General features: G+C 39.7%; 45 protein-coding genes, 2 tRNA genes and 1 pseudogene. 15 read left to right on the forward strand and 33 right to left on the reverse strand.

Going from position 1 to position 53,679, the window contains the following annotated elements; translation table 11 throughout:
* On the reverse strand, window positions 1-764 hold a 764-nt coding region (locus F994_RS17610; protein WP_004649585.1), incomplete at its 3' end, for a LysM peptidoglycan-binding domain-containing protein.
* 20 nt (window positions 765-784) lie between these two features.
* Entirely contained in the window at window positions 785-4,051 is a 3,267-nt protein-coding gene (locus tag F994_RS07165) for a type VI secretion system Vgr family protein (protein WP_034696909.1), read from the reverse strand.
* 237 nt (window positions 4,052-4,288) lie between these two features.
* On the opposite strand from F994_RS07165, the gene F994_RS07170 reads away from it, so the two are divergent.
* Window positions 4,289-5,443 carry a methionine aminotransferase gene (locus F994_RS07170; RefSeq protein WP_004649588.1) on the forward strand — a complete coding sequence of 385 codons (1,155 nt, stop codon included), beginning with the start codon at window positions 4,289-4,291 and terminating at the stop codon, window positions 5,441-5,443.
* Window positions 5,444-5,564: 121 nt separating this feature from the next.
* A complete protein-coding gene (locus tag F994_RS07175) occupies window positions 5,565-6,932 on the forward strand; it encodes an MATE family efflux transporter (RefSeq protein WP_004649589.1) in 1,368 nt (455 codons plus the stop codon).
* 184 nt (window positions 6,933-7,116) lie between these two features.
* On the opposite strand, the gene F994_RS07180 is transcribed toward F994_RS07175, so the two are convergent.
* Window positions 7,117-7,956 (reverse strand): SDR family NAD(P)-dependent oxidoreductase, encoded by an 840-nt coding sequence (locus F994_RS07180; RefSeq protein ID WP_004649590.1) that lies wholly within the window; start codon window positions 7,954-7,956, stop codon window positions 7,117-7,119.
* A gap of 231 nt (window positions 7,957-8,187) precedes the next feature.
* Here F994_RS07180 and F994_RS07185 point away from each other — a divergent pair, with 231 nt between their 5' ends.
* The 3 genes from F994_RS07185 to phoR all read left to right on the forward strand — a co-directional run bounded on the left by F994_RS07185 (window position 8,188) and on the right by phoR (window position 11,211).
* Window positions 8,188-8,895, forward strand: a complete 708-nt coding sequence (locus tag F994_RS07185) for a TetR/AcrR family transcriptional regulator (RefSeq protein ID WP_004649591.1) — start codon at window positions 8,188-8,190, stop codon at window positions 8,893-8,895.
* A 221-nt stretch (window positions 8,896-9,116) separates the two neighbouring features.
* Window positions 9,117-9,827 (forward strand): phosphate regulon transcriptional regulator PhoB, encoded by a 711-nt coding sequence (gene phoB / locus F994_RS07190; RefSeq protein WP_004649592.1) that lies wholly within the window; start codon window positions 9,117-9,119, stop codon window positions 9,825-9,827.
* 25 nt (window positions 9,828-9,852) lie between these two features.
* Window positions 9,853-11,211, forward strand: a complete 1,359-nt coding sequence (gene phoR, locus F994_RS07195; RefSeq protein ID WP_004649593.1) for a phosphate regulon sensor histidine kinase PhoR — start codon at window positions 9,853-9,855, stop codon at window positions 11,209-11,211.
* A 47-nt stretch (window positions 11,212-11,258) separates the two neighbouring features.
* On the opposite strand, the gene F994_RS07200 is transcribed toward phoR, so the two are convergent.
* The 3 genes from F994_RS07200 to F994_RS07210 all read right to left on the reverse strand — a co-directional run bounded on the left by F994_RS07200 (window position 11,259) and on the right by F994_RS07210 (window position 13,368).
* On the reverse strand, window positions 11,259-11,906 hold the full coding sequence (locus F994_RS07200; RefSeq protein ID WP_004649594.1) for a glutathione S-transferase family protein: 648 nt from the start codon (window positions 11,904-11,906) through the stop codon (window positions 11,259-11,261).
* A gap of 88 nt (window positions 11,907-11,994) precedes the next feature.
* A complete protein-coding gene (locus tag F994_RS07205; RefSeq protein WP_004649595.1) occupies window positions 11,995-12,396 on the reverse strand; it encodes an OsmC family protein in 402 nt (133 codons plus the stop codon).
* Between the two features lie 24 nt (window positions 12,397-12,420).
* Window positions 12,421-13,368 carry a pirin family protein gene (locus tag F994_RS07210; RefSeq protein ID WP_004649596.1) on the reverse strand — a complete coding sequence of 316 codons (948 nt, stop codon included), beginning with the start codon at window positions 13,366-13,368 and terminating at the stop codon, window positions 12,421-12,423.
* A 325-nt stretch (window positions 13,369-13,693) separates the two neighbouring features.
* Between F994_RS07210 and F994_RS07215 the strand changes: the two genes are divergently transcribed.
* Window positions 13,694-14,965, forward strand: a complete 1,272-nt coding sequence (locus F994_RS07215; protein ID WP_004649597.1) for a GGDEF domain-containing protein — start codon at window positions 13,694-13,696, stop codon at window positions 14,963-14,965.
* Here F994_RS07215 and F994_RS07220 read toward each other — a convergent pair.
* Window positions 14,966-15,280, reverse strand: a pseudogene (locus tag F994_RS07220) (restriction endonuclease); the annotation flags it as partial.
* Between the two features lie 57 nt (window positions 15,281-15,337).
* On the opposite strand from F994_RS07220, the gene F994_RS07225 reads away from it, so the two are divergent.
* A complete protein-coding gene (locus tag F994_RS07225; RefSeq protein ID WP_154649949.1) occupies window positions 15,338-15,748 on the forward strand; it encodes a hypothetical protein in 411 nt (136 codons plus the stop codon).
* Between the two features lie 71 nt (window positions 15,749-15,819).
* On the opposite strand, the gene guaA is transcribed toward F994_RS07225, so the two are convergent.
* The 3 genes from guaA to F994_RS07240 form a co-directional block, all read right to left on the reverse strand.
* Window positions 15,820-17,403, reverse strand: a complete 1,584-nt coding sequence (gene guaA / locus F994_RS07230; protein ID WP_004649601.1) for a glutamine-hydrolyzing GMP synthase — start codon at window positions 17,401-17,403, stop codon at window positions 15,820-15,822.
* Window positions 17,404-17,555: 152 nt separating this feature from the next.
* The gene (locus tag F994_RS07235) at window positions 17,556-17,924 is read right to left on the reverse strand and encodes a NirD/YgiW/YdeI family stress tolerance protein (protein WP_004649602.1); all 369 of its coding nucleotides are present in this window, start codon (window positions 17,922-17,924) and stop codon (window positions 17,556-17,558) included.
* Window positions 17,925-18,060: 136 nt separating this feature from the next.
* Complete coding sequence (locus F994_RS07240; protein ID WP_004649603.1) at window positions 18,061-18,477, reverse strand: DoxX family protein; 417 nt, start codon at window positions 18,475-18,477, stop codon at window positions 18,061-18,063.
* Between the two features lie 193 nt (window positions 18,478-18,670).
* On the opposite strand from F994_RS07240, the gene F994_RS07245 reads away from it, so the two are divergent.
* Window positions 18,671-19,303, forward strand: a complete 633-nt coding sequence (locus F994_RS07245; RefSeq protein ID WP_004649604.1) for a DedA family protein — start codon at window positions 18,671-18,673, stop codon at window positions 19,301-19,303.
* Between the two features lie 27 nt (window positions 19,304-19,330).
* On the opposite strand, the gene F994_RS07250 is transcribed toward F994_RS07245, so the two are convergent.
* The 5 genes from F994_RS07250 to F994_RS07270 form a co-directional block, all read right to left on the reverse strand.
* Window positions 19,331-19,921 (reverse strand): LysE family translocator, encoded by a 591-nt coding sequence (locus F994_RS07250; protein WP_004649605.1) that lies wholly within the window; start codon window positions 19,919-19,921, stop codon window positions 19,331-19,333.
* Window positions 19,922-20,138: 217 nt separating this feature from the next.
* Window positions 20,139-20,528 carry a hypothetical protein gene (locus F994_RS07255; RefSeq protein ID WP_004649606.1) on the reverse strand — a complete coding sequence of 130 codons (390 nt, stop codon included), beginning with the start codon at window positions 20,526-20,528 and terminating at the stop codon, window positions 20,139-20,141.
* An 8-nt stretch (window positions 20,529-20,536) separates the two neighbouring features.
* Window positions 20,537-21,379, reverse strand: coding sequence for a ParA family protein (locus F994_RS07260; protein ID WP_004649608.1), 843 nt, complete (start codon window positions 21,377-21,379; stop codon window positions 20,537-20,539).
* An 82-nt stretch (window positions 21,380-21,461) separates the two neighbouring features.
* Window positions 21,462-21,854 (reverse strand): SirB2 family protein, encoded by a 393-nt coding sequence (locus F994_RS07265; RefSeq protein ID WP_004649609.1) that lies wholly within the window; start codon window positions 21,852-21,854, stop codon window positions 21,462-21,464.
* Window positions 21,855-21,867: 13 nt separating this feature from the next.
* Entirely contained in the window at window positions 21,868-22,179 is a 312-nt protein-coding gene (locus F994_RS07270) for a BolA family protein (RefSeq protein ID WP_004649610.1), read from the reverse strand.
* A gap of 236 nt (window positions 22,180-22,415) precedes the next feature.
* On the opposite strand from F994_RS07270, the gene F994_RS07275 reads away from it, so the two are divergent.
* Both F994_RS07275 and F994_RS07280 read left to right on the forward strand, forming a co-directional pair.
* Window positions 22,416-22,491 (forward strand) — tRNA-Gly (locus tag F994_RS07275).
* A gap of 40 nt (window positions 22,492-22,531) precedes the next feature.
* Window positions 22,532-22,607: transfer RNA gene (locus tag F994_RS07280), tRNA-Gly, on the forward strand.
* Window positions 22,608-22,870: 263 nt separating this feature from the next.
* Here the strand turns inward: F994_RS07280 and F994_RS07285 are convergent.
* The 7 genes from F994_RS07285 to F994_RS07315 form a co-directional block, all read right to left on the reverse strand.
* Complete coding sequence (locus tag F994_RS07285) at window positions 22,871-23,455, reverse strand: TerD family protein (RefSeq protein WP_004649611.1); 585 nt, start codon at window positions 23,453-23,455, stop codon at window positions 22,871-22,873.
* 12 nt (window positions 23,456-23,467) lie between these two features.
* Window positions 23,468-24,190, reverse strand: coding sequence for a TIGR00266 family protein (locus F994_RS07290; protein WP_004649612.1), 723 nt, complete (start codon window positions 24,188-24,190; stop codon window positions 23,468-23,470).
* A 9-nt stretch (window positions 24,191-24,199) separates the two neighbouring features.
* Window positions 24,200-25,483 carry a vWA domain-containing protein gene (locus tag F994_RS07295; RefSeq protein ID WP_004649613.1) on the reverse strand — a complete coding sequence of 428 codons (1,284 nt, stop codon included), beginning with the start codon at window positions 25,481-25,483 and terminating at the stop codon, window positions 24,200-24,202.
* Window positions 25,484-25,590: 107 nt separating this feature from the next.
* Window positions 25,591-26,169: a TerD family protein gene (locus F994_RS07300; RefSeq protein ID WP_004649614.1), complete on the reverse strand. Its 579-nt coding sequence runs from the start codon at window positions 26,167-26,169 to the stop codon at window positions 25,591-25,593.
* 21 nt (window positions 26,170-26,190) lie between these two features.
* Window positions 26,191-27,264, reverse strand: a complete 1,074-nt coding sequence (locus tag F994_RS07305) for a DUF475 domain-containing protein (RefSeq protein ID WP_004649615.1) — start codon at window positions 27,262-27,264, stop codon at window positions 26,191-26,193.
* Between the two features lie 20 nt (window positions 27,265-27,284).
* On the reverse strand, window positions 27,285-27,860 hold the full coding sequence (locus F994_RS07310) for a TerD family protein (RefSeq protein ID WP_004649617.1): 576 nt from the start codon (window positions 27,858-27,860) through the stop codon (window positions 27,285-27,287).
* A gap of 43 nt (window positions 27,861-27,903) precedes the next feature.
* The gene (locus F994_RS07315; RefSeq protein ID WP_004649618.1) at window positions 27,904-29,094 is read right to left on the reverse strand and encodes a TerD family protein; all 1,191 of its coding nucleotides are present in this window, start codon (window positions 29,092-29,094) and stop codon (window positions 27,904-27,906) included.
* A gap of 296 nt (window positions 29,095-29,390) precedes the next feature.
* Here F994_RS07315 and F994_RS07320 point away from each other — a divergent pair, with 296 nt between their 5' ends.
* The 5 genes from F994_RS07320 to F994_RS07340 are packed head-to-tail and all read left to right on the forward strand — an operon-like array spanning window position 29,391 to window position 34,385.
* A complete protein-coding gene (locus tag F994_RS07320) occupies window positions 29,391-30,407 on the forward strand; it encodes an ATP-grasp domain-containing protein (RefSeq protein ID WP_004649619.1) in 1,017 nt (338 codons plus the stop codon).
* Window positions 30,404-31,528: a phosphoribosyltransferase domain-containing protein gene (locus tag F994_RS07325; protein ID WP_004649620.1), complete on the forward strand. Its 1,125-nt coding sequence runs from the start codon at window positions 30,404-30,406 to the stop codon at window positions 31,526-31,528. The genes F994_RS07320 and F994_RS07325 overlap by 4 nt, the downstream gene beginning before the upstream one ends.
* Window positions 31,518-32,297: an HAD family hydrolase gene (locus F994_RS07330; protein ID WP_004649622.1), complete on the forward strand. Its 780-nt coding sequence runs from the start codon at window positions 31,518-31,520 to the stop codon at window positions 32,295-32,297. Before F994_RS07325 ends, F994_RS07330 begins: the two co-directional genes overlap by 11 nt.
* A complete protein-coding gene (locus tag F994_RS07335) occupies window positions 32,290-33,450 on the forward strand; it encodes a cysteine protease StiP domain-containing protein (protein ID WP_004649623.1) in 1,161 nt (386 codons plus the stop codon). The genes F994_RS07330 and F994_RS07335 overlap by 8 nt, the downstream gene beginning before the upstream one ends.
* Window positions 33,447-34,385: an HpcH/HpaI aldolase/citrate lyase family protein gene (locus F994_RS07340; protein WP_004649624.1), complete on the forward strand. Its 939-nt coding sequence runs from the start codon at window positions 33,447-33,449 to the stop codon at window positions 34,383-34,385. The genes F994_RS07335 and F994_RS07340 overlap by 4 nt, the downstream gene beginning before the upstream one ends.
* Here F994_RS07340 and F994_RS07345 read toward each other — a convergent pair.
* The 11 genes from F994_RS07345 to F994_RS17180 all read right to left on the reverse strand — a co-directional run.
* Window positions 34,382-35,911: a helix-hairpin-helix domain-containing protein gene (locus F994_RS07345; RefSeq protein ID WP_004649625.1), complete on the reverse strand. Its 1,530-nt coding sequence runs from the start codon at window positions 35,909-35,911 to the stop codon at window positions 34,382-34,384. The genes F994_RS07340 and F994_RS07345 overlap by 4 nt on opposite strands.
* A gap of 27 nt (window positions 35,912-35,938) precedes the next feature.
* Window positions 35,939-37,726 carry a PP2C family serine/threonine-protein phosphatase gene (locus tag F994_RS07350; RefSeq protein WP_004649626.1) on the reverse strand — a complete coding sequence of 596 codons (1,788 nt, stop codon included), beginning with the start codon at window positions 37,724-37,726 and terminating at the stop codon, window positions 35,939-35,941.
* A gap of 41 nt (window positions 37,727-37,767) precedes the next feature.
* Window positions 37,768-38,820: a TerY-C metal binding domain-containing protein gene (locus F994_RS07355; protein ID WP_004649627.1), complete on the reverse strand. Its 1,053-nt coding sequence runs from the start codon at window positions 38,818-38,820 to the stop codon at window positions 37,768-37,770.
* A 98-nt stretch (window positions 38,821-38,918) separates the two neighbouring features.
* Window positions 38,919-39,554, reverse strand: coding sequence for a vWA domain-containing protein (locus F994_RS07360; RefSeq protein WP_004649628.1), 636 nt, complete (start codon window positions 39,552-39,554; stop codon window positions 38,919-38,921).
* Window positions 39,555-39,564: 10 nt separating this feature from the next.
* Entirely contained in the window at window positions 39,565-40,206 is a 642-nt protein-coding gene (locus F994_RS07365) for a TerD family protein (protein WP_004649629.1), read from the reverse strand.
* 30 nt (window positions 40,207-40,236) lie between these two features.
* Window positions 40,237-40,875, reverse strand: coding sequence for a vWA domain-containing protein (locus tag F994_RS07370; RefSeq protein ID WP_004649631.1), 639 nt, complete (start codon window positions 40,873-40,875; stop codon window positions 40,237-40,239).
* 347 nt (window positions 40,876-41,222) lie between these two features.
* Window positions 41,223-42,413: an HlyD family type I secretion periplasmic adaptor subunit gene (locus tag F994_RS07375; protein WP_004649632.1), complete on the reverse strand. Its 1,191-nt coding sequence runs from the start codon at window positions 42,411-42,413 to the stop codon at window positions 41,223-41,225.
* 3 nt (window positions 42,414-42,416) lie between these two features.
* Window positions 42,417-44,552, reverse strand: coding sequence for a type I secretion system permease/ATPase (locus F994_RS07380; RefSeq protein ID WP_004649633.1), 2,136 nt, complete (start codon window positions 44,550-44,552; stop codon window positions 42,417-42,419).
* Window positions 44,549-46,051 (reverse strand): TolC family outer membrane protein, encoded by a 1,503-nt coding sequence (locus F994_RS07385; RefSeq protein WP_004649635.1) that lies wholly within the window; start codon window positions 46,049-46,051, stop codon window positions 44,549-44,551. Before F994_RS07385 ends, F994_RS07380 begins: the two co-directional genes overlap by 4 nt.
* Before the next feature lie 783 nt (window positions 46,052-46,834).
* Window positions 46,835-47,920, reverse strand: coding sequence for a tetratricopeptide repeat-containing glycosyltransferase (locus F994_RS07390; protein ID WP_004649636.1), 1,086 nt, complete (start codon window positions 47,918-47,920; stop codon window positions 46,835-46,837).
* A gap of 128 nt (window positions 47,921-48,048) precedes the next feature.
* The coding region (locus tag F994_RS17180) for a beta strand repeat-containing protein (RefSeq protein WP_004649637.1) at window positions 48,049-53,679 on the reverse strand (5,631 nt) is incomplete at its 5' end.

Below are 53,679 nucleotides of genomic sequence, written 5' to 3' on the forward strand. Positions count from 1 at the left end.
GGTGTCGAAGGTGTCGAAGGTGTCGAAGGTGTCGAAGGTGTCGAAGGTGTCGAAGGTGTCGAAGGTGTCGAAGGTGTCGAAGGTGTCGAAGGTGTATTATGATTTAATCTTAATACTTGACCAACATATATTTTATTAATACTAAAAAGATTATTTATTCGTTGTAATTCACTAACTGGAATAGCTGTTTTAACAGATATTCCAGTTAATGTATCCCCCAATTTTACTTTATATATTTCTGAATTATTAAGACTATTGGTATTGATTATATTATGTGAAGCATTTCCTCCCGATGCTTTGTAATTAGGGTGAACTTGTATTTTTTGTCCCTTATATATTCTATTTGCATCTTTTATTTTATTAAGACCACATAATAGTGCAACTGTCGTATGATACTTTTTTGCTATATCAAATAATGTATCCTTATCTTTAATTATATAAGTTAAAGGCTTAACATTTCCATCTTCAGTCTTTTTTTCATATCTTTGTAACTTTTTGATTAAGATTTTTGGACTTCGAAAAACTTTAACATCTCTATCTTTATAAAGAAAATAGATACCTACATACTTATATTCACCATTTAGTTTTTTCACAAAAACCTTGAGACAAGTACCTAAATCTCGACTAATTACTACTGATTTTCCACTATTATTACTTAGCCCAGCAGCTATTGTTTTTCCTTTAATATCCTCAACTTTATGTTCTAAATTTGATATAGGATTAAATAACAAATCCACAAATTGAAATGATACAGTACCTTTCATAATTATTTTATCCATCTAATTTATATATCTTTTTCTTCTACATGATCAAAACTTAAATCATCATCACTCAACCATTCGGAAGAATTATAACCAACCAAAATATCAAATTCTTTTTGCACATCTGAAAAATAGTCCTGTGTTTGACCATCTTCATCCAAATTTCCAGTGATATATGTATTGGTATTTTTATCTAAATATTGATATTCAATATTTAGAAATTTTTCTCCCACAAATAAATGATATAAATCTAACTTATTACTATAATTTTTATTTGTTGGGATATTTGGTAACTCTGCATTTACAGTTGCTCCTCCCACAAAACTATGCTGCCCTGCTTTACTCTCAAACTTCCCACCTGTCGTAGTAAAAATACCCTGAGCATTAATTTTGATCTGAGAACCACCAGCAGTCAGTACAATTTCTTTAGGACTGGTTATTTCAATTTTTTCTTCAGTAGAAATCAACTTGATGACTTTGCGTGCAATCGCTTCAATCGCATCATCCTGAGCTTGAAGTTCGATCTTACCTTTCGCAGCAAAGGCTCGGAGTCCTTTCTGCGCTGCAAATAAACTAATCTTCTCTTGAGCATGTGCCACAATATTTTTCTGCGCACTTAAATTCATTGAACCTTGTGCACTCGTCGCAATATCTTGCGAGGCTTGTAAAATAATGTCTTCAGGTGTGGTTAAAGCAATACCATTCGGTGAAGCCAATAACAGCAGTGCTTGTCTAAACAATTTTCCTTGTTCTTGTTTTCCAGTATCACGACTACTTTCTAAACCTTGGGTATAACCTTCCATAAAGCCTTGTAATGAACTGAATGCCTTATTGGGTGCTATTTCTAGCTTATTTCCCTTACTGAACGTGCCACAAGTACTCATGATATCGAAATCTTTGATATCCACATTCGCCAGCACTTTGCTCACTTCTTGTAAACTACCCAAAGGGTTCGATTCAATATGGTCTTTAATACTCGCAAGCTTGCCTTTGATCAGCTCAGAACCATGTTCTTCGACATTTTCAATAAATTCTTTTAAGTTTTCGACCGCTTCTTTTGCATCGGTGAAGAAATGATTAAATTCATCCACAATGCCTTTGCCCTGTTCGGCAAACTGCCCCATATCCTGAATAAAGCCAGCACAATCTTTTAAAGCGTTCAATGGATCACGACCCACACTCTGTTTAAATAAATTCAACGTGGTATTCAAGGCTTGACTGGTACTTTTGAGTTCCAAAGATTGAATCAATTTCGGCAAGCGACCAATCACATTGAGTGCATCGGTTTGCTGTTTAACCGCAATTTCACTGAGCATCTTCATGCTTTCGTGACCTTGGGTGAGTAAAGACTGTGCTTGTGCTGCATCTAAATGATCTGCAATGGCTTGTTCCTGAGCATAGGTACTGATGAGCATCCCTTTACCCGCCCGAACAGCACCATACTGATCTGTTCTGAGTTCAAATCCTTCTCCTCGACCAACACTGGTCTCGGCAGTTTTAGGATGACTTAAATGACCCAAATTAAGCTGACTCGCGCCATGGCTACTCTGCAATTGGGTACTAATTTGTCCCGTCGTATCATCAAAACGCAGCTGGTTAAACCCCGAACCACTAACCTCTTGTGAACGAATACCACTGAGTTTTTTAGTATCGGGTAACTGTCCTTTAATATCAAACATGGTCTGGTGTCGTTCAGCTTCATGGATACGCCCCACCACAAAGGGTCGATCAACATCACCTTCAAAGAAATCGATCACCACAATTTCACCAATCCGTGGATGAAATCTTGCTCCATAGCCTTCACCGGCCCAAGGGGTCAACACATCCACCCAAGCTGAATCGGCATCATTGTCATTGCTTCCCGCACCGCCATCATGTGTATGGTCATCGGCACGAGTAAACATAAAGCGCACTTTAATTCGCCCCCAAGCATCGACATGAATCGTTTCACCTTCAGGCCCAACCACTTTGGCACGTTGTGGATAGGCTGCTGGACGATGCTGTAAAGGCTGATATTCAGGCACAACGGCAATTGTACGGCGCACCACATACAACTCATTAGCTTGTCGTTCATCCCCTTGATGTTGCCAATGGCTTAAACTGAATAGGCTATCGAATTGCTGTAAAATATCTTTGGGCAAATTATTTTGGTTATAAAAAGTTTTACCTAAAATCAGAAACTCTTTGTCTGAACCTGAATGTGAATCAATTTCAGGATGATCGATCAATTCAAACCAATAACCGACCTGTGCATCACGTACACTACTCTTGGCCGTAAAATATTTGGAGTGTAAGTTCTGATATTGCGACAGTCTTTGATTGAGCTTGTCTAATTGCTGACTGCCTGAAGCCGTGCTTTGATCTGCCCTCGTTAAATCAGCTGTCCACGCCGGGCTGATACTCCAAGCCTGTTCCAAACTTAAGCTTTCATTGTCTTGGACATCACTATGCTGATGATGGGTCAGTAGACTATTGCTTTGATCCTGAGATAGGCGATTGGCTTGCCAACGCTGCGTCTGTATCGACGTTGATTGTAAATAACGCTGTCCAGTAAAACTGGTGATGCTATCTAAACGTTCTGTGGCATGACTGCGATGGAAACGAATGCACCTCCGGCTTAAAGCACGATATGGTTGATGATCATCAATTAAACGTAATTTTTGTGCTTGAATCGCTGCCGCTGAAGTCATCACCATATGCTCAGCTTCATCAATTAGCCAATTGATCCCTTCACTGCGCCAGAGTCGTGTTAAAAACGCATAATCGGTTTCATTGGCTTGCATGACAAAAGGACGCACGTCATATTCTTGGCTTAAGCCCTGCACATTTAAACTTAAGCTTGCTGCGAATAATGCACTCTTACTTTGCCATTCTTTAAATAAAATTTCACTAATCTCAGGCACAGTTTTGTTCATAAACACGCGACTATTACGGCGTTTGTGCCAAAGTGCAGTGGCATCTTCAAGGGTCAATTTATATAAGGTGAATGCACCATCACTTTGCCCTTGGCTCGCCCCCGTAATAATGCCTGTGATTCGGTACAGTTCACCTAAATCCGTGACTTGATCGACGGCCACTTGGGCGCCAATAAATTGTTTCAGTGGAATATATGCATTACTCGATAAGCAAATCAGCTCAGCTTTGAGTCCCTGATTGATACGATGCTCGCCTTCAATTCTTTGAATCAAGACTTGAGGATTGAGTAATTGATTGGAAAAATGGATATGCAGGGCGCGCTTTTGCAAACTTAAGCCCATAGCATCCATAACAGCATGGATTGTTTTTAGCATCATAATTTATTGTTGTAAGGGTATTATTTTAATTAGTGGCTGCATTCTAGAAAATGTTGTTTTTTTAGTCTAGTTAATTTTTGCTTAATTTTTGCTTAATTTTAGCCAAAACATAAATTCGGTTAAATTTATGCATCAACTTTAAAATTAAGATATTAAATTTACAGGCTTATTTTTCTGCTACGAGGTTACTGGTACACTCAAAAATGATCAAAATACATTAAAAGAGTTCGGGTCATGCTTCAGCTCCATTCCAAACTACCTGCACAAGGGGTCACCATTTTCAGCGTGATGTCCGCCATGGCACAGCGCTTAAATGCTTTAAACCTATCGCAAGGTTTTCCAGACTTTGCTGCTCCACCTGCGCTACTCAACGCCCTCAGCCAAGCCACGTTGGATGGATTTAATCAATATGCTTCAGGCGATGGGCTGATTGCACTGCGTGAACAATTGGCACAGCAGTTTTTAAAGCGCGATCAACTCATGATTGATCCCTTGACTGAAATTACCATTACCCCTGGGGCAACGATTGCCATTTTTGCAGCCATTCAAGCACTCATTGCTACTGATGATGAAGTGATTATTTTTGACCCCAGCTATGACAGTTATGCGCCAAGTGTGCAATTGGTTGGTGGAAAAGCCGTCCATATTACCTTAACGCCGGCAGATTTTTCGGTGGACTGGAATCAAGTTAAAGACGCAATCAATGACAAAACCCGAATGATCATTATCAATACCCCACATAACCCAACAGGTGCGATTTGGTCACATCAAGACTGGCTAAATTTAATTGAATTGATTCGTGATAAAAATATTGTGCTGCTGTCCGATGAAGTCTATGAACATCTCATTTTTGATGGTCAAAAACACTATTCAGCCCTGTCCTTTGCTGAATTACGTGATCGCAGTATTGTGGTGGGTTCCTTTGGTAAAACCTTCCATGTCACGGGCTGGAAAACAGGTTATTGCATTGCTGCCCCTGAGCTGATGAAAATGTTTCGACAGGTTTATCAATTTGCCAGTTTTTGCGCGGTCACCCCTGTGCAAATGGCATTGGCAACTTTTATGCAGCAGCATCCTGAACATATTGAAGAATTAGCAGGCTTCTATCAGCAAAAACGCGATCTGTTTAATTCAGGTCTAAAAAATTCACGCTTTCAATTTACTCCCTCGCAAGGCACCTATTTTCAGAATTTAAATTATAGTGCGATTCGCCCCGATTTAAACGATGTGGAGATATGTACCTTTCTGGCCGAACAGCATGGCATTGTCGCCATTCCGATTTCGGTTTTTTATCAACAAGCGCCCGAAAATTTACGTTTAATCCGTTTTTGTTTTGCTAAAAAAGATGAAACGCTCGAACAAGCCTCTGCCATTTTGTCCGCAGTTTAAAGGCATTATTACTGGATAAATTTTCGCCTTAGTTACCTAAAAGCTAAGGCTTTTTTTAACCAACTCAGGTAGTGTAAGTTTAAATCTGCAAAATGATAAAAATATACTTACAGGACGTTCAATGCCTAAAAACCAGCCGATGGTTAATCAACATAATTTATGGAAAACATTTTTTATTTTTCTCATGCCCTTGATTGCGACTAATATTCTGCAAAATCTGTCAGGGACGATTAATACCATTTTTGTCGGACAAATGATGGGCGTCAATGCCATCGCTGCCGTGGCGGTGTTCTTTCCCATTTTATTTTTCCTGATGGCTTTTGTGATTGGACTCTCCGCAGGTGCAACGGTCTTGGTCGGGCAAGCGTGGGGCGCACAAAATATTGAAAAAGTCCGCTGTGTCGTTGGCTCGACGCTATTTATGACTTTAATTGGCGGCAGTATTATTGCGTTGTTAGGTGTGGTGTTTGCCAAACATATTTTGCTGGCGTTAGGCACAGATCCAGATGTGATGCACTTGTCATTGCCCTATGTTCAGTGGATGCTGGCAGGAAGCCCATTACTGTTTCTTTATATTATTTATACCTCTATTTTACGCGGTGTCGGTGACAGCACCACACCGCTGATTGTTTCAGGGATGACCATTTTAATTGGTTTATTGATTACCCCTGTGCTAATTGCAGGTTATTTTGGCTTTCCAAAAATGGGCATTATTGCACCCGCAATTGCCACGATTGTCGGTTACTTTGCCGTACTGGTTTTTTTGTTTGTGTATTTAAATAAAAAAGATCATCCGCTTAAACCTAACCGTCTGCTGTTGAGTCATATTCGCCATCATCCCGAACTGAGTAAAATCGTACTGCGTTTGGGGATTCCAACAGGCATCCAAATGGTGACCACTTCAGTTGCAGGTTTAGTGATTGTCGGCTTAGTCAATCATTATGGCTCAAACGCAACGGCAGCTTATGGTGCCGTCAATCAGGTGTTGAATTATATTCAATTCCCAGCCCTGTCTATTTCGATTGCTGCCTCAATTTTTGCAGCGCAAGCCATTGGTGCAGGAAAATCGGATTTACTCGCAAAAGTGACGCGTACTGCACTGGCTATGAATATTTTGGTGACAGGCAGCTTGGTCACTTTGGCTTATCTATTTTCTAAATATTTGATGGCATTGTTCATTACCGACCCTAATGTCGTGGCGCTGGGTCAACAGTTATTGTTTATCGTGTTGTGGTCAATTCTGTTCTTTGGTGCTAGTTCGATTTTTGCCTCAATCATGCGTGCTAGCGGGACGGTCACTGTGCCGATGATCATTAACATCTTCGCTATTATTGCCATTGAAGTACCATGTGCCTATTTATTTAGTCAATGGTGGGGATTGCAAGGCATTTGGTATGCTTATGCTTTGGCATTTGTCTGCTTATGTATTCTGCAAGGTCTGTATTATCAATTGGTCTGGAAAAGAAAAACCATTCAAGCGTTGATTTAAGTTTATATTTCTCAATAAAAACCAAGTTTGATAACATTGTTATTGCGCTCAGATATCACTCTTTCTTTGCTGCAAATTAAAAGGACTGCCTCTGTAAAATACAAGAGTCAGTCCTTCAAAATTGACTCAAATAGCGACTCAAATTTAAAAATACAGTTCAAATAGCCATTTTTTAAATAATTTTTTATTTAAAACGCTTACTCCATGTCGTTGCCATCGCGGTTACTTTTTGATACCCCGTCGGTAAAACACGTTGAATTAAATCCAAGGTTTTTGCATCGTTACCAATCAATAAACGACGCTTATCTTTTTGCACAGCATCCAAAATTTGGCGTGCTGCTTCTTCAGGTGGACAACGCAATAATTTATTGAAAGTCTTCGCCGATTTTTCAGGATTCATCCCCAGTGCTCTTAAGCTGTCATTCATTTTTGCTGCATTGGCAATATTGGTCCGAATTCCCCCCGGATGAACACACAGCGCACTCACGCCACAATTTTCAATATCTAGTTCTTGACGTAATGATTCAGTAAAACCCCGCACCGCAAACTTGGTCGCATTATAGGCAGACTGCGTCGGCTGAGCAGTTAAACCAAAAAGACTGGAAATATTAATCACATGCCCTTCACCCGATTTTTTGATCAGCGGTAAAAACTCTTTGGTGCCATAGACCACCCCCCAAAAGTTAATATTCACAATCCACTCCAGTTCTTCATAAGAAGCCCCTTCGACGGTTGAACCCAGTGCAACACCTGCATTGTTAAAAATCATGTTGACTGAACCATGATGCTGTACCGTGTCAGCAGCCCAAAGCTTCATTGCATCACGGTCAGCAACATCTAACTTTTGCGTTGTGACACGAACATTACTTTTTTCTAGTAATTCAACGGTTTGTGCTAAACCTTGTGCATTGACATCACTCAATGACAAATGACACCCTTGTTTCGCCAAAAGAACAGCCAATTGCTGCCCAATACCGGAACCTGCACCTGTAATTGCTGCAACTTTATTTTTAAAATTTTTCATGACTCATCCTTATGCAATTCTTTCTGCATCATCAACCCAAACAGATTGGTTATTTTTTTGCTGTGGTGATGTGCAGTTCATCCATCCAATATAATTTTGACAATACTCATTGTCAATATAATATTAGATCAATAACAGAATAAAGACCCTCCGCCCATTTCCAGCATAGGTCTACGAACAAATTATTGTTAACATAGCGCAAACCTTGAGTAAATTTGGCACACGACCTTTATGACTGAACAACACGACAATCTCCAAGAAAAACAAAAGCAAGCGTCAAAAACCAAAGAACGTCAATTTAAAGGCTTATCTTTAACTGAACGTAAACAAGCACGTCGTGAAAAACTGATTGAAGCGGGCATTGAAGCCTATGGTACACATGGTTTTTTTGCGGTCACGGTCAAAGATATTTGCAATGAAGCCAAACTGACTGAACGCTATTTCTATGAATCTTTTAAGAAAAGTGACGAACTTTTTCAAACCATTTTTTTAACCTTAATTGATCAATTGCAACACAATGTCATGCAAGCCATCATGCAGGCATCCAGCGATCCACGCAAAATGATTGAAGCCGGTTTAACTGCTTTACTCACCACATTAAGAGATAATCCACGGATGGCACGGATTATTTATATTGATGCCATGCTGGTTCAAGAACTGCATAACCAAGCCACCATTCATGAAACTATGTTACGTTTTGACCGGATGATTCAGGCTTTTGTCATGCTGATGATGCCGCATATTGATCGCTCGGAACGGGAAATTTCTTTCGTTGCCACAGGCCTTAATGGTTATGTGACTCAAATTGCGATTCGTTGGGTGGTCAGCGGCTTTAAACAATCGCTGGAAGATGTTTTATCCTCATGTAGCATCGTTTTTTTATCATTGCTGAATACTTTTTCAGAAAAAGGAAAAATATTAAAAAAAGAAAATCCGTGATCATAACAATATCAAAAAATATTCAAAGCTTTGAATTTGTTATATTTATATGACTGATTTATTTTAAAATCTTGATATGATCAGATAAAAATTGTCACATTTATTTGCTAAAATGGGCAGAGTAGCCTTTTCTGCAATGATACTGTCATAATTAATCTTTGTAATAAGCCTGTCATAAATACAAAACGGTTCACCGTTAACATCAAATAGGATATTGCGTTGTGAAAGATGACTATATTTTAATCGTCGATGACGAACTTCCCATTCGAGAGATGATTCATACCTCTTTAGACATGGCAGGCTTTCAATGCTTACAAGCAGAAGATGCGAAACAAGCGCACCAAATGATTGTGGATCAACGCCCTGCACTTATTTTACTCGATTGGATGCTTCCGGGCGGTATCAGTGGCGTTGACTTGTGTCGCCGCTTAAAACGTGACGAGACCCTGACCGAAATTCCAGTGATTATGCTGACCGCACGCGGTGAAGAAGACCATAAAGTTCAAGGTCTCGATGCTGGTGCAGATGACTATATGACCAAGCCTTTTTCTACCCGAGAATTGGTGTCACGCATTAAAGCGGTGTTACGTCGTGCCAATGCCCTAAGTGGTGAAAAAACCATTGATGCCAATGGCTTAATCCTTGACCCAGTCAGTCAACGGGTCAGTTTTGGTCAGAACATTTTAGAGATGGGCCCGACCGAATATCGTTTATTGGCCTTCTTTATGACCCACCCAGAACGTGCTTATACGCGTGCTCAATTGCTTGATCAAGTTTGGGGTGGTAACGTATATATTGAAGACCGTACAATTGACGTGCATATTCGACGTTTACGCAAGGTGCTCGAACCGTATGCCGTAGACCGCTTTGTACAAACGGTTCGTGGCACAGGTTATCGTTTTTCTACCCGTGCGGATATCGCTTTAGGTTAGTCGTTTTTTAGGTAAATCATGTTTTATGTATGAACCATACCCTGTCCCAGAATTGACACGAGAACATCAAAAATTTCGCTACAGTAGTTTATGGACTTTTGCGAAACAAGATTTACGTCTACTCGCCTTTTTACTGCTGATAGCCAGTTTAATTGGTATCGGGATCGGGTATTTTTGGATTTTAATTTTCATCGCGTTTGCGATCTTTTTTGTACTGCAATTACGTTCACTGTATTTGGTCAATGAATGGATTTCCAATCGTCCTTATGATGTGCCGCCTAATTTAGATGGCATTTGGGGTGCATTGCTGTTTAATGTTTATCGTGCACAGCGCCAAGAACGGATTGTACAAGCAGAAATGGTCGGCTTAATTGATCGTGCGCAATCCTCACTGGTGGCATTAGCAGAAGCCGTGGTGTTAATTGACGAATCACACCAAATTGAATGGTGGAATCCAGCAGCGGAAAAATTGCTCGGTATTCAACCTTTAGACCGTGGGCGTAATATTTTAACTATCCTGCGTCAGCCTAATTTTATTGAATATTTTAATCATATTGACCAAGCACCTGATGGCTTAAAAATGAAATCTTCAGCCTTTGAAGATCATTATGTGCAAGTGAAAATGACCCGTTTTGGTGGGGAAAGTCGTTTATTGGTGGCCTATGACGTAACGCGTATGCATAACCTAGAACAAATGCGTAAAGACTTCGTCGATAATATTTCCCATGAATTACGCACACCGCTGACTGTACTCAGTGGCTATATTGAAACGTTTACCGATCAAGAAGATTTAAACCCACGTTGGAAACGTGCCTTTGACCAAATGCAGGCTCAGACCAAACGCATGAATGCCTTGGTCAATGACTTACTGCTGCTGTCCCGCTTAGAAAGCAACAAACAAATTGCCAAAAATCAAATTATTGAAATGCCTAGTCTGATGAACCAATTATTTGATGATGCGCAAGCCTACAATGTTGATTATGGGCATACGCTGAACCTCGAAATTGACAGTCATTGCGACCTGATTGGTTCGGATATGGAACTTGCCAGTGCGTTTAGCAACCTCATTACCAATGCCATTAAATACACCCCCAAAGGGGGCACCATTACCATGGGTTGGCACGATGATGGGGTACAAGGTTATTTTACCGTTGAAGATACCGGCATTGGCATTGACCCCAAACATTTACCCCGTTTAACCGAACGTTTCTATCGTGTCGATAGCGCACGTAGCCGTCAAACTGGCGGAACCGGCTTAGGTCTGGCGATTGTCAAACATGTACTCATGCAACACGGCGCGCACTTAGAAATTGAATCGAAAGAAAATCAAGGTTCAACCTTTAAAGTGGTGTTTCCGAAAGAACGCCTCTACCATATGAGTTAACGATATCAGCACTTTTAGTGCCTGTTTTTAAATTCACTAGCCATCATTTAAGCCAAAGTTTGTTCTTTAGCACGTGCACGTTGAAAAGCAGGACGTTGGGCAATACGTTGTAGATATGCCTTGATATTTGGATAAGAACCCGTTGTTCTGGATTGTAGCGCGTCTAATGGAAACCACATTTGAATATCCGCAAAAGAAAATGTCCCCGCAAAATATTCATGCTTAGATAAATAATCTTCCAAATATTCAATATGATCTTTTAAACGAGGGCGAATAAATCCAGTCTTGACCCCGACTGTTATTTTTTCTGCAATCGGCTTAATCAGCCATGGCACATGTTTGGGTACATTATTCATCACCAATTGCATCACCAATAACGGCATTAACGAACCTTCGGCATAATGCAGCCAATAACGATACTGCTGCTGCTCTGCTTTATGCTGCGGTTTAAACTGCTGCCGTACATCATAGCTTTCTTGCAAATACTGTAAAATCACCGCAGATTCCGCAATCGTTTGCTCCTCATCGGTTAATACCGGTGCTTTAGCCAAAGGATGCACCAATTTTAATTCAGGGGGGGCAGCAAAAGTCGGTAAGCGCTGATAAAACTGCACTTGATAATCAAGTTCCAATTCCTCTAAAGCCCATAAGATTCGAAAAGAACGTGACTGATCTAAGTGGTGTAATGTAATCATTTTTTGACCTCTATTTTTATGCTTTGACTATACGCATCGCTCTAAAAGAATGACACCCTGCTTTACACAAAATGTCATTACTATCGGGTCATTCAACAAGTACGGTTTTTATCTCTACGCTACGTAACAAGGTTTTGGTCACCGGCGTTTTACTGCTGATCTCTAAAACTTTTTGTTTCAGTTCCTCAGGTAGCGGCTGTGCAAAAGATAAACGACGTTCAATCCATTCTTTGCCTTCTTTATTGGCATAAAAATCGGCTTCAACAGCAAATTCACCCAACTCGATCCCTTTATGGCTGGCATACATGCGTAGCGTGATCATGGTACAAGAAATAAGCCCAGCACAAATCAAATCATAAGGTGCAGGCCCTTGATCTTGTCCACCAAAAGACTCAGGTTTATCGGTAATAAATTGGTGTGTGCCACTGCTCACCTCACCCGACCAAGGTTCAGCAAGCGTTCGTACTTCTGCATTTGCAATGATGGCCATAATCATGAATCCTCTATTTTATTTTTATCGCGATGCACGCATTTTATCTGGGAATGCCGGTGCTTCTAATCTTGGACCTGGATAATCAGCAATATCACCAAAGCGTTGATCTTGATTAATCCATTGATCTCGGGCAAGGCTTAACTCTTCCTGCGTACGTCCGACAAAATTCCACCAGAGCAATATCGGTGACTCAAAGGGTTCGCCGCCTAACAATAAAATACGGCTGCCAGCATGCAACTGAATTTCAATTTCAGTCAAACCGGGTTCTAACACCACCATATTGTCTTCAGTCAATTCATGACCATTGACCACAGCCGTTCCATCCAAGGCCATAAAACCATGTTCAAACTTTGGATTGAGTTGAAGTCGTGTGCTGGTCGATTCTTTTGCTGTTAAATCGACACCGAGTAATTCGGTATGCACCGCGACAGGCGATTTGGTTTTTAAAAATTCACCGACCAAAACGGTGAATTCCACCTGATCTTTTTCGACCACAGGAAGTTCTGGATAATGGTCAAAACGCGGTGCCATATTGATTTTATCATCAGGCAATGCAATCCAAAGCTGAGCAGCATGCATATGGGTTTCAGTTTCTGGTGCAACTTCAGTATGCGAAATACCATAACCTGCGGTCATCAAATTGACCTGCTTCGGGCGAATCAATTGTTTGGTGCCTAAGCTATCGGTATGCATCATGGTGCCTTCAATCATCCAAGTGAAGGTTTGTAAACCCATATGCGGATGTGGGCCAACATCGAGGCCATCCCCTTGAGGAAAAGTGACTGGCCCCGCATGATCTAGAAAGCACCATGCACCAATTAAGCGTTTGTGGCGACTCGGCAATGCACGTTTAATGATGGTTCCCTGCCCAATTTCTGCACTACGCAAAGGGAACTCCTGAATAAATTGATTCACGTATTTTTCACAATCGTCTGAGTTAGAAAGCTCTGTATAGTTGCTATTGGTCATATTTTTATCCTAAGTCTTACGGACTAAACCGTGCTTTTAATGTCTTCATCTATTCTTATCATCATATAGACTCTTACGAACTCAGCCTATAAGTCACTTAATACGCTGAATACTATGTATAGGACAATATCATTTTTGAAACTTTTCTTGATGAGCAACCCTTTGCCGATTGATGCAATTGAATATTCATCTCTTATTCATATGAATTTTATACATATAAAAAAAATTGTCACAATTGCACTCACCGTTCAGTATTTATCTTATATACAAGCTTTATTGTTCAGCATATGATTCTTTAGGTAGACCCCATACAGGGCTGATTTAAATGTTTAAGAGAGATCAACAAAGCTCTCGTGACAAAAATGATAAAAATAGTCATCATTTTAAAACACCTAGAGAAAAAAAATTCAATCATGAAGCTGCTTATATTTTACCGGAGCAGCTATGTAGTGCGGAAAATCGAAAAATAATAGAACAAGCGTTAGATGCTCCAATCACTCGTATTCCAGTACAATTTCAGCAATATTACTTAAACTATCAAAATAAACACCAACGCCAATTTTTAAAATACGTTAATTATATTGGCCAACTTACATTTTTAATCTATTTTTTTGTAGATTGGTTTTTATTACCTGAAATCGTCATAATTTCTGCCATATCACGGCTCAGTCTGGTACTAAGCGCAATATTCATTAATATCTTCTTCTTCCGTTACTGTAAAAATATTAATATTTTAGACAGTTTACTGCCTATTTATGTCGCGATATCTGCGGTCGTCTGGTTAGGCCTGTTGTATTTATCACAAAGTCCGCTGGTTCATACTTATATCTATGCTTCTGTTATTTTTATTTTATTGGGCAATTTATGCATACAGGTCTCCTTTCGATATTCCATATTTACCTCGTTACTCACCAGTGCAATTATTTTAGGAGGAGTATTTAACTTAGTCAGTTTTCAGGAAGCCATCATATTTTCATTCACATATACCCCTGTTTTATTACTCAGTATGTATATCAGTTGGAATAATACTTTAAATTCAAAACGGAATTTTTTACGGGTTTTATTAAACGATTGGAATTATTACGCTTTATGTCAACTCGCTCATACCGATGAACTAACCCAACTCAATAATCGTAGACAATTTATGCAGGTGGCTGAAAAAACCATTCAAAAATGGCCTAAATATAATTTAGCCTGCTTACTCATGTTTGATATCGATTTTTTCAAAAAAATTAATGATAGCTACGGTCATGATGTCGGAGATGAAGTTCTTCGTATACTGGCCGAGATTTCTCGCCAAGAAATGCGCTACACCGATGTGCTCGCTCGTTTTGGCGGTGAGGAATTTATTGCATTACTGCCCAATACCACACTGGATGAGGCAATTATTATTGCAGATCGCTTATGCAAAAAAATTGAAAACCATCAAATTTGTGTTCAAAATAAATTCTTTTTTAACTTTACGGTGTCTATTGGTATCGCTCAAATGCAACCACAGCAAAACGATTTAAATTTACTGATTAAAAATGCAGATCTTGCACTCTATGAAGCCAAGAAAAATGGACGTAATCAAGTCGCCATTTATACGGATAAATAACTAAAAATTTTCTTCGTCAAAACGATCCTGATCAATTTTGTAGATATGGAAGCGACGTTCGATCTGAACACCTAAGCCAAACTCAATCATCAATGATGTGAGCTTCTCACCGTCAATGAACACAATTCCCGATTTTTTAGCAGATTCAAATGCTTCTTTACTAAAACTAGAAGTTGTAATAAATACACCTTTTTTCGCAACTTGATCCGCCAAAGCACCTTTGAATTGTTGAATATCAGGGCGTCCGACGGTATTTTCTCAACGTTTAGCTTGAATATAAATTTTATCTAAACCTAAACGGTCTTCGCCGAGCATTTAAAACCATAAAAATGGATATATAATTTAATCACTTACAACTAGATGCTTTCCTTGATGTTTAATAAAATTATCTATTCGGAATTATCCCCTAAGCAAAAAGAAATTTATAATTTCCAGAAAATCTCGGCATATTTAGCAGACTACGGATTCAATTGTATAAAGTTATCAGATGATTGGAATGGTGCCGATTTTCTTGCATATCATTTAAATGGAAAAGACACCTTACGAATCCAGCTAAAAAGCCGCATTACGATTGATAAAAAGTATATAAATAAAAACTTACATATAGCTTTTCCAATTGATAAAGGATGGTGTCTAATTGACCATGATGCTTTAGTAAAAATTGTGCAAGAGAGTACTAATTGGCTTGAAAGTGCATCATGGGTAGAAAATGGTAAATATCACTCAGCAACATTAAATAAAAAGCTCTTTAGTCTCTTAGAACCTTACTTCTTCGTTAATTAACTTTTCTGACGCTTTTAAATAAAAAAAGAGCGCCTAAGCGCTCTTTTTTAAAGATAATTTTCTTTAGAAAATTATTCCCACTCAATCGTAGCAGGTGGCTTAGACGACACGTCATACACCACACGAGAAACATCTTTAATTTCGTTCATGATACGTGTTGAAATTTTATCAACCAAATCATAAGGAAGATGTGCAAAACGTGCTGTCATAAAGTCAACCGTTTCAACCGCACGAAGTGCAATCACCCATGCATAACGACGACCATCACCTACAACACCTACAGATTTAACTGGTTGGAACACCGCGAAGGCTTGCGCAGTTTTGTCATACCAACCGCTGGCACGAAGCTCTTGCATGAAAATATCATCAGCAAGACGTAAAATATCTGCATATTCTTTTTTCACTTCACCCAAAATACGCACGCCCAAACCTGGACCTGGGAATGGATGACGATATAGCATTTCAAACGGTAAACCTAAAGTTGTGCCTAAACGACGTACTTCATCTTTAAACAAGTCACGAATTGGCTCAACCAATTCAAAGGCTAAATCTTCTGGCAAACCACCCACGTTATGGTGCGATTTAATCACATGCGCTTTACCATTTTTGGTTGCAGCAGATTCAATCACGTCTGGGTAAATAGTCCCTTGTGCAAGGAAGTTTACACCATCCAAACCACGTGCTTCTTCAGCAAACACTTCAATGAATTCACGACCAATGATTTTACGTTTTTTCTCAGGATCCACTTCACCTTTCAGCGCAGTCAAGAAACGCTCTTCAGCATCAGCACGAATCACACGGATACCCATGTTTTTTGCAAACATGTCCATCACTTGCTCGCCTTCGTTCAAACGAAGTAAACCGTTGTCTACAAATACGCAAGTGAGCTGATCGCCAATCGCACGGTGTAAAAGTGCTGCAACAACTGATGAATCAACACCACCTGAAAGACCTAAAAGTACTTTTTGATCGCCAATTTGTTGACGTAATTGTTCAACACGGAGGTCAATGATGTTTTCAGAATTCCAAAGATTACGACATCCACAAATGCTGTGTACAAAGTTAGATAATAACTCAGCACCTTTTGCAGTATGGGTCACTTCTGGGTGGAACTGTACACCGTAGAAACGACGTTTTTCATCGCTTACTGCTGCAAATGGACAGCTTGGCGTGCTTGCAGTCACTTGGAAACCTGTCGGAATCGCAGAAACTTTATCGCCGTGGCTCATCCAAACATTCAGTTTGTTACTGCCACTTTCAGGATCAGCATCATTTAGATCACCCAAAAGCTGATCACGAACCAATACATCGACAGCTGCATAACCAAACTCATGTACTGTGCCCGGCTCTACTTTACCGCCAAGCTGCTCCGACATGGTTTGTAAACCATAGCAAATACCTAATACAGGTACACCTAAGTTGAACACAACTTCTGGCGCACGTGGACTACCTTCTTCATGCACACTTTCAGGGCCACCAGACAAGATGATACCGTTCGGATTAAACGCACGAATGTCTTCTTCAGACATGTCATAGGCATACATTTCAGAATAAACACCAGCTTCACGTACACGACGTGCAATAAGCTGACTATATTGAGAACCGAAATCCAAAATCAGGATGCGATCTTCAGTAATTTGGGTATTGGTAGTCATGGATAAACCACTATGCAGGCAAACGAATATAAGCGCGACATTCTATCATTTTTATCTGCTAGACGCACACCATTCATCCAAGGTGCACATTCAATTGATTGCATTATATTTCAGCGCTAAAAAAGCGCCCATTTTCGGGCGCTCTATAGCAATCAATCTATCACTTTTTCTATTTTAACCACTTCAATATCAGTCGGCTTATAACGATGCGTATCGACTTCCCCAACGACCTGCACTTTATCACCTGCTTTAATATGAGATGCTTTCCATAAATCATCATCGATATCCAGCAAAATGACCCCTGTACCATCACTAAATTCGTAGTGATCTTCATTGAGATGCTTCAACAATGTGCCCTTTAAAGTGACAGCAGTTTCGTCTTTTAAATGTTTAACCTCTGCCACTTTCACCTGATTGCTTGCCGCTTCTTGAATGATGATATGATCATCCTTACCCGCCCAACTGCTTACCGTTGTACAGATAGAACCGGTGAATAGAATAACCATCAAAATTTTATGCATATTTATTTTCCTAATTCTAAAGTGCGCTAAAATTTTATCTAAACAAAATTTGAACCCGCTGTACGCTGACTTTTTGTAATTTCAAGGCCATTGAAGCCAGACAAAATCATCCTTTATAACGCTAAAAATCAATCTATTATTTTTCAATATGATGATCTAGGCTAAATTTACCCGCACCGTGTAACATCAAGAATAATAGCCCACCGGTCATGGCCATATTTTTCATAAAATTAATTGCATCTTCGGCACCATGATGAAAAATAAAAGCCGTGATTAAACTAAATACGGCTAAACCCAATGCGGCAAAGCGTGCTTGAAAACCCAATAACAACGCCAAACCACCACCAAACTCAACCAAAATGGTGAAAGGCAGCATGACGCTGGGTACACCCATCGACTCCATATAGCCAACGGTTGCACTATAAGCCGTGATTTTTCCCCAGCCTGCAACAATAAAAATATAAGCCATCAGAACACGAGCAAGCAGACTGATCAAAGCATCCGTTTGTGGGCCTTGGAGCAGATTTTTCAGTACAACATTGGGATTTAACATGAGGTGACCTATTCGATATTTTATTTAGATGATGTATTCATCATAGGCCGATTTTTTGCTGGATAAAGCTGCGATTTGTAGATACATCGTTGCAAATATAGAATGATTGAATTGGAATTTATTTACGTTTTTATACTGACTTTCATACCTTAGACTGCTAGGATTTCAGCACATTTTCGCTGTCTGTGACCCCATGGAACTGATTGATTTTATATTGCATGTTGATGACCATTTACTCGAATTTATCACCAATTATGGCATCTGGATTTATGCCATTCTGTTCTTAATTATTTTTGTAGAAACAGGTTTAGTGGTCATGCCATTTTTACCGGGTGATAGTTTATTATTTGCCGCAGGTGCATTAGCTGCTTCAACCGGTGTAATGGATCCCTTTATTCTGGTGATGCTACTGTTTACTGCTGCTGTACTCGGCGACACACTGAATTATCATATTGGTAAATTTATCGGACCACGTGTATTTGAAATGGAATCACGTTTTATTAATAAAAAACATTTACATTACACGCAAAAATTCTTTGAGAAACACGGCGGTAAAACCATTATTTTTGCCCGCTTTGTGCCTTTCGCGCGCACTTTCGCTCCATTCGTGGCCGGTGCTGGCAATATGAATTACAAATTCTTTCTCAGTTTTAATGTGATTGGTGCAATCTGCTGGGTCGGTTCATTTATTACATTAGGCTATTTATTTGGCAATATGCCGATTGTCAAAGACAATTTTACCCATCTTATTTTTGGCATTATTATTCTGAGTGTGCTTCCCGGTATTATTGGTTTCATTCGTCAAAAGCTGAAAAAGAGTCACTAATTACGGGTGTGACAAAAGGTATAAGCGTTAAAAAAACCGAACCACCACGGGCAACATACAAAGCAGCAATAACATGGCCGATCCTTTATATAAAAGATCGGCTTTTATTTGCTTCGATTGACCGGCCAAAATCGCACGGCCAAAAGACATCCAAAACATCACGGTTGGTAAAAGCACCAAAGCAAAGACCGCAAAAACGAAAATAAAATTGCTTGGATTATGCCAAGTTTCAGGCGGTAATACGCCCGCAGCAAATAATAAGGCTTTCGGATTTTTTAAGGTAGAAAAGAATAGTTGGCGAGGTCGAATAGATTGATAGCGTTGACTATGCTCTTCTAAATGGGATGTTTTCCATAAATGAAAAGCCAACCAGAAAACATAAAGGGCACTGAGTAAATGTAATAAGTTGATTAAATGTGGCCACGTTGGGCTACATAAATGGATAAATAATGCCCACAAATTAATGGCATAAAAATAACCCAATAGCTCTGCTGGAATAAAAAGGCTGGTTTTTGCCAGCCCTTTTTGATGTGCCGAGCTTGCAAGTAATGCATTGGTCGGACCGGGAATCATCAGAACCGCAATCACTGCCAATACAAAAAGCCAACTCTCAATCATACACACCTGACATCACCATTAAACAGTGACACACCTTATATGAAAGTCATAAAAAGTAACAAGTATTTCAATCAAAAAACATGACTTCAAGCGTTTAAATATCACCTTACAAATAATTAAGCTTTTGATATTTAAAATATATGTTTGAAACATTTTGCTAATATTTTATCACTCTGCTGCTCCTCAAAGCGCAACAACAGAGTGATCATTACGATGATTATTGTGCTTTATTACGAATAATAATCGGACAATTTTTGAATTTAGCCGCTTGAACCACGGCTTCTTGCTCGCCTAAAAGACGTGCTAATTCAGTCTTTTTCGTATTAGAAGACTGGCCCATGTTCACTGAAACACTTGGACCAATGCCCCAGCCGCCATGACTGCCCCAACCACCACCTAATCCAACACCGACACCAACGCCAGTACGTTTAGCCGGTTGCACACCATTATCGACATATTGCTGAATACGGTTATATTCACTTTGTAATTGTTGACAGTTCAAAGCTTGATACTGTGTAGGTGAGATATAAGTCGGTTTTACTGTGGTCGCACATGCGCCTAATAAAACGCTACTCGCCATACATAGGCTGACATAAAATTTTTTCATAGGAAATCTCAAATCTTATTTTGCTCAATTTCATTGAACAATGATTGATAGGCTTGCGTCAATTTATGATCAGTAGCCAAATGAATGAGAGGCTGATTTTTAAAATGAGATTCCTTCATCAAAATTGACGGCGGCAACATACTGGCTAAAACAGGTAAACCTTCATCTTTAAGTTGTTGTACCACTTCACGTGGTAATTTTGCTTGTGCTTGAAATTGATTAACCACAATGCCTTCAATTTCCAAGCGGTCATTATGATCATCTTGTGTTTCGATGACATTTTCAATCAAGGTTTGTAAAGCACGTTTTGAAAAAACATCACAATCAAAAGGAATCAAGACACGATCCGCAGCAATTAAAGCCGATAAGGTAAAAAAGTTAAATGCGGGCGGCGTATCAATATAAACCCGCTCATATTCTCCATCCAACTGTTGTAAAGCATCACGTAATTTATAAATCTTATGTTTCGATTCTAAAGCATAGGCCAGCGCACCCAAAGTTGGGCTTGCAGGAATCACATCTAAATTTTTAAAAGGCGATGAGTGCACATAACTTTGTAAACCTTTGGCACGATTTTTTAAAATGGAACCGATCGCGTTGCTCAAAAGCCCTTTGCTTTGTGTTGTGCCCAGCATTTCTTCAAAATAGTTTTCAATATTCGGCTCTAAAGCGGGTTTATCCGCCGAATACGTTGCATCATCACCCAATAAATACTGGCTAGAATTGGCTTGTGGATCAAGATCAATTAACAAGGTCTTAAAACCTTGATATGCACTGATTGCTGCCAAATTCACGGTAATACTAGATTTACCGACCCCACCTTTTTGATTAAAAACCACACGTGTCCGCATTAATCACCTCCATGCTTTATATTTATGTATTCTTTGCAGTTTAACCTAGACCGCTTGCTGCACAAATAATAATGTCTAACAATTAGCCGAAATTAGGCTTTACCATCACTAAACCAATAATCGCCACCAGTGCCACCATCGCAATGGCTAAACCTGCACGACGTTGTACCAATAAAATACGGTCATCTTTTTTATAGGCTTTCATTAAAGAGGAAAATAAAACCAGAAACAGCACAACCTTGGCATAAAACCATGATTGCACCTCAAAGTTTTTAATGACTAAAGAAGTCAGACCCGTCAAAACAATTAAAGTCATTGAAAGATGTTGTAATGCCACAAAAAGTTTACGTGCTACAGGATTTGGTTGATTGCCCTGAACGCCTACAAATAAAGTAAAAGCGCGTGCAATCACCACACCAATCAGTAAGGTCACACTGATCATATGCACAATTTTAACTGTCAGCTGCATGTCCATTTTTCAATATTCCTTATTGTGATTTGGGTGCATGGGCACATTCAGGGCTAGCAGTCGCTTGACCTTGCCATTCCGAAGCAACAAAAGCATGAATCGCCAAAGCATGAATACTCCCCGGACCAAGTAAGTCGCCTGCGGCAGCATAAATTTTTTGATGGCGCTGCACCAAACGTAATCCTTCAAAAGCATCGCTAACCACAACCACTTTAAAATGTGACTCTTTACCTGGGAAATAACCACCATGACCGGATGATTCATTCACCACTTCTAAATGGATTGGTGACAAACTTTGTAATCGTTGAATTAATTGCTGTTCTAAATTCAAAATAATACTCCCAAAAGGCTCAAGCTCTCACTTTAGTATAACGTGTTCTGATTCAATCTTTTGCCTGTCATTTCAGAAATCATTCATCATTTTCCAGCCCAAATTTCTCTTATCGCTATCAGCTTTGCTGATGAAATAACCAATTCCCTGGAAACTGGTTTTATTTTATGCAATCGATACAAGTTTTTTCACAAAAGGATTGACCATATTTTCACATAATGTATTATACACGGCATGCGGGAATAGCTCAGTTGGTAGAGCATAACCTTGCCAAGGTTGGGGTCGAGAGTTCGAGTCTCTTTTCCCGCTCCAAATTTTTTAGTGTAAGTTTTTATTAAAAACTGCTCAATAAGCGGGAATAGCTCAGTTGGTAGAGCATAACCTTGCCAAGGTTGGGGTCGAGAGTTCGAGTCTCTTTTCCCGCTCCAAATTCAAAAAAGCCCTCATCGAAAGATGGGGGCTTTTTTTATGTTTAAATATATTTTCTATTTTTAAGTTAATCTATCTCATGCAGATTAATTCTTTCTTGGCAAAATATAGTTTAGCTTAATCCTGCTTAAGCGAACGATTCTAAAACTTCAAATTTAATGGTTTTACCTTAAAAAATTATAAAACAAAGTCATAGATACTTAAAAAGCCTGACAAACCAAGTTTTTGATTCATCAAGCCACTTTCACGAAATTAAACGACTTTATAAAATAGGTAAAATGGATGGAACCATATCCTGAATGGTTTTGCCATTACAAGTTTCGCCTAATGCAGACATTTTCCATGCACCATTGTGACGATAAACTTTAGCAATAATTAATGCTGTATAATTACCTTTTGCTGAAAGATTATATTTTGCAATTTCAACATTGGTTGTGGCGTCAACTACACGGCAAAAAGCATTTTCAACTTTTTCGAAAGTTTGCCCACGGAAGCTGCTGATTGTAAATACAATTGATTTTACTTGGCTAGGAACTTGAGTCAGATCCACATGGATCGCCTCATCATCACCCGCGCCATCACCAGTACGATTGTCACCAGAATGTTTGATACTGCCATCACGACTCTGTAATTGACCGAACCAAATACTATCTAACGCTTTGTTATTTTCATCAAAAACAATTGCAGAGGCATCAAGATCAATCGAATCGCCACCACCGCCAAACATACCAAGTAAACCGCCTTTTTTTGCGACATCCCAACCTGCACCCAGAAATATTTTAGTTAAAGATGAACCATCACCTTTCTCTAAAGAAATTTTTTGACCTTTAACTAAGCTAATGCCCATTTATAATTCACCTCAGTTTGAATTTGAATGACCACGACCTAAAGCCGTAGCTAACCACTGTAAATAACTCGCACGATTACGTGAGCACACAATCACTTTGCCATGTCCACGGAACTTAATCACTAAACCTTCACCACTGGTAAAGCTATTCACGATATTGCCAACAAAACCACCGCTACCTGAACTTGGAATGCCAATATTATAATTTAACGATGCATCCCAAGCCGTAACATGACCATTGTCGATGGTGACTTCACCTTGCTCTGGTGTAATATCCAGTTCGAGTAAAGTTCCACTGCCAGAAATACACACTTTACCCTGTCCACTGGTTTCCATAACCACAAAACCGCCCGTGCCTCCGAACAATGCACCGCCTATATTACTTTGCACTTTTGCTTTGATCATGGTGTGTTCGGTTGCTGCAACAAAAGAGCCATCAGATAAAATATACTGTCGTTGACCCACATCCAAAATCTGCATATCACCATCCAAATTTGGTGATAATAGACACTCTCCTGCCCCCTTCACGGCTTTAATTTGCTGTTGAAACAAAGACTCTCCAGAGGTAAATTTACGCATGAAAGCTTGGAAAATTCCGCCACGTAATTTACCGCCAACTTCAAGATTTTGTTCAACCATGACCATCGCATCAGATTCACAATAAATTGCTTCACCTTGCTGCATGCTGACATGTAAAAAAGGTTCTGGGCTACCAACAAGATTAAATTCTGCCATTACATTTACCTATCCTCTCACGATATTTTTATTTTTTGCTTCTGTTAACCATATCGGAAATTCTTGAAGTAAAAAGTCATACAACATTGATTCAGAAATACTTTCAATATTATCTATTTTAAAGAAATTACAATTGTCGACCACTCTCCCCTCCATGGTATCTAATTTTTCTAACACACCGTAATTTCTGCCGCCAATCCCTACAAATTGCCAAAATATGGGTTGCAATGATGCCTCTTGTAAAATTTTTTTAATTTTTCTAGCTTCAGAAACACCACCATCAGAAATAAAAACAATATAGACCGGTAAATTGGATGGGCTTTCTTGGGTAAAATAATGTAACACCTCTTCAAGAACGGCAGGCTCATTATTATAGCCAGCTCCCGCATTCCATTTTTTATAGCCTCCTTGTTCTGAAGCTATATAATTATTCAAATTCTTTAGGCTTACATCATTTAAACGTAGTGCTTTTTCTGCAAATGCCCAGCACTCAAAGCTGCCATCGTCATCAAAATTGATTGCCAAAGGTATAATGCGATCCATAACTTTCTGTACATCACCACATTTATATTGTTGGCTCATTGAACCTGAATAATCCAATATCAATGCCACTCTTGCTTTTACCTCAAGTAACTTATTTTTTTCTAAACTAATCAGTGATTTTTTAGTCAGATCAAGTAAATGGGGTGCAAGTTTTTCCACCTTATCTAAAACAACTTTTTTCTTTAAATCAATTTTAGACGCTGTGGGGGCAGAAGAAGAATTTTCAGCAACCTCCCCGCCAAAATGTCTCACTAATGCTGTTAATCCACCATTAAAACCTTGTCCGATAGCAGCCATTCGCCACAGATTATTTTTAAAGTAAATTTCAGTCAACATGACTGCTTTTTCTTGGCTAAAATTTGATGGATTTAATTGATAATTTGCCAATACTTCGCCTTGCTGATTCACAAGGGAAATTTGACCACTTTGAATATTTTGCATCGTTGCTTGGTCATTTGCCACGGTTGCACAAATGACAAATCGCGGCGTCTGTGTCGCGTTTATTTTACTTAAATCAAAAGTAAATAGATTCAGGTTGTCTTGCTGAAGATATTGCACTTCACAGTGAGGTGTCTGCGGTTGATTATAAAAAGTCATATAATCATCATGGAAAAGCTGATCGTTTTGTCCTATACCAAAACTGGATATATCGACCTCAAATGCTGCTTTAAATTGTACACGTAAAGTAAATTTTTGATCATTTTGAATAACTTGATTGAGTGCTATTTTTTGTCCTGAAACTAACTGCATTTTTATTCTCTAATTTAGTACTTGAAAATAATTCAATATAAAATAGATTTATACCAATTACTTTCAAGTACTAAAAGATGACTCTTTTAGTACCTTAATTGGTTCGCTTAAACTGCAACACCATAACTTGCAGCTAACACACCCAGACCACCATTAAAGCCTTGACCAACGGCTTTGAATTTCCATTCGCCATTGTGGCGATATAACTCACCAAAAATCATCGCAACTTCAGTGCTACCATCTTCAGACAAGTCGAAACGCGCCAACTCTTCTGCATTTGCATCTTGGTTAATCACACGGATATAGGCTTTATCAACCATACCGAAGTTTTGACCATTTTGCTGTCCTTCGTGAATCGTCACAGCAAATACAATTTTTGCAACTTCTTGAGGAACTTTAGACAGGTCTACAGAAATTGTTTCGTCATCACCCTCGCCATCGCCAGTACGGTTATCGCCTTTATGGTTAACCGATCCACATGGTGAAGTTTTTTGATTGAAGAAAATAAATTCACCATCTAAACGAACTTTACCGTCCTCACCTGTTAAGAATGCGACAGCATCTAGATCGAATGCTTTACCATCAGTTGCACGTGGATTCCAACCTAAACCCAAGTCGACTTTATTCATCGTCGGAGCAGTTTTGGAAAGATTGATATTTCCGCCTTTTGATAAATTAATAGCCATTTTTGTTTCCTTAACTTTCGTTTATGAAGATTGTTGCTTTTTACTATATGAAATTGAAGAGATGACAGCCCAAACAATGAAGGCAACACCCACTAATCCGGTAATAACCTCTGGAATATGTAATCCTGTGCCGCTCGCCAACATAATCAACGCAAGTGCACCAATTGCATAATGCGCGCCATGTTCTAAATATACATAAGCATCAAGCGTACCTTTTTCAACCAGATAAATAGTCATTGAACGGACAAACATCGCACCGATGGCAAGACCCAGCATTATAATTACCACATCACTGGTAATTGCAAAAGCACCGATTACACCATCGAAACTAAAAGAGGCATCTAATACTTCTAAATACAAGAAACCACCAATACCACCTTTGACAATCGTACCTGTTGCAGTGGCACCATTTGACTTCTCAGATTCATCATCATCATTGCTACTGCCTTCTAATAGATGGCCAATGACTTTTACGCCCACATAGACGACAATACCCCAAACACCAGCCATCATCACAACTAAACGTGATGCATCAGGGATGTAGCTTGCTAAAATAAGTAGCACAACCAATGAAATGAAAACTGAAATCGCTTGAATATTGCCTAAGTCTGCTAATCTTGATTCAAGCCAATGAAACCAATGTTCATCTTTTTCATCATCAAACAAGAAATTCAGAAATACCAATAATAAGAACATGCCACCAAATGCTGCGATTTCAGCATGATGGGCCATCAGTTTTTCTGAATAAGTTGTAGGATCATTTAATGCTAATTTTGCGACTTCAATCATGCTCATATCGGCGGTGACACCGACAATAAGCAATGGGAAAATGAGTCGCATACCAAAAACAGCAACGATAATACCCACGGTTAAAAACAGAGTTCGCCAAAATTGGTTCCAATGTTTCAGTACAGAGGCATTGACGACTGCATTATCAAAAGAGAGTGATACCTCCATGACCGCTAAAATTGCAGTAATCGCCAATACTTTGAACATTGCCATTAAGCCTGCTTGGGGGCCATGGGTAAAACCCCAATATGCCGAAATGGCCAAGCAGATAATGCTAAAGATGATCGAAAAACGGAAATGTTTCATTTTTCACCTAAGAATAGAGTTTAAATACTGATGCCATATTGACGGCACATGGCACTTAAACCACCGTTATAACCTTGACCTACAGCTCTGAATTTCCATTCACCGTTATGACGATATAACTCGCCAAAAATCATCGCTGTTTCTGTTGAATAATCTTCATTTAAGTCAAAACGTACAATTTCAACATTCGTTTGATCATTAACGACGCGAATAAATGCATTTTGCACTTGGCCAAAATTTTGACCACGGCTTTCTGCATCATGAATGGTGACGGTAATGGCAATTTTTTGCACTTCAGCAGGCACTTTCGCTAAATCAATCTTAACCGCTTCATCATCACCATCACCCGCGCCCGTACGGTTATCACCGGTATGTTCTACAGAACCTTCTGGAGAGCGCGTTTGGTTGTAAAAAATGAAATCTGTTTCAGCACGAACTTTGTCGTTTGCAGCCAATAAAAATGCCGAAGCATCCAAATCAAAATCTACGCCATCAGTGGCCCGAGCATCCCAACCTAAGCCAATCAAAACTTGGTTAAGTGATGGATCTGTTTTGCTTAAAGATAGATTTCCACCTTTGTTTAATGAAATCGCCATAATTTTCCCTCTTCTTTATTACATGTAAATTAAATGGATAGCGTTAATCTTTTGAGCCTTGGGTCCAGCGGAAACCAAAACGATAAAACTGATCTAAAAATTGTTGGTCTTTGAAATAACGGACTTCTCGATTGGCTTGAATTTCGCCATTTATATTTTTTAATTCTACAATTGCACAGGTATTTAATTGATTACCTTCAGTTAAACGTACCTCAATTTCAGGTTGATCTGGAAGACGAATGGTCACTACGCCATCTGTTGCTGCCCACTGTGCTGCACCTTCATAAATATAGGTATAGATGACAATTCGCTCAATGCGATCCCATTGATTGCCATTAATATGTAAATTTTCACCATTTATAGATGCACCGGTACGATCATCTGCATCTAATTTGATATAAGGCACTTGGTCAAAATGACCAAATCGGTTTCCAAGCGGTTGGACTAAATCAATACTGCCATCTTTAAGCTGTACCATCGCCCCTAAATCTAGATCGATTGAATTAGAACGGGTTAATGTTTGGAAAAAGGATTCTGATTTAGCTCCAGATTTATTCCAGTTTAAATTCACCGAAATTTTGCCAAAGCCTGCGCCTTTTTTAGTTAAATTAATTCTAGAATTATTTTTATCTAACTTAATTTTTGACAAGTTAAGGTTCGACTTCGATGGTGTTGGTGTTGGTGTTGGTGTTGGTGAAATGTTACTTGGAGTCTCCTCAATCACCACACCAAAGTTTTCAGCCAAAGGTTTTAAGCCCCCATTAAAACCTTGATCAATAAATCTAAATTTCCATTTATCGTTATGCTTATACACTTCAGCCAAAATTAAGGCTTTTTCAGTTTTAGCCTGCGTCTGAATCAATGCATTGGCGATGGTTTGATGAGCGGATAAAAGTTCCACCTGAATAGGAGCTATTCGACTAAAATTATTCGGTTCATTGAGCGTTGCACATAAGGTGACTTTTTGAATTTCTGGATCAAGCAATCCGGTATTAATTTTAAGTTGAGTTAAATAGGGATCATTTGAACTAGATTGAACTAAAACAACACTCTGATTCGGGGTTTGAGGCTGTCCATAGAAAATCATATCTTGATCACCGCGCACTTTTTGGGTGTCTTTTGCTAAAAGATATGCAGTCAGATCGAGTTCTATTGGCATAGGGACAGTTGTTTTTATGAGTATTTCAATGATTTCAGATGCTAAAGCAATATTCCCACCAGCAACAAGTTGCATATTATCCTCTTATGATATTGTAATATTTTCTTTTAATTCATTAACCACATGAATTATTAATATAAAAAATTAAGATTGCTCGTCAAAAAACGAGTTAAATAAGCCTCTATTGTTTTAACATATTTTTTTTAAGCCCAATAGCAAAATTGAGTTTTTTAATCAATTTTGGCAATTTCATATTAGGCCTTACAAAATTATTGCATCAACAGCATAAAAAACTATATATTCCCGACGCGGTATATATTCCAAGCACAAATTAATAATTGTTATTCAAGAAAATTGAGATCAAATCAACTGTGAAATCGCACTATAATATCTGGATTGCTGAAAGTTACTCCTGTCAAAACGACATTATTCAATTATTAAAACGCTCAAATTTATCTACCCATCTGACGATTTTTTGTTCTCATAGTAAACAACGTCCAGAATTAAAACTCTGCGCAGATTATTTTTTTCAACAACCTCCCGTTGAACACAGTGCAGATTGGCTGTTAGAACAATGTAAAAAGCATTCCATTCAACTGCTGTTTTGTGGAAAACACAGTCAATTTATTGAAAAATTTCGTGAAGAATTTGCTCGGCATGATATTCAACTGGTGACAGGTGCCACTGGCATAGCACAGCATGAAAACATGAACAATAAATTCCTATTCGGAGAAATTTGTGAAGCTTTAAACTTACCAAACATTCCTGCTGCAAAAGTGGATCATGTCGTTGGATTAAAGCAAGCGATTGACGATTATCAAAAAAAATATTCACATATTTGTGCAAAACCTGTGTACGGCGTATATGGTTCTGGTTTTGTCCAACTGCGCAATGAAGTTTCATATTTTAAGCAATTTCAACTCAATACACAGTGTAATACGCAACAATTTATAGAGGCCTATGCTCAATTAGATCAACCTATTGAGTATTTGATTATGCCGTTTTTAACGGGACAAGAATGTTCCGTGGATATTGCCTGTAGCCATGGGAAAATTTTAGCCTTAGTAACCCGCGTTAAATTTAAATTTTATCAACAATGCTATATCGAGCATCCTTGTCATGAAATCTGCAAAATTCTGGTGCAACATTTCCAATGTGATGGATTGATCAATATTCAATTTAAGCAAGACGATCTGGGGGTATGGCATATTTTAGAAATTAACCCGCGTCCCGCAGGCGGTTTTGCCTATACACAACATACTGGAATTAATTTAATTGCAGAACTGATAGCTGAAAAATTGCAATTGGCACTGCAACATACTGACTTGGTTCCCGTCGTTCAAGTTTTACCCATTACACAAAGTTTCAAAATGGATTGTACGCATTGATAAAACATATTGATTTAAGTCGTGGTCGTATTAGTGTGACTGTGAATCAGCATCATCCACAATGGAAATTGGATGATCTGCTCAGTTTTGCAGAAAGAATTAACCCCAAACGTGCATTCTTATTTGTTTCTAAAGTTCTTGGAAAACATATCCCCGTTGCACCATCGGCGATGCAAAGAAGTTATCAAGATCTTGCTGCAATCATTCCTAAAGATCTGCCCTATCCCATTAGTGTGATTGGTATGGCAGAGACCGCCGTAGGTTTGGGGGCAGGTGTTTATCGTGAGCTGAAACAAGATTTTGGGCAAAATGCCATCTTTTTAACCACCACGCGACATCCCGTTGAAACCTTACCGACCTTAGGCTTGTTTTTAGAAGAACATAGTCATGCACAAGATCAATTTATTTTATCCAGTCATGATCCGCTTAAACATCAGCATGTGATTGCATCGAAAACGCTTATTTTAATTGATGATGAAATTTCAACAGGAAAGACCTTTAGAAATTTAATCTTGAGCCTAAAAAAATCGGGTTTACAACAGGTAGAACGGATTATTTTGGTGACCTTGGTCAATTGGGCGGAACAACATTTAGTCACTGATGACTTAGGGATTCCAGTTGAAGTGGTGTCATTATTACATGGTCATTGGCAGTGGCAGCCGAACCAACAACCTATTGACATTGACATGCCCGATGTCAGCTCAACCCAACAGCAAGCTCAAAAAATTATTGCCCCTCATGATTGGGGACGCGAACCGACCTTTCTAAATTGTAGCGCTTGGAAAAATATTCAACCGCCTTTGCCTCATGAAAAAATCTTGGTCTTAGGTTCGGGTGAGTTTAGTTGGATTCCATTTCTGATTGCTGAGCGATTAGAGCAGCAAGGAGCGGAGGTTTATTACAGCTCAACCACGCGCTCTCCCATCAAACAAGGTCATGCCGTTGAAAGTATTTGTGCATTTAAAGACAATTATGGACTGAATATTAATAACTATGCCTATAACGTTAAACATCAACAGTTTGATCGGGTTTTATTGGTCATTGAAACAGCACAAGATAGCGTTGATCCTGTCCTGTTTGAACAAATAAAAAATTTGGAAATTATTAGTTATGAATGCTAAGCCGTTAATTTTTGTTGACTTAGATGACACGCTGTTTCAAACAAATCGTAAAAGTCCCCCGACACCACTGCATAAAATTGCCACGCTAGATCAATTTGGCGAGCCTCTGTCTTATATGCTTCCCAAACAGCAAATTTTTGTGAATTGGTTATTGGCATCCGCAGATGTTATTCCTGTGACTGCACGCTCCGTTGCAGGCTTGCAGCGCGTACATCTTCCTTTTCTGCATGGTGCGGTATGCTCACATGGTGGAACCATTTTAGCGGCAGATCAACAGGTTGATCAGGAATGGCTTGCCATCCAGCACAAGGCGGCGGCTGAATTGGATGAGTTACTGGATGAATTGCCAGCGCTATTGCTCGATTATGCCAAACCATTTGGTTCAATCCGGACGTGGACGATGCAAGAAAATGGTGGGAAAATTTATACCGTTGCCAAGCAAAATGATCCTGCGCCTTTATTTCTGCACCAAATGATTGAACAGTTACCTGCTGAAGTACTTGAACACTGCTATGTCCATATCAATGGCAATAATTTAGCCATTCTTCCCAAGTTTGTGTCTAAACAAAAAGCGGTTGAATTTTTTATCAATAAATATGACCCAAATCGCGAACGTGCCATTTTAGGTTGGGGCGACAGTTTGTCTGATGCAGGCTTTTTAGGCTGCTGTGATTGGTTTGGTATGCCTAAAAATAGTCAGTTGGATAAATTTTTAGTACAAAATCTAGCACAAGATCATCATGCAAAAGGATATTTAGGACATGTATAAAAACCATGCGTTAGCATCTAGTCTTCAAACACTGGGTTTCCATGGCTCTTATCGACCTGAAGATGTGACCTTCTTGCTCAATATTGATGAAATAGACCCCACACCCGTAGCTGAAAAAGAGTATCTGATTCAATCTGGGAAAAAACACTATTCACAAATGATTAGTGTTGAACATCCACCTTCAGATGAACAAATGCGACATTTTGAATACGCTTTTGAGCAAGGTGCTGAACGTCTGGCAAGTGATGTGCAGAAGATTGGCAACTCACTGATGGTTCGATTTCCCAAGCAACCGATTATTTTAGTCAGCTTAGTTCGCGCTGGTGTGCCTTTAGGTGTACTCCTTAAACACTATATTGACAAGCATCAAGATTGTGAGCATTACGGGATTAGTATTATCCGTGATCGCGGTATTGATTTTGCAGCATTACAGGCGATTATCGAACAACATGGCGCGGAAAGTATTGTTTTTGTCGATGGCTGGACGGGTAAGGGTGCAATTTGTCGAGAATTGACCCAAAATTTGGCAGATTATCCGGCATTATTTGATGCAGGATGGGAGGTTCCTCGCCTTGTAACCTTAGCCGATTTAGGTGGCTATTCGTGGCTAAGTGCCAGTTGTGAAGATTGGCTGATTCCGTTTGGAATGCTAGGTTCCGTGATCTCAGGCTTAACCTCACGGACTATTTTAAAAGATACGATTGATTTCGATCTGGCAAAGAAAAATTGCTACGATCCGAAGAATTGGCATAGCTGTTTAGTCTATCAACATCTGGCTCCGCATGATATTTCGGTCGAGTTTATCGCCAAAATTTTAAATCTTATTCAGCAGAATCCGCATAGCGATTTGGCAAATTGGGATAATCATATTCGACTCAAACAACAAAAAATTTGCTTAGACACGATTGACTGGATCTCTGAGACCTATGTGATTAAAAATATTAATCATATTAAGCCCAGCATTGCAGAAGCCACGCGCGCTGTATTAAGACGCGTTCCTGAAAAAATATTAATCCGTGACCCAGCCAATCCGCATGTACAACTCCTGCTGCATTTTGCCAAAGAACGGAATATTGCCGTAGATATTTTAGGTGCCAAGTTAGGCCCATATCATGCAGTGACTCTGATAAAAAAAGTCGAGAAAAATAAATGAAACAACTGCAACATGCGATTGAACTGGGTGCAACCATGTACATTCCTGCAACCCATGAGCAATTATGGGAAGTGACTGAAGGCATCAAATTTCCAATACTCAAATCGATTGCGGTCTGTTTAGAAGATGCTGTGTTGGAAAAAGATGTGCAAACAGCAATGGTCAACTTAAAGCACTTATTACAAAAACGCTTAGAGCAGCCAAACTTAAAAGCGCCTGCGATATTTATTCGCCCTAGAAATATTGAAATGGCGAAACATATTGTCGATTGGGACTTAAATCACACCTATAGTGGCATGATTTTACCCAAGTTTACGCTGCACGATTTAAAACAGTGGATGGACATTTTACCCCCCAATATCAACCTGATGCCGACGCTGGAAACCAAAGAAATTTTTGATATGGGTCATAATATGGAGCTTAATCAAGCACTCAAATATGACTTTCATAAAACCCTATGTCTAAGAATTGGCGGTAATGACCTGTTGTCCTGTTTACATTTACGTCGCCCTAAAAACAGTACGATTTACCAAACTCCAGTGGGCATGTTAATTGCACAATTGGCCGGCTTATTTATTCCAGCAGGCTTTCAACTCAGTTCACCGGTATGTGAACATATTGACCGCACGCAATTGCTGATGGATGAATTATGCCAAGATATGAATAACGGCATTTATACCAAAACGGCCATTCATCCCTCACAAATTGAATATATTCATCGCGCCTTGCAAATCAATAGCGAAGAATTTCATGAAGCACAGCAAATTTTAGCGCAAGATGCGAAAAGTGTATTTAAAAGCCACGGTTCCATGTTAGAACCAGCGACCCATCGTAATTGGGCAGAAATGATTTTATTACGCTATAAAACTTTTGGTTTATCTAAACCTCAAGCCTCGAGCCAAGATAAATTCATGCTCAATACATTCTCACTCTAGGCTTCAACCATCTGGACGACAGCCAAACGGCCGCCCTCTTGCTTTGAAAGTAAAATTTGAACGCCATTTTTCAGTTCAATTTTACCGCCAATCGGGATCACTGTTTTGGTTGTCACATCCGTCAAATCCGCAAGACCTTCATTGACTAACCACCAACGGTCATTATGCAAGACAAAATAGCCTTTACGTGTCGTTTGTTCTGCTGTTAAACGCTCATTGGGTGCAATCATATGATTGGCATGCCATGCAAATAAAGACTGTCCTGTCCAAACCATTAAACGATGATTATCAGGTCGATAATTCCCCTGTTGACGTGCTGAATAAAGATTCAAAATCGGTAACTTACCTGTAAAAGGGGTATTACAAAATGGGCATTTCGGCTGAGTCGTATTATCAAAAACATACCATTTTTGACTACACGCGGCATTTTGACAGGGTTGGATTAAATCGACCGTTTTAACCAAGGCGGTTTCCCAATCATTGGCAGAGGGACGTTTACTCGGCTCATGCAAACCCTCAATAAAACTCTTGTTAAATAATTCTGTTAAATAAGGGCCAGTGACTTGATATGAAATTCGACTGGGATCGGCCCAAGGTAATTGCGATGGTTGCAGTTGATTAGACTTCACCTGATTACTCTGATCCGTTGGGTGTTCCACAAATAATGCTTTTTCCCCCATGCCCATATTTTCATCTTTCTGTGGATCATCCATATCATGAATTTTGCCACCGCGCAGTGGATGCCGATAGAGCAAATACATATAGATCAGCACGGCTAAAGCATGTTTATCCGTTGCAATACTGGGCAAAAACCGCTTTGGATCTTCTTTAGATAAATGATTGGTCATCACCACTTCAGGTGCAATAAAATCAGGCGTACCCACAACATCAGGCGGATATTTCCCCGGAACAACCAAACCATCCACATCAATCACACAAGCACTGCCTGTAACAGGATCAATCAGTACATTTTTATAAGATAAATCCGAATGCGCTAGACCTGCCGCATGCATTCGACGTACAGCCCGTGAAATTAAAATACCAATTTTCAGGTAATTCAGCCAACTCCCCTTTTCACGCTCATCTAAAAAGCGGTTTTGATTATTGGCACTCGCAAACCATTTACCTTCTTTTTCCTTGCCTTTAATTTTTAAAAAATCGTTATTTTTTGAACCATAAGAAAAAAAGTAATATTTTTTATACGTCGGAGCAGTGATTCCTAACAAGTCATTGTATTCAACCAGTCCATCAGGCCAACAAAAGATATTTTTCCAATAATCGCCACCGACACCATTAAAAATACCATTCCATTTATTGCCCACAATTTCTTTTAAGCGATCTTTTTGCTGTTCTAATGCTGCTTTTGATTCATAAAATTTATTTTTTTCTTTACTGAAAAAACACACCACATAACTACGGTCAGGGGAAAAATAAACATCTTTCATTGCACCTGAACCAATCACTTCATCAACAAATTCAATTGCTCGACCATCGACCGTGTGACACTTAATAATTTTTGCAGACATATCTATTCACCTCATCTTTAAATTCTTTTACTGAAGTAACTCTGCCTTATTGTTATTGCAAAGGACGGCCAAGGTACGATCATCATGATGACCTGGCGTAAAGAAATGCATCCACTCCAAAAGATCACTTGCCGCATTTTCAGTGTGGAATAACGGGGCTAATTGGCCATATAAGTCTTTCCATTTTTCATGGTTCGTCAATCCAACCTCTGTTTCAAAGATAGGATCTGAAATACCATCGCTCATCACCATGACAGCATCAATATTGCTATAGCATCCAATTTTGATCCGAGCACCCAATTCTTGCCCAATACTGCGGTCTAAAAACTTGGTTTGACCTGCATATTCGCCACCATCCGCGACATTCATAATTCGAACCAGCTCATCGCTATAGGCTACAATGACGCCATCACCGACTGAAAAAGTGCTCATAAATGTTTTATCTGGTTGGTGACAGAGTACGGCGATTAATAAAGTGGTTGAAAAAGCCTTCGCAGCCACAGCCATTTCTTCAGCTTGTTGTTCTATTTGAGTGATAATCGATTTATAAATTTCATAATAAACATGAAAAAATTGTTGATTCAATTTATGTGCAATGACTTTGGTTTGCTCATCTTGACCACCCACTCGCCATTTTTTGATATCTTCATTTAAAGATTCGATGGTGTAATCGTGTAAATAACGCTGAAATTCACTTTGCACAATTTCGACTGCAATACGTGAACCTTCTCGAGAATACGGTGCACTCCCCGCCCCATCAGCAACAGCAATCACTGACCATGCGCTATTCGGAATATGCATGATGGTAAAATCATCATCACGAAATGTCCCAGCATGTTCATGTGAACGACCACGTCGACTGGCTGCAATAAGCTTATAATTTTCAGTCTGTATCATTTTTTGTTCTGTATGCGTTTTAATAAAAGGCTGTTCTGCTTCAGGCTCCAGTACTTTCCATAAAGTTCGTGGATCAGGAATAATATTCATTTTGCACTTTGCTGTGCGCGTCTCATTTTTAATCCCGTATTGAAACGAAAAGATCAGTTCTTCTGCTCGTTCAGGGTTGCCTTGAATGGTCTGTGTTGCCTCATCAAAATAAAAATCATGCTCAGCAAATTTAAAACTATCCGCTTTAAATACAATCTGTTTAGGATCATGCTTAGACATCAGCATAATATTGGATTGGTAGGCTTGACCTACACGAGCATTATCGACCTGAAATTTCACCTCATCTGCAAATACATGATTAAATACGTCGGTCATTTCAGCTCTATTTTTATCTTGATTGAGTGTACTCGGATCGATATGAATCGCATCTTGGGTATTCATTTGATCTACGACTGATTCGGTTTGGGTTAAATGAGGCTTTAAAGTCGTGCTCATATCATCAACTGTATTTTCAATTGATTGATTTAAATCAGAGCATTCTGTTTCAAGCTGATTCTCTAAGCGAATCACCGCAGACGCTACTTTAGCGCTTTCCTCTGGATTTGAAAAAAGACTGGATTTGTTTTCTGCTGTATTGGATGTTTGATCATTGAATTGAATAGCGGGTTCCATGATGACCGTATCAACTGCTTCACTTTCAGTCAATTTTAATGGCACAGTTGCTTTTTCTTCAGCAAGATTTGGCTTTGTTTCAGGCTGGGAAATTTCGATGCCTAAACCTGATTTTGGGTTCAGGCGTAAGGCGTGTAATAACTTGGATAATTGTCCTAAATTTTCATCAGTAGAAATATAACCAATAAATTGATCATTCAATCCCATGTCATTTTTTTCTAATAATGTTTTTATTTTACATTTAAATTCAGTCATCACTTTTCCCCCAGCCTAAACCATTTTGCTATTTTTATGCTTTAACCTTGCCCACGAGTAAGATTAAAATCTTCCCCAGATGCAGAAAAACTAATTTGACGCAGACACCATGGGCAAACGGCAAATTCACTGTATCCGTCATAGCACATCAAATTGCCACAGGCACACATTGCAAAAGCTGTTTCAGCATAACAATGCGGGCAATTAGAACTGCCCTCTAAAACAGAGGTATTAATTTTAGGCTTTTCAGCAGCATGATCTGTCCAGCTAAAATAATCTTCTGAAATACCGGTACAGGTTTGTAATTTAAAATTGTATAAATTGATATTTAGATCAGAAAGCTCACCATACTGTAAGTGACGTGTATATTTTAAAATATAAGGATGATGCAGCTTTTGACAGCGTCCTATAAATGTCACCGTACGATCATCAGCCTGCCCTTTTCGGAATGAAAGTTTCTCCTTAGCCAAATGCATATATCGCTCATCCAATGGCAAAAGATCTTGTTGTTTTTGATTATTTCCAACACTAATACTCTGTGAAACAACCGAAGCACTGATCCATTTACATAAGCTTTTGACATATTCATGATCAATCTGGGTTAATGAAATACAATGTGTTGTTAAGCGCTTTAATACAGAAAAATCAACATCTTGCCCCAAACCAATAGCGACTAAGGTCACTTTGTTTTCATATTTAGCATTCCAACGAGAAATCGCATCTTCATAATCATCCGTCGGACGACCATCCGTAAATAAATATACAATCGGTTTCCAGTCCCCTTTGACATCTGCCGTCGTTTTCATCACAGAACGTTCAATTTCTTTCGCCAAATGATCAAGTGCTTTGCCTAAATGTGTGCCTCCTCCCAAAGGAAGTTCACAACTTCTATAGGCAAAAAGCTCTGTCAACGGCACTAAAGTCCGTACAATTCCTGCATAGGCAAGCACTGAAACATAGACAGTTTCCAAAGCATAGGGGTCGGTACGCAAACCACTCATGATAAAATCAATGCCTTCCTGTACAGCCTGTAAAGGCTGTCCAGCCATAGATTCAGAACAATCAATGACGAAAAAAACGGGTAATCGGCGCATATTTTTACCTAGCTTATTTTTGTTATATCAATCAAATATAAAGTTTTGGGATATTCAAAAGACAGACATGTATGCTGTATATGTCTTTTGAATATAGACTATAAAACCAACTGAATTTCCGATGGCGGTGGCGGTAAAGAAATAGAGTCAGTCACTCCAGCACTGCTACTCCCCGCAACTACACTGGCTGAAACCCACTTAAAGAAACTTGAAAAAGAATTAGAATCCATTGTGTCGAGTACAACCACCTGATTGGTCAGCTGCAATAAGAATTCTGTTTTTGCTTTCGGGCCCGCAGCACAAGCGATAATACTGGCAAAGTTTAATTGCTGAATGACAGGTACAATTTGTTGATAGGCATAAACGTCCGACGGTGAACCATCTGTCATTAAGAACAATAATGGACGCCAATCGCCTTTTTGCTCATCTGTTGTTTTTTTGACATTGTGCTGAACTTCATGCGTTAACAATTCCAACGCAGCGCCCATAAACGTTGCACCCACATTGGGTACATCAATCTCTGGAATTTGGATTTGATCTAAAGGCGTTAAAGGCAAATATACTTTTGCTTCCATATCAAAGGTGATGACACTCAAATATACGCTTTCTAAGGCATACGGATCCTGTCTTAACGCGCTGAGCATAGACTGAAGTCCAACATTGAGAGAATGAATCGGTTCTCCTCGCATAGAACCCGAGGTATCAAGCAAAATATAAACGGGTAGACGACGCATTTTTATCTCTTTAGACGTATTTTTTTAACCATTCTACAAAATTATCAGATGCAGAAGATGACCCTAGCGCATTAAATTTCCAGCCATTGCTTTCACGAACTAATTCTGCAAACAATAATGAACGTTGTTGATCATATTGATCTTTGCCTGACAAATTAAAACGCACCATCTCTTTACCAGAAGCATCAACGGCACGAATAAATGCATTCTGAACTTGACCAAAGTGCTGATTGTTTTTAGCGCCCTCATAAATCTGAACAATAAAAACAATTTTGTGATAATCATTGGACAGTGAATTTAACTTCACAATAATTTGTTCATCATCTCCATCACCTGCACCCGTACGGTTATCTCCAGTCAGCCAAATGTCCCCTGAACGATGTTTTAAATTATTAAAAAAAATCACATCACTATTTTTAAGCGTTGGATTTCCTGAGGCATCACGTCCTACATCTCGGACTGTACCGTTTCTATCACATAAAAAAGCAACCACATCGAGATCATATTCGGCAGGTTGCTCACCAAATAAACCGCCTAAAAAACTTTTCTTTTGTGCTGCAATATCCCAACCCAAACCAATCGTGACTAAAGATAAATTATGTTGTGATTTTTCAAGACTTAAACCTTGCCCTTTGGCTAATGTGATCGCCATTATTATTTCCTTTGTATTATTGAGTTTTAATTAAAGTACAACATTTACTTCTGGTGGTGGCGGTGGTAAATCATTCAATCCACTCACTTCTTTCTGACCAGCATCAACTTTCTGACTGCCCGTAGAAATACTTGCAGAAACCCATTTAAAGAAGGCTTTGATGGTATTGCTATCGGCCGTTGCCAACTCAACCACAACTTCTGTGATTTGCTTTAAAATTGAAGTATCAGCATTATGACCTGCTGCACAAGCAATAATCATCCCTGTTTTTACTTGTTTTAATCTTTCAAAGCCTTTTTTCCAATCATCCGTAGGAACACCATCGGTCATAATAAAAATTAATGGTTTCCAATCGCCCCGAGTTTCAGGCGTGGTTTTTTGAACTTCTTGTTCAATTTTATCCGCCAATAAAAGCAATGCTCCGCCAAACTGTGTTGTTCCTGTCGCTTGCAATGCTGGCGAGTTAAATATGGCTATTTCAGTCAAAGGAATCACTTGTTTTGCATGGGTATCAAAACTAATAATCGAAAGATACGCGGTTTCTAATGCATAAGGATCTTGTCTTAATGAAGACACCAGTGTCTCAACACCATTTTTGACTGCTTCGATAGGTTCCCCCATCATTGATCCCGATGTATCGAGTAATAAATAAACTGGCAATCTTCTCATTTTCACCCCTAAAAAATTTTAACTTTTTTCTTATTCTGCCACGGCTCATCACAAAATTTGATTCGGCACAAAAGTACCTACAATTTTTTTCTATTGAGTATTAATAATATTAAGCCAACAGAACCACAAGTGAAAGTTACAATTTTTTGATCACTCATTCAAATATCCTTGATGAAATTTATTAGCTTAGTTGTACTAAACCACCATTCAACATCCATGACAAAAATTAAAGCAAATGTGCTTTCGATTATTTTCAAAAGTCACAACGGATGAGTTAAGCCTAAAATGCGACATCACTCATCAATTGTTATTCATGTTCTTATTCAATATTTTAGCAACATTGCAGCCTAGCGTTCGCGTAATGCTTCTTGCGCTTTATTAAAGGGTTTAATCAAATAATCCAAGATTGTTTTCTCACCCGTACGAATATCCACGGTTGCCACCATACCGGGGGTAATACTGAATGTTTTCCCTGCTTTATTGCTTAATTGGTCTGAATCTGTGCGGATATACACCCGATAGTAAAATTGATCCTGCTTCACTTCATCCCGCAAAGTATCGGGAGAAATGATAGTAACTTTGCCTTTCAATCCACCATAAATCGAATAGTCATAAGCGGTGATCTTGACCAAGGCTTCCTGTCCGGGATGAATAAAGGCAATATCGCGTGGTGAAATTCTTGCTTCAATCAGCAGTTGTTCATCTAAAGGAACAATGGTCATTAATTTGCCATTTTGCGGCACAATGCCACCTATGGTCATGACATCAATTTCTTTGATTACGCCACGTACAGGTGACTTAAACACGGCACGGCTTAAGGTATCCGCCTTACCCTTTACCACTTGTTGTTGGGTTTCAATATCGGTATTTGCCTTCGACAGCTCTTCACGCGATTTCACATAATATTGGTTGCGTATATCATTCATTTGATTGCGTAATTCATTAGCCTGACGCTTTAAACGTAAAACTTCAACTTCACTCGCCGCCCCTTTGGCAACCAAAGGTTCAGTCATGCTTAATTCTTGTTGAACCAAAACCAAAGCCTGCTCTAAACCAGAAATAGATTCTTCTAAATTGGCACGACGTGAACGATACAAAGCGGTTTCTTCATTTACCAATTGGGTTTCGGATAACACTTCAGGCGGGAAAATAAGCGCTGTACCATTGACCTCCGCACGTAGCCGCGCCGCTGTCGCTCGGGATGACATCAGCAATGACTCTGACTCGCCGACATTGGAGGCAAATCGTGTTGGATCTAACTGCGCCAAGACTTGACCTTGGGTAACAATTTCCCCTTCATGCACATTCATTTTGGTGACAATACCGCCCTCTAAAGATTGAATAATTTGCTCTTTGGACGAAGGAATGACTTTACCTGTGCCAGTCGAGACTTCTTCTAATTTAAATAACCATGCCCACACCAAAATAACCAATAAACCCAGACAAATAATCCAAATAAAAATACTTGCTTTCGGTAGTGGTGGCTCTAATTCTACGACCTTCATCGGACGTTTTAATGCTAATTTTTTCTCGCCCATGATTTAGCCCCCGACCACATGTACTTTTTGTGGTTGTTGATTTTGATTCAAAATCTGATCCCGTGGCCCATCCATCACCACCTTGCCGTCATTGACCACAATAATCCGATCCACCAGTTCCAAAACAGCACGACGGTGGGTGGCAACCAGCAATGTTTTTTGTCCGAGCCAGCCTTTTAAATGCTCAATGAATTGTTTTTCCGAGACATCATCGATGGACGCTGTAGGCTCATCTAAAAGCAGAATATTCGGTTGACGAATCAGCAAGCGCGACAACAGTAAGGCTTGCTTTTGCCCGCCAGAAAAACCAACACCACCTTCTAAAATAATGTGATCTAAGCCTTCTTTCTTTTCTTGTACGAAGTTCATTGCCCCCGTGATTTTCAGCGCAGCTAAAATTTCTTCATCATTGGCTAAAGGTGCGCCTAAGGTTAAGTTTTCTCGTACCGTACCAAAAAATAAATGTGCGTTCTGATTTAATAGCGCCATATCACGACGCACATCTGAAGGATCAATTAAGCCCAGCTCAACACCATCTAATTTAATTTTTCCTTGTACGGGTGTTTGCATTCCAGACAACAATTGCAATAAGGTCGATTTACCTGCCCCATTGCGTCCAAGAATGGCGATTTTCTCACCCACTTTAATTTCAAGCTTCGCAATCATCAGGCTCGGCTTGGGATCATCTTCGCCATATTTAAAGTTCACACCAGTTAATTCATAATGCCCATTCAGCACTGGACGATGGATTAAATGCGCATGATCGGGTTGATCAACTGCTTTTTTCATTAATTCATCTAAACCCATTTTCGCGACTTTGGCTTGTTGCCAACGTCCTAACACCCCAGTAATTTGTGCAATTGGACCCAACATGCGAGAAGACAACATCGAACACGCCACCAAAGCACCTGTGCTCATATCACCTTTCATTACTGCAAAAGCACCCACCAAAACCACAATGGCAAAAGCCAAGCCTTGGATTTTTTGTGTCCATGCCGACATGACCCCGACAATTTTACGTTGCCGCATGGAAACATCCGCAGACGCTTCATTCATATGGTTCCATTGATTTTGAAACCGTGCTTCGGCGCGAAGTAATTTAATATCTTCAATCCCTTGTACCGCTTCAACCAACATGGCATTACGAATCGCCCCCTCGCGCATCCCCTCATTGGCCAGTTTAGCCAAAGGTTTTTGTGCCAACAGACCGGGAAGAATCATTAAAGGCACAATAACCAACATCACCCAAAATAAATTGCCACCGATGAGCCAAAAGATGCCAAGGAATAAAAAGAAAAAGGGTAAATCTGACATGGCGGAGATTGTGGTTGAGGTCACCAAATCGCGCACACCTTCCAGCTCACGGATTTGTGAAATAAAACTCCCGGTTGATTTGGAACGCTCACTGTTTTTAATTCTCAGGGCATGACCAAAAACTCGATCAGAAATACGTAAATCGGCACGTTTACCAATAATGTCAGATAAATAAATCCGTGCGACTTTTAAACTAAATTCAAAAATCGCCGCGATTAACACCCCACCCGCCAGCACCCAAAGCGTGGTGGTCGATTGTGCAGGGATCACCCGATCATAGACATTCATGGAAAAAACGATGGTGGCCAAGGCCAAAATATTGGCCAGCATGGACGCAAACATGACATCGACATAACGCTTCCAGTCGCGCAAAACAATCGACCAAAACCAGCTACTTTCATAGGGTTTGATATATTCATCGACGCGCGCATCAGGCACTGACTGTGCAGGTCGGAGAATATAAACATGAGCAATATTTTCCTTCAGCACCTCGAGCGTTAAAATTTGCGCCAGCCCCTGATCACCACTGAACTGAACACTGGCATTGCCATCGACATCGACCTTGTCAATAATCGCCACTTGCCCACTCTGGAATTCAACCAGCACGGGAAGACGCCATGGATTAATTAAATTTTCACTAAAACTGGCTTTGCGCAGGCTCATGCCAATTTGGCGCGTGATTAAGGTCAAGATGTCATCAATGCTCTGATTCGGATTCCAATCCAATTGCAAACGAATACGTTCTTCAGAAGGCTCGATACGATAATGCTTGGCAATGGTGAAGACCGCTTGCAGCCACGGTTGATAATTGATGGTATGACTCATGGCTGCACCTCAAACCCTTGAATGGAAATATTATTGAGGTCATACAGGTCACGTGAACGACCCGTGACTCTGATATATCTCACAATAGCGCTATAAATGTCATAACGTGCGGCTTCAATTTCTTGTGCTGCACTGTGAATCGCTTGTTCTGCATTTAATAAATCCACCACTGTGCGTGTCCCTAATTTATATTGTTCTTGATACAGCTCTTTGGTGCGAATCGTGGTTTCTTTTCTGGCCGCCAACACGCCGATTTGTCTTTGTTTATTTTCAATTTCTTCACGAATCAATCGAATTTGATCTAATACCTCAAGATAGGTGGTATTGACTTGTGCCTTTGCCGCTTCTTCTGCATAACTGGCGGCACGTGTTTGCGAAGCAACTGCTCCACCTTGATAAAAATTGCTCGACGCTTCTAACATGATGGAATTATAAAAGCCGTCATCTTCATTATTATTGGGGTTCCGACCGTTAAGGGCTTGGCTTAAAGAGCCTTTGACATTCAACGTGGGATAATTGCTCAGTTTGGTTTTTTGCTTTTGTAATTTTGCAACTTCCACGCCCACTTGGGCCACCATCATACTGGGAATTTGATTAAATTCTGGATCACGATACAGTTCAGAATCCTTCACCAAACGTTCTGGAATTTGCCAGTGAATTGCGGATATATCATAACCCAGCAGGGTTCTGAGCTTTTGTTGATACTGCCCAAGATAAGTTTGTTGAATAATTAAATTCGATTGTGCCGCTTCTAAATTCGACTGTGCTTGGATAGGATCAGCTTGGCTACTAATGCCTGCTTTGGCACGTAAATTCGCGATTTCGGCAATCCGGCCAATGCCCTTGATTTGCTGATTTGCAATCAGCACAATGTCTTGATAACGCTTGATATTAACAATCGCATCGGCAACTTGATAAGCAATATTATCCAGCGTAACCAATACCTTCGCTTGTTCCTGCAATCGTTTGGCTTGCTCAACATTGACTGAGGTTTTAACTTTACCAAAGTCATAAAGCATTTGCGTCGCGGAAAGACTCAGTACTTGTCGCCCCCGCTCCCCCGACGTTAAATCCCCAGTACCGATTCCACCCGAAAGTTGCGGATAGTACTGCGCTTTTGCCACATCAATATAGGCACTTTGAGCAGCGACAGCAGCAATACTCTGGGTAATTTCAGGTCGGCGTTGTAATGCTGCTAAAACTACCTCATTAAAATTTAAGCTGGTTGCATAACCCGAAAATGGTTTTTGCCTTACAGCATTAGCCCCTAGGGCTGGAGTCACTTGAGGCAATTCTTGAACTTGAGAGGTATCTAATTGAAAATGACTGAATGAGCGAATACTGGCTTTATTGACATCTTCTGCCGGTTTTGGGGTAAATAACTGACCAATTCCACTCTTCACAGAATTTAAATAGTCTGTTGATGTTTCTGCATGAACATATGCAATGGGTACAGAAAAAGGCAAAAGTAAAATAAATGTAACCCTTATTTTCATCATTAAATATTTTATAATTAAAAAGTAATTTTCTTATTTAAACATATATTTTTAATTCTGCCACCTGCAATTTAAACCATATTAAAAATAAAATTATTATAAAAATAAAAAACATACCTTCTTAAGACAACAACAACCACACAAAACAGAGTAGATTAAAATCAAGTAAAATATTTTCATATGATTAGCATAAAATAGAGAAAAGATTAGAACAACACATCTAACAAGCTAGAAAAATAAATTACATCATTTTCAAAAAAAACACATAAACAATATCATTATATTAATAAAAATCAAGAACCGATTACAAAATAAAATCTTAAACAATATTCCATAATATTTTATTACAAAACACCACGTACAAAAAATAAAAATAATAAATATCAATAATATACAGTAAAATTTTAATTAAAAATCAACATATTTTGAATATAAAAAATTCATTTAAAAGATAATACAGCACAATATAAATGCAAAAAAATATTTTAAAAATCCAATCAATTGCAACAATCTATAATATAAAAACAAATACTAACATCATTTAAAAATAACAATACAAAGCATTAATACTAAATTAACTAAGATCCAGATTAATGCATAAATTCATTTTTAAATATTCATTAAATAAATAACTATTAGTGTAAAAAATCACCCATGTTTTAGATAATTAATATTTTATTTTTAGTTTAACTACATTAAAACCACAAATACAAATTATAAACACAATATATTAACCACCACAAAAAATATGAGTAGCAGTTAATATACTTTTAGAATTATTCAATTTTATTTAAAAAATTGTTCATTGGCTAAAATACGTTCCTTTTGTGACGTCGGATATTTATTGTCTGTAATCAATTTTTGTATTGCTGCCTTACCCGCATCGTTATAGGCCACACAATAACTTGCTGCAACAGCAAGTTCATCCAAAGCACGCCACTCATAGACACTGGCATCCACAAATAATTTATCTTGCGGTAGAGTAATATTTGCCGCCTGCTGTGCAAAATAACTCGCCAAATCAAAAGTTTTCTTCCCTCTATAATATCGTGCTAATTCATATAGTGGCTCTGCGCGTTGCTGCCGAGCAACCCAGCTTTGTAGATATTCTTTGTAGATAGTTTCTTCACTTAGCCCCAAACGCTCAGCCATTTGGGCAGCACGAAATTGTGCCATCCAGCGTTCTTCTTCCCAACCACCCGCACTGGCTCTTTTTAAGTAAAACTCACGACTTTTTTCTAATAATTTTGCATCACGATAACTCTGTGCTAAATAAAATAAGTAGCGCAAATTATCAGGTTCGTCCTGTAAACCTTGCTCCAGTAATGCAATGTCCTTTAAATAAGTATCAGCAATTTTTGCTCGTGCACCATCATGCTGAACACAAATATTCAAACCTTCTAAGGTATGCCAAACATGAGGTGATGCAGAGTGTAAAAATTCATGCAATACACCTTTCCAAATCCATGTTAACTGAGTCGAAACCAAAGCATTACGTCTATAACGCAAACTGCCATAAACCACATTAAAATAATAAGCAGACTCTTTTAGCGGGGGAAGGCTAAAATCTGGATCGGCAAATAAGGTTTCATCTGCATCAATAAAGAGTAAATAATCTGCATGCGGTAAATCATTGGATTGAGCAAGTTCAATTGCTTCTGTACGATTAAAGCCAAAATTTTTCCAAGGACGTTCATATAACTGTCCCGGTATATCTTTTAAATAGTCTTGAATAAGCTGCTGCGTACCATCACTAGAACCGGTATCCACAATACACCAAGAGTCTATCCATGGTTTTACCGAGGCTAAACATCTTAAGATGACGTGCGCTTCATTTTTGACAATCATATTAAGGCGAATATGTGATTCCATTAAACTCAAAGCCTCCTCACTTATAGAATAAATACAAAAACAGACATTAGATTAATTACTTATCAACTTATAAGACACTTTGCAAACCAATTTACAAAGTGCCTTTTGCATCGATTAAATTCTAAAATTTAAAAGATAATTTGATCGTTATTCAATAAATCTTGCAGATTTGTATCGACATTTTTTAAGATCAGTAAATCGACTTTTCCTGTAAAGGCTGTATCACTACCACCATCACGGTCAATGCGAATAACCGTATCAGTACCATTAAAACTGACAGACAAATAATCACCTAAATTTGCCTCGGTTTGATGACCATCCAATAGACTCGCGATATTAATTTTATCTGCTTCGGTATTGGTATTGACATTTCCGAGGGTAAAATCAGTCCACGTATCAATACCATTGCCACCTCTTGCATCAAGATTATCTAATAACTCAAATAATGCGGTATCAGAACCAGTACCCCCCGTAAGCGTATCATTACCAGATCCACCAATCAGTAAGTCCTTGCCTGCCCCGCCATTCAGTGTGTCGTTACCGTCTCCGCCACGCAGTAAATCATGGCCTGAACCACCAGTCAGCGTATCGTCACCATCGTAGCCATATAGGCGAACGCTTTGAGTTTTAACAGAATGATCCAAGACATCAATCACATTGCTGCCTTCGAAAATGTATTCTTGACCATTGCTGAATCTATCCAGCAAATTCACGTCGACTAAGCGATCACCGCTTGCTGATGCAGATTCACCTTGACTGTCAATTGCAGTGAGTGAAACCGAGTTTAGGACATTGGTTGTCAGCAAGTTCCCCGTCAACAAAGTGCCATCTTCAGCTCTTAACTCGACTGCGGCTAACAGCTCATTAATGGCAAGATTACTGATGGTTTTGCCATCCAACGATGTAATGATGAGCGTATTACTATAACCAAGCAGGTTTAATAGACCGCCTTTTGTCACATATTCAACTTTTAAGCCCAGCTCTGCCGCTAATTCTGCACTCACCTCATAAGTCGCACGGGTTAAACCCACATTTACTACAGGCTGATAGACCAATTCAACGCGTTGTAAATTATGATTCACATCAATCACTGTATAAGCCTGACGACTTAAATCCAGTAACCCAAGTGCATCTGCGCCAATCAAACCTAAAAGCTGATTGAGTTTAACACTCACTTCTGGTGCAACATTATTTGGATCAAAGTCTGGTAAATATTTATTGGCATCTTGCAAATTACCGACTGTCAAATCCACTTCATGCAAGGCTTTGTCGCCATCACCATCCTGAATTTCAATGTCAATATTTAGCTGATTATCGCCTTTAATCAAATCGTAAGTGGCTTGATCAACCGTTTTATCTCCAATAATTAATTTACCTGATTTCAGCAAGTAAGAAATCAAGTCTTCCTTATTGGCAAACTGCCCCACAAAGCCTGTAACGCCCTCAAGCACAATCACTTGATCGACTGCCGTTGCGGTATTGCCTGTACTGCTGATATGAATTTCAGTGTTGCCCGCATTTTCAGTAAAGAAAAGATACTGACCAATGTTTACCGAATTTGTTCCAACACGGCTCGCACCAGACAATAGGCTGGAAAGATCAAGCACATCACCGCCCTGAGCCAGTGAACGAATATCAAAGTCCTTAATCCTATCTATTGCGGGTGTTCCCACAATACCTTGATCCCCTGCCTCCCAGCGGAAAACATCACGACCCAAGCCACCTGTTAAGATATCGTCGCCTTTACCGCCAATAATCAGATCATTGCCGGCACCGCCATCAATCGTATCAGCATCAGTACCGCCACGGATAATGTCAGCATAGTTACTGCCTATGATGGTGTCATCTCCACCTAAACCATAGATTTGTACCGATGATGTTGCACTACTCTGATCCAGATTAGAACCGTTATCCTTAATCACAACGCTATTCGCTTGAATACTAGATGTGATTAAGCCAAGCTGAACGGTAAGATCCTGAGACTCTAGAGTACTAGCAGCACCATCCTGATCAAAAGCTTGCAATTTTAATGTGGTCAGCAAATTAAGATTTGAACCCAATAAATCGAGTAAACCACCGCCATCATCTTTCGCGTGAACTGCACTTAATAGTTGATTCATGATGAGTGAATCGACTTCCGTACCTGCAACCAATGGCTCAATCACAAGGCTTGCTTTAAAGTTATTATTATAATCTCCAGCAACAGCGGTGACTTTCAAACCAAGCTCGGCTGCAAGCTGAGTATCATAATCCAGTACTAATTTGCCATTTAAAACTTTATTCAATAAGTCAGTTAATGGTTTAACAAGTGGTGCTACTAGCCCTGTAATTAAACCATTTGGATTTGTAATTAATACATTTATAAGAGCTGTAACACCCAAACCCTCCAATAGATTGGCAACTACACCTCCAAGTCCTAAAATATCTCCTGGAATATTTCTCAACCCATTAACAACACTGACTAATTGCGCTGATACTAAAACATCTAAAGCAGACGACAAATTAGATGTTTCATAACCAACATTAACTTTGGTCAAGTTTTCATTGGCATCCGAAACCGAGAAGGTTTGGGTTTGCGCCAGATCAATCACACCCAACGCATCAGCGTTAATAATACCGCCCCCTAGCAGACCACCAGTTCCAGTAATATTTGCCTCAGGCGCTTCATTGACTGCAACGCCTTGACCTGTCACCTCTACAGTATAGTTACCTGTATTCAGATTCACTGTAATGGTCTCACCGCGGACGGTGGTGACAATTAATGATGTGCCTGAACTATCCGTCACGGTATGAGCAGCCACAACATTGGTGCCCGTAAAACTAGGTGTACCCACCGTAGTTCCATCGTAGGTGAAATTCACACCTTCAACAGTGACTTTACTAACATGTGCGCCTTCGGTATCACCACCAAACGTTGCGACGGCACTGCCACGATAGGTTTGCGGTGTACTCACAATTAGCGTATCTGCTCCTTGTGTCACAGTTTGGGTTAAATTGGCACTAGCAGCTGGTGTTGCAGTCGGTACGTCATCGGCAATTTCAAGTTTCAGTACATCATGTGGCTGACCGCCTGCCAAGACTGGAATGTTAATCGTGAGCTTGTCTGCACCGGCTAATTTATGGTCAAAACTATGACTTTGTACAATGCTGTATGTACCAACATCTGTAAGGGTAATTCTTAATGCCTCCACACCATTTGCTTTTGCAACAAATGGATCAGCGCTTGTACCTGTACCACTCCATACCAGTGGTACACCACCAACAGTCAGTGAAACTGGATTACCTTGTCCATCAACAGCCGTTACTGGTGCTGTAACAGCATCCATGCCCAAACCACTACCTGCTTTAAGATTACTGCCTGTTACAGGTGGGTTTGCACCCGTTCCTGCAAGCACAGCATCACTTAAGAGGGCAGGAATATTAAGGCTATAAGGTTCATCATCAACGGCTGGTAATGATGCATTACCCGCAGCATCTGTAAATATGGCTTTGACGTGAACATCACCCGCAGCTTTGGCAAATTGACTGCCTGGGATCGTTGCTGTCCATTTCCCTGTCGATGGGTCTACATTCGCTGGATAATCTTGCCCATTCACCGTTACCGTGACAGTCGTTGTGACTGCATCAACAGGAATGGTCACTGTACCTGTTACCGAAATATTCGTGCCCGCTTCACCTGTATCAACGACATTATCACCAGCGATTGGTGTATCAATGGAAACTGTACCGCCTATAGGCGCTCCCGTATCAATTTTAAAATTCAGTTTTGGTGATTGAGGTGAAACATTGCTGTTCGTGTCTGACACCGTATAAGCAATGTCATAATTAGCATCTGGCCAACCAGTTGTAGGTGTGTAGCTCCATTTACCATCCGCTTGCACAATGATGGGGGTTCCTGCTCCAGTCACCGCTGTACCATTGACATAAAGCGTTATGATTTCTCCTGACAGACGTCCGCTACCTGTAATTTCTGGACGATTATCATTGGTCACCGAACCATCAGAAATATTGCCTATATGCAATGGAATATCATCAATCGCTATTGGGGCAAGTGTTGGAAGGTCTGGCGGTAAAACATCGACAATAATTGAATTAGATGTACGATCAATAACAGTCCCCCTCTCATCTGTCGCTATGACCTCAATTGGGTTTTGACCTTCTCGTACAGCGACATTTACATTGAGTATTCTACTGCCCACTTCTGCTGCATTGAGAACATATTTATCACCATTGACAACAACAATGTCTCCTATTTTAGCATCGGCACCCAAAGTAATTTTAACGGCTGTATAATTTTTACCATTCATTTCTACCGAATTGAGCGTGCCATTGTTATTTGCATCATTCGGGAAGGCTATCGACTCTACAATATTACGAGCTGCACCATCGACATAAATATCCTTCGAAGTACTGCCTAATACATCAACGCCTGTTTTTATTTCAACCTGAAGTGTTTCCTTTTGTCCTTGTATGACAGGGACATCATTAAAGTCTACATATTTATTGAGAATATCTGCTGCGGTCACAGTATGAGTTAGACCAACTAAGGTAACCTTATCCCCCTCACGAGTATCTGCACCCAGCTGTACACGCACATCAATTGTCGGGTTAATAGCATCAAGTTCATTGTTTTCGATAATATTATTGCCATTAAGATCACTAACAACTTTTACATCACCAATGTATTTTCCTTCAGATACTTCAAAGAATTTAAACTCAACATCTGTTTGCCCTTGTGGGTTCTTAGCATCTACACGAATAAAATTTAGCCCATCAACAACAGTTACAGGAACAGTAATCTCTTTAGCAACGATATCCGCTTGAATCAATGTGTGGCTTGTACCATTCACAATAACCGTGTCACCCGCTTTTGCATCTTGGCCTAAAGAAATCGTTATTGTATTTGGACCATCCCGAAGCTCTCCCTGACTTAATTTACCATTCAAGTTAGCATCAGAATTTAGTTTGGTTGCTGTTATCAAATCAGCTGAACCACTTACACCAGTAGACCCTGTACCACCTGTAGCTCCAGTTACACCCGTAGAACCCGTTGCTCCGGTTGCACCAATATCACCTGTCGCACCGGTAGAGCCTGTTCCGCCTGTAGCTCCAGTCACGCCCGTAGAACCCGTAACACCAGTTGCGCCAATATCACCCGTCGCACCAGTAGAGCCTGTTCCACCTGTAGCTCCAGTTACACCCGTAGAACCCGTTGCTCCTGTTGCGCCAATATCACCCGTTGCACCGGTAGAGCCTGTTCCGCCTGTAGCTCCAGTCACACCTGTAGAGCCCGTTGCGCCAATATCACCTGTCGCACCGGTAGAGCCTGTTCCACCTGTAGCTCCAGTTACACCCGTAGAACCCGTTGCTCCTGTTGCGCCAATATCGCCCGTCGCACCGGTAGAGCCTGTTCCGCCTGTAGCACCAGTTACACCCGTAGAACCCGTTGCGCCAATATCGCCTGTCGCACCAGTAGAGCCTGTTCCGCCTGTAGCACCAGTTACACCTGTAGAACCCGTTGCGCCAATATCACCTGTAGCACCAGTCACACCTGTAGAACCCGTTGCACCTGTTGCGCCAATATCACCAGTAGAGCCTGTTCCGCCTGTAGCTCCAGTTACACCTGTAGAACCCGTTGCGCCAATATCACCCGTCGCACCAGTAGAACCTGTTCCGCCTGTAGCTCCAGTTACACCCGTAGAACCCGTTGCGCCAATATCGCCTGTCGCACCGGTAGAGCCTGTTCCGCCTGTAGCACC

It is taken from the genome of Acinetobacter bohemicus ANC 3994 (assembly GCF_000367925.1).
GTDB classification, from domain to species: Bacteria; Pseudomonadota; Gammaproteobacteria; order Pseudomonadales; family Moraxellaceae; genus Acinetobacter; species Acinetobacter bohemicus.

Bases quoted from the DNA above. Each gene is read 5' to 3' on its own strand.
- F994_RS07305 (WP_004649615.1), bottom strand. From the start codon at position 27,264: ATGAAACATTTCCGTTTTTCGATCATCTTTAGCATTATCTGCTTGGCC.
- F994_RS07260 (WP_004649608.1), bottom strand. From the start codon at position 21,379: ATGCGGACACGTGTGGTTTTTAATCAAAAAGGTGGGGTCGGTAAATCT.
- F994_RS07390 (WP_004649636.1), bottom strand. From the start codon at position 47,920: ATGGAATCACATATTCGCCTTAATATGATTGTCAAAAATGAAGCGCAC.
- F994_RS07370 (WP_004649631.1), bottom strand. From the start codon at position 40,875: ATGAGAAGATTGCCAGTTTATTTATTACTCGATACATCGGGATCAATG.
- F994_RS07375 (WP_004649632.1), bottom strand. From the start codon at position 42,413: ATGGGCGAGAAAAAATTAGCATTAAAACGTCCGATGAAGGTCGTAGAA.
- F994_RS07300 (WP_004649614.1), bottom strand. From the start codon at position 26,169: ATGGCTATTAATTTATCAAAAGGCGGAAATATCAATCTTTCCAAAACT.
- F994_RS07285 (WP_004649611.1), bottom strand. From the start codon at position 23,455: ATGGGCATTAGCTTAGTTAAAGGTCAAAAAATTTCTTTAGAGAAAGGT.
- F994_RS07355 (WP_004649627.1), bottom strand. From the start codon at position 38,820: ATGCGCCGATTACCCGTTTTTTTCGTCATTGATTGTTCTGAATCTATG.
- F994_RS07250 (WP_004649605.1), bottom strand. From the start codon at position 19,921: ATGATTGAGAGTTGGCTTTTTGTATTGGCAGTGATTGCGGTTCTGATG.
- F994_RS07210 (WP_004649596.1), bottom strand. From the start codon at position 13,368: ATGACCAATAGCAACTATACAGAGCTTTCTAACTCAGACGATTGTGAA.
- F994_RS07335 (WP_004649623.1), top strand. From the start codon at position 32,290: ATGTATAAAAACCATGCGTTAGCATCTAGTCTTCAAACACTGGGTTTC.
- F994_RS07235 (WP_004649602.1), bottom strand. From the start codon at position 17,924: ATGCATAAAATTTTGATGGTTATTCTATTCACCGGTTCTATCTGTACA.
- guaA (WP_004649601.1), bottom strand. From the start codon at position 17,403: ATGACTACCAATACCCAAATTACTGAAGATCGCATCCTGATTTTGGAT.
- F994_RS07225 (WP_154649949.1), top strand. From the start codon at position 15,338: ATGTTTAATAAAATTATCTATTCGGAATTATCCCCTAAGCAAAAAGAA.
- F994_RS07365 (WP_004649629.1), bottom strand. From the start codon at position 40,206: ATGGCGATCACATTAGCCAAAGGGCAAGGTTTAAGTCTTGAAAAATCA.
- F994_RS07360 (WP_004649628.1), bottom strand. From the start codon at position 39,554: ATGCGTCGTCTACCCGTTTATATTTTGCTTGATACCTCGGGTTCTATG.
- F994_RS07175 (WP_004649589.1), top strand. From the start codon at position 5,565: ATGCCTAAAAACCAGCCGATGGTTAATCAACATAATTTATGGAAAACA.
- F994_RS07340 (WP_004649624.1), top strand. From the start codon at position 33,447: ATGAAACAACTGCAACATGCGATTGAACTGGGTGCAACCATGTACATT.
- F994_RS07215 (WP_004649597.1), top strand. From the start codon at position 13,694: ATGTTTAAGAGAGATCAACAAAGCTCTCGTGACAAAAATGATAAAAAT.
- F994_RS07385 (WP_004649635.1), bottom strand. From the start codon at position 46,051: ATGATGAAAATAAGGGTTACATTTATTTTACTTTTGCCTTTTTCTGTA.
- F994_RS07165 (WP_034696909.1), bottom strand. From the start codon at position 4,051: ATGCTAAAAACAATCCATGCTGTTATGGATGCTATGGGCTTAAGTTTG.
- F994_RS07200 (WP_004649594.1), bottom strand. From the start codon at position 11,906: ATGATTACATTACACCACTTAGATCAGTCACGTTCTTTTCGAATCTTA.
- F994_RS07265 (WP_004649609.1), bottom strand. From the start codon at position 21,854: ATGGACATGCAGCTGACAGTTAAAATTGTGCATATGATCAGTGTGACC.
- F994_RS07295 (WP_004649613.1), bottom strand. From the start codon at position 25,483: ATGCAGTTAGTTTCAGGACAAAAAATAGCACTCAATCAAGTTATTCAA.
- F994_RS07205 (WP_004649595.1), bottom strand. From the start codon at position 12,396: ATGGCCATCATTGCAAATGCAGAAGTACGAACGCTTGCTGAACCTTGG.
- F994_RS07180 (WP_004649590.1), bottom strand. From the start codon at position 7,956: ATGAAAAATTTTAAAAATAAAGTTGCAGCAATTACAGGTGCAGGTTCC.
- F994_RS07330 (WP_004649622.1), top strand. From the start codon at position 31,518: ATGAATGCTAAGCCGTTAATTTTTGTTGACTTAGATGACACGCTGTTT.
- F994_RS07350 (WP_004649626.1), bottom strand. From the start codon at position 37,726: ATGACTGAATTTAAATGTAAAATAAAAACATTATTAGAAAAAAATGAC.
- F994_RS07255 (WP_004649606.1), bottom strand. From the start codon at position 20,528: ATGAAAAAATTTTATGTCAGCCTATGTATGGCGAGTAGCGTTTTATTA.
- F994_RS07380 (WP_004649633.1), bottom strand. From the start codon at position 44,552: ATGAGTCATACCATCAATTATCAACCGTGGCTGCAAGCGGTCTTCACC.
- F994_RS07315 (WP_004649618.1), bottom strand. From the start codon at position 29,094: ATGCAACTTGTTGCTGGTGGGAATATTGCTTTAGCATCTGAAATCATT.
- F994_RS07245 (WP_004649604.1), top strand. From the start codon at position 18,671: ATGGAACTGATTGATTTTATATTGCATGTTGATGACCATTTACTCGAA.
- phoR (WP_004649593.1), top strand. From the start codon at position 9,853: ATGTATGAACCATACCCTGTCCCAGAATTGACACGAGAACATCAAAAA.
- F994_RS07345 (WP_004649625.1), bottom strand. From the start codon at position 35,911: ATGTCTGCAAAAATTATTAAGTGTCACACGGTCGATGGTCGAGCAATT.
- F994_RS07185 (WP_004649591.1), top strand. From the start codon at position 8,188: ATGACTGAACAACACGACAATCTCCAAGAAAAACAAAAGCAAGCGTCA.
- F994_RS07290 (WP_004649612.1), bottom strand. From the start codon at position 24,190: ATGGCAGAATTTAATCTTGTTGGTAGCCCAGAACCTTTTTTACATGTC.
- F994_RS07240 (WP_004649603.1), bottom strand. From the start codon at position 18,477: ATGTTAAATCCCAATGTTGTACTGAAAAATCTGCTCCAAGGCCCACAA.
- F994_RS07310 (WP_004649617.1), bottom strand. From the start codon at position 27,860: ATGGCGATTTCATTAAACAAAGGTGGAAATCTATCTTTAAGCAAAACA.
- F994_RS07170 (WP_004649588.1), top strand. From the start codon at position 4,289: ATGCTTCAGCTCCATTCCAAACTACCTGCACAAGGGGTCACCATTTTC.